Source organism: Mesobacillus foraminis, from assembly GCF_004340465.1.
In the GTDB taxonomy this organism is placed as follows: domain Bacteria; phylum Bacillota; class Bacilli; order Bacillales; family Cytobacillaceae; genus Mesobacillus_B; species Mesobacillus_B foraminis.
In genome coordinates, this window is record NZ_SLVV01000001.1 from 342,385 (window position 1) to 400,055 (window position 57,671).

Here is a 57,671-nt window from a genome sequence, read left to right on the forward strand (position 1 = left end):
CCTGTAAAACAACATTTCTGCGTTCAATGGCTGCATCATAATGATTATAGGGATCCAGTGCCGATGGAGCTTTTATTAAACCTGCGAGCAACGCTGCTTCATCTGCGCTTATATCCTTCAGCTCTTTTCCAAAATAGTTCATGGCCGCCCTTTTGACTCCCCAGGAGCCATTGCCGAAGTAGATACGGTTTAAATACATCTGCATGATTTCGTCCTTTGAATATTGCTTTTCGATTTCCCGGGCAAGGAAGAATTCTTCTATTTTCCTTTTATATGTTTTTTCGGATGTCAGGAGGGTATTTTTGGTCAGCTGCTGGGTTATGGTACTGCCTCCCTCGACAATTCCTCCCGCCTTGATATTTTTATAAAAGGCTCTTGATATCCCCAGATAATCAATCCCATCATGTTCATAAAAGCGGTGGTCTTCAATGGCAATGACAGCATTCTTCATATCATCAGGGATTTCATTGATCTTAACTCCTTCATTTTTATTCGAAGATATCTTGCTGGCCACTTCACCCTTATGATCATAAATAATAGTTGACAGATTGAGGTTATCATTTAATGCACTGACATCCGCCCCTTCAGAGTAAACATGAAAAAAACCTAAAAAAGCGAGTACTGCCGTGGAAAATGATAATACGAGCACCTGGTTCATATGGAACCTTTTCCAGCCTCTAAAAAATCTTGCAATAAAAGAATGATTATTCAACTTCCACCCCTGCCTTTTTTTAAAAATGACGTATAAAATGACAATTCCTTTTTTATTACCCAAGCTGATGCTGTTTTACACTTAGTTGCTAGCTTAATAATCGTTAAGTCCAGGATTGTTGAGGCAGAATTCCGGGAATAGAAATAGAAAACGAGGATAAGGAAGGGGGATTCCAGCTATGAGTCAATTTAATAAAGTCGTCGTCGCATATGATAATTCCGGGGGCTGCAATAAGGCCCTTGAAATGGCAGGTTTTTTAAAGAAATTATATCCGCTGATGGATTTAATCGTAGTCCATGTGTATAAAGAAAAACTGATCAATGTCCCTGTGGAATCCAAAGAGCTAGCTATCCCGGGACCGCGGATTGAAACCTATACAGTTGACGAACTTTCTGCACCTCCACTGGCTCTCGAGAACAATGCAGCTGGAAAATCTACGCATGCAAAGCTGGTAAACAGCGCCGAACAGGCTATATATAATGCCAGGACAGAATTAGAAAAGAACGAAGTAGATGCCCGTTATAAGATTATTGAAGGAAACCCCGCCGAAAGCATATGTGATTTTGCCGAAGCTGAACAAGCAGACCTTTTAATCCTTGGGCCACCCGGAAATACGGGGCTGAAACAGATCTTCATGGGTTCAACCAGCCAAAAAATTGCAGAAAATGCTCCTTGCTCTGTTCTGATTGCAAAATAAAAAACTGGGATGGGCCTGCTGGCTCATCCCAGTTTTTACTATTATCAGCTATTGGCAAGCTCGTGGAACCGTGCGTTGCTTTCCCCCTCATGGAAACTGCTGTAGATGCGGTAATGGTCACTGTCTAAGATTCGATAATGCTGGCTTAAGATATTTTGCTGAAGAATAAACCCATTTTTATTCCGGATTTCCCTCCACCAGACTTTCCCGCCCAATGTCTTCTCTTTGCGATAATCGATGCCTTCATGGGCTATGGTTTCAAGTACTTCCAAAGGCTCATTGCCCAAAATGTACTGAATGGTTTCTGTCTCCCTGAACAAAGCACATACTGTGACGACGGTCGACCAGCCAGCAGGAATCCTTCCTTTTTCAATCTGGACGAGTGTCTTTTTTGATACTCCAATGATATCTGCCATTTTATCCTGCGTATAGCCGGCTTCAGTCCTGACCAGCCTTACTTTTTCTGAAACTTTGGCAATGATTTCTCCTCTGTTCATCAGCCGTCATTCCTTTGTAGTAGGATAGTGTAATTTTACACGACCCTGCCGCCTCCTACAAACTTTTTTAGCGGCAGCTGACTTCCCATAAGATCAGAGCATTCTTTTCGGTGCAGCTGAAATGACCATGATGACCAAAATCATGCTTAGGATCATACTCGGAAGCATATAAGTGCCATTATACAACAAAGAGTACAGGGCAACCGGCTGTCCTTCCGGGGCATATGAACCAAAAAATACCCAGCCTGTATAAAAGTGAGCAAGGAACCTAAGTAAGCTTCCCGCGGCTGTACCTATAAGGGCATACCATACCCAGGCCTTGTTGCCCTCGTTGACTGCTTGCTTGATCGCAGGAGCAAAAATACCCGCTAGGCCGACCACGGTAAATGCAACAAGATAATCGATGATTCCCTGTACAGGGTGATACAGCTGGGGCATTCCTATGACCAGCTGTAAAAGGCCCAGCAGAAATCCTGTGGTCAAGCCGCCCTTTAACCCCCATCGAAAAGCCATCAGAAAGATCGGGACCATCGCAATGGACACAGAGCCCCCCTGTGGCCATATCCTTGAAAAAATGAATGCAGAGACTAAATCAAGCAAATAGGCCAAAGCTGTAAACGCAGCAGCTTCGACTAAAAATAATGTACGCTTTTTCTCCATCATGCTCTCCTCCTCTTAATAAAGATGAGGTTAAAGTCTGTATTCTCCCTTTAGATGCAAAAAAAAGGCAACCCAGAACCTGCAGGATACTGGATTGCCCTTTGATCGTATCCACATTCCTTCGCTAGTGTTAACTAACAGGTTCAAAGGGTCAGAACTATAACGCTCACTCTCAGCCGCCTTATGCAGCTCCCCTTGTGGTATTTTTAAAATTATTTCGTTCTGACTATACTATTAATTGTTTTAAAATACAAGGATTGTTTTTACCGCAGGCTGGAAAAGCAGGTATTTTTACCATCTGTCCGGTTAAGAATATACAAGTATTTTCTTTGACGATTGTTGATGCTTCAAAAAGAGTTTCCCGTCCTCAACACTGCTTCCCATGTCTTACAATGTTTCTATAGACCCACAGAACCTTTATTTGATAGATTTAAATATGCACTTAGACTGTTGGAGGAATCAAGATGGATCGGAATGAACAAATTAAAGCTGGTGAAAGAGGTGCGTGGGTCAGTATCCTCGCTTATCTCATCCTGGCAGCTGTTAAGCTGACAGCAGGAAAAGTATGGAATTCAGAAGGGCTTTGGGCTGATGGGCTCAACAATTCAACCGATATTGTAGCCTCGGTCGCAGTGTTGATTGGATTAAAGATTTCGCGGAAGCCGGCAGACCATAATCATTTATATGGCCATTACCGCGCTGAATCAATTGCATCGTTAGTTGCAGCATTTATAATGGTTTCTGTCGGAATCCAGGTTATCATTGGCGGCGTGGAATCCATATTTAACCGGCATAGCACGACACCTGATCTTGTATCAGGCTGGGTCGCACTCGGGTGTGCAGCAGCGATGTATGGAGTTTATCGATATAATCTGAAATTAGGAAAGAGAATCAATTCTTCAAGCATCAAGGCCGTGGCATATGATAACCGTTCAGATATGCTGGTCAGCATCGGAGCCTTTATTGGAATTATCGGCGCCCATTTTGGTTTCGTATATCTTGATATAATAACCGCCATCATTGTGGGTCTCATTATCTGCAAAACAGCCTGGGAAATTTTCCTGGAGGCTTCTCATACCCTTACAGACGGATTTGACACACATTCGCTGGAAAAGATAAAAGAAACCGTTCAATCTACCCGTGGGGTCTATGAAGTAACAGACCTGAAAGCACGAATGCACGGAAATCAAGTTCTAGTTGAGACCACTATTCGTGTAGATCCAGATTTGAATGTGATCGAAAGCCATGAAATCACCGAAAAAATAGAAAAAAGACTGGAGAAGGAATGCAATGTTCAAAGTGCCACTATCCATATTGAGCCTTTTTCTGTCTGAACATCTGAGTTTTTAAACCTTATCCCATGCTGCCGGATCCTTCTGGCAGCTTTTTTATTTCTATATCTAAAGTACCTTTTTGCATTCATTAAAGGATTTTTGATGTTTACAAAGAATTAATATAAGTACCGAATGGCAAAGTGAGGGAAACGCGATGCACGTAGTAACGAAAAAAAAAATGACGGACTTTCTTTTATCAGAAAAGGACTCTTTAATTGCGGAGTGGACGAAAAAAATTCAAATATCAGAGGATGACCCTTATAGAGATAAAATCAGCTCCAACGCGGAAGAGATGCTAGGCATTATTATCAACCTGTTCTCAAAACCTGATGATGAGGTTGACCTGCATATCGAAAAGCTGGCCATTTTGATCGGGAAAGAACGGGTAAAGGCCAATATTAATATTGGCGACTTTGTCTACAATGTTAATCTGGGCCGGTCAATCATCTACTCCTATTTGAAAAAACTCGAACTTGACTGGGATCACCTTCAGGAATCGATTGACCGAATTAATTATTGTTTTGACCACTTTCTGTATTTTGCAGTTTCGTACTATTCAGAGCATAAAAATAAGATCATTGAAGAAAAAAATGAATTTATTAATTCCACACACCAGGATCGACTGACACTGCTGGGCCAAATGACTTCAAGCTTCATCCATGAATTCAGAAATCCATTGACATCCATCCAGGGCTTTATTCAGCTGCTGAAGGCTGACCATCCAGACATGAAATACCTGGACATTATTACCAACGAACTCGACCAGTTGAACTTCCAGATTTCCCAATACCTGCTGCTTTCAAAAAAGGAGCTGATTGGGAAGGAGAAGACAAGATTTTCTCTTAATATTATGATTGATGAAGTACTTGCTTTCTTATATCTGAGTCTGCTTGATTCGAAAGTGAATGTGGTCAAGGAAACGAACGAAGAAATGGAATTAGTGGGTTATGCCGACGAAATACGGCAGGTCCTCATCAATATTGTTTTTAATGCCATTGACGTATTGAGCCAGTACCGGGAAGATCCACAAATAAATATTAAAGGATACACAGTAAATGATACTCATATCAAGCTGGAAATAGCCAACAACGGACCGGCCATTCCGGAGCATATGCTTAAGTCCATATTCGAGCCTTTTGTAACGACCAAAAAGCTTGGAACTGGGCTAGGCCTATTTGTTTGCCGGGAAATCATTGAAAAACACAAAGGCATCCTTGCTTGCTCCTCTGTCCCTGATAAAACAGAATTTATCATCCTCCTTCCACTCGCTAAAAATCCCTCATAGAAAAAGCCCGTCGCCTAGCTGCACGGGCTTTCTTTGCATTGATTACTTTCACCGGCCAGTCTCAAGTCAGGTCGTGAACAAGCTTGGATGGCTTAGGAAATTCTTCATCATGCCGATGAGAACCTATCCCTTCCTCAGATTCTAAAGAAAAGGGCTTCATCATGCCGATGAGGGCCTATCCCTTCCTCAGATCCGGAAGAAAAGGTCTTCATCATGCGAATAATGACCCGAAAATTCCCTGAAATCCTGAAGACCAGTTCTTGATCCGTGCCCGGCAAGGAAAATGTGCCTTCCTCCGTTTATAAGCTGAGCAGACAATGCAATTTCACTAAGCACTCGGAATAGAATACCGTATCTACTCCGCCCATAAACCATTATTCGACTAGTATCCCCCAGCCCAACACTATCTACATAACCACCAAATTAACCTAACTTCAGTCAAAGGCGTAATACCTTATTAGGAAAATGAAACATTAAAAAAATGATCTGGGAGGTTCTGTATATGTTCTCATTGACAGTCGACAAGGATATTGAACTGCAGCTGTTTCAGCTGCACCACGCCGAAGAACTTTATTGGCTTGTTGAAACAAACCGGCCGTACCTGCGTGAATGGCTCCCGTGGGTCGACAGTATTTCGTCCCCCGCTGACTACCACTCCATCATCCCGCTTTGGCAGAAGCAGTTTAATGATTATAACGGGTTCAACGCAGGGATACGTTACAGAGGCAGGCTGGTTGGATCCATTGGCCTGCATCAGATTGACTGGAGGAATTCTCAGACCAGCATTGGCTACTATTTATCGAATGGTTCACAAGGAAAAGGAATTATGACAAGGACTGTAAAAGCAATCCTGGATTACATTTTTTTTGAGGTGGGCCTAAACCGGGTGGAAATTCGCTGCGGAACGGGGAATGCGAAAAGCCGTGCGATTCCGGAACGTCTTGGGTTTAAGAAGGAAGGAGTCATCCGTGATGGAGAGAACCTTTATGGCCGGTTTCATGATCTGATCGTTTACGGAATGCTTTTTAAAGAATGGAGTTTGAAACCCTAAGTCGTGCTGCAATGAATCAAATTTTTTAAAGGAAAAAGTTACCTGGCATTTCATATATTATTCGTTCTTTTCATATCATACTATAACCGATATTAATTCTAACTGTATCCTAACAAGATGTGGTATAATTAAAGGTAAATTTAAATGAGCTGAGGTGATATGGTGGGGTAATCTATCGTATCGTCGACCCAATAGCCATTATACCGGCAACTTAAGCGTTCCCCTGCCGAAGAAATAGGTATTGGTTCGACGGCCAGGGAAAACAGCGTTTGTATTCTACTACACTATAAAAATCAGAGAAAACCATAATTAGTGCGTGCTTTTTCAGCAGGCTTTAATTTTTAGTTTATTGGGAGGTGACTCCTTACCTGTTTCTACAGGATAAGGGAAATTACTTGGACATATTTAACTTGGTTTGGATAGCCATTTTAATTGCTTTTACTGCATTTTTTGTTGTTTCAGAATTTGCGATTGTGAAAGTGAGAAGTTCCAGAATTGATCAGTTAATTGAAGAAGGCAACAGAAAGGCACTGGCGGCGAAAAAAGTCATTACGAACCTGGATGAATACTTGTCCGCCTGCCAGCTCGGAATCACGATTACAGCCCTTGGAATTGGCTGGCTTGGAGAACCTACTGTTGCCAGCATCCTTCGGCCAATTTTCAAGAATTTTGAAATACCCGAATCTGTCGGACATTTCTTGTCAGTTGGCATCGCCTTTGTAGTTATAACCTTTTTACATGTGGTGGTTGGTGAACTGGCTCCAAAAACCCTGGCGATACAAAAGGCTGAAAAGGTTACGCTGTATACTGCAGGCCCGCTTATCTGGTTCTATAAAGGGATGTATCCATTCATCTGGGCTTTAAATGGTTCTGCCCGCATTCTTAGCCGTTCTGTTGGGCTTAAACCCGTTTCGGAACATGAACTTGCTCACTCAGAAGAAGAACTTCGCATCATTCTGTCTGAAAGCTTAAAAAGTGGCGAGATAAACCAATCAGAGTTTAAGTATGTAAATAAAATATTTGAGTTTGATAACCGGATTGCAAAGGAAATAATGGTTCCCCGAACAGAGATCATTTCCATGCCTCAGGAGGAAACACTGGAGATGTTTCTGAATGTAGTCAAGGAAGAGAAATTTACACGTTATCCAATTATTGATGGAGATAAGGACCATATCATCGGCCTGGTCAATATTAAGGAAGTCATGACCGATTTAATCGCAAATCCGGATGCAAGCAACAAAACTCTTTCCGACTATTGCCGCCCTATCATCAGGGTAATTGATACAATCCCTGTTCACGACTTGCTTGTAAAAATGCAAAAGGACAGAATCCATATGGCCATACTGATGGATGAATATGGCGGGACTTCGGGACTGGTGACAGTAGAGGATATACTGGAGGAAATTGTTGGAGAGATCCGGGATGAGTTTGATATGGACGAAGTTCCTGTCGTCCAGAAACTAAATGAGCATCATTTTATCATTGACGCCAAATGCCTTGTTACTGAAGTCAACGACCTTTTGGGAATAGATATTGAAGAAGGTGACTTTGATACAATCGGCGGCTGGATGCTTACTGAGAACTTCGATGTCAAGCAAGGTGACATCATTAGCTTTGGCTCCTATTTGTTCAATATACTTGAAATGGAAGAACACCATATCAAATATATTGAAGTAACACTTCAGCAGACTGCTCCCGAGGGGTTGGGAAACCAAAAAGACTCCAACAATCAGGATGAGCCCTTTTCGATAACTAAAACAGAGGTACTTTCATAATTGCAAAGCCCCCTTGTCCATTAAGGGGGCTTTCTTTGATTACAAATTCCAGTTTTGGACATCATCCGCTTCTATGATGCCCATTACAACATCATCGACATCAGGATCCTTTAAGACCTTGTCTCTCACCCGAAACTTAATATCATCTGCATCCGCCAGCGTTAAACCTTTCCGTAATTCCAGGTAGCTCTCTACGTGATATTGCCTGCCTTCCTGTACAATTCTCAGGGTATTGATATCAATCACATCTGGATCGGCAAGAATGGTTCCCGCAATCCGATCCTCCACTTCCTTGGGAGCAGCCACTCCTATTAGCCCGACCGTATTCTCATATCCAATCTTTATTGCAATCCCAATCAAAAGAATACCAATCAGGAATGTGCCAATTCCATCCAGCAGATAAAAGCCAGTCAGGTGGGCAAGAACGATGGAAACTAGGGCAAGCAAGGCACCGAAAGTAGCAATAATATCTTCATAAAAAACCAGCCTGGTTGGCGGTGAAGCCATTCGGACTTTCTTAAAGGCATTTGGAACCAAGGCGAATCCTTTAGCCTCAGTCCTAGTTTCATGTGCTATTTCCTTCATTGCCTTAAAAAGGATCGCACCATCCACGACCACAGCCAGGACCATAATAGAAACATTAAGCAAGAGATTTGAGGAGGGTTTGGGATGCTGGATAATCTCCCAGCCTTTAATGATTGTCTCGTAGGCCATGATCGAGATGACGATGACCGCAACCAGGACAAACAAATTGACGACACGCCCAAAGCCCATTGGGAATTTTCTCGTTGCTTCCTTTTCGGAAATGGAGCTGCCAATAAAGACAAATCCTTGATTAAGTGCATCCGCAACGGAATGGAGCGTTGTTGCAAGCATCGTGCCGCTGCCGCTAATATAAGCAGCAAACCCCTTGCAGATTGCAAGGACTGTATTTCCAAGGGCCGCCATTCCTGAAGACTTGTTGCCTCTTTTTATAAACGCTGCTACACTACCCAGAAGATCACCCACTTTCTTACTATTCTTTTTCTCTATTTCAAATTCAGGAACCGTGATTTATTTTACCTATTACCTAATTAACAATTGATTAAACCAAGCTTCATATGCAAGAATTTCTTAAAAAGCCCTATAAAAAACAAAAAGGCCTGCTATAAGCGGCCCAAAACCATCATATTCAAGATTCTTCCTTAAGGATCAGAATGTCTTCTTCCACTCTCCCAAGTTTTAGCAAGTGTGAATCAAGCCTTTTATGAATGGTTTTAAACTCAGCCCCATTCTTTTTATCCATGTCCCCGGTCATTTCTTTGAGAGCATTTTCCATTCTTATTCCTTGAACTTCTTCCATCCGTTCTAAAGCTTCCTTAATATCTGTAATATCTATCTGGTTTGATGTAACTCTATGTTCAATACTGTCAACTTTGCCAAGACGCTTTTCCATTGTTTCTACTTTTTCACTAAGAGTATCCATAAGCTTTTTCATTTCATCGAAGGATTCCAGCAGCTGATCTATTTTATTATTATCCATATTAGCTCCCTGTTTATTAGGTTTCCTCTATTTTAACACCATAAACCACTATCATATGTTACAAAATAAGGAACCTTCATAACCAAAAGATTGCATCTGGCGTCACACCAGAGAATCCCAAGTTCTTTTTAGGGGGCTGAAGTAAGGGGTGCATTTCTTGTGCTGAAATAGGGGCACATTAGAAAAATGTGTGTTTTATCGTTGTGATTTGAACTAGTTGCATGTTCCATGATGGGATGGACAGCCGTTTTCCTCACTCTCAACCTGAATGGTGCAATGGTCCAGCGAGAATTTATCATGAAGGATTGACTGGGCTTCATATAAAATCCAATCGTGATCTCCTTCAGACGAAATCTGTAAATGACAGCTTAGCATGACCACTCCGGATGTGATCGACCAAACATGTAAATCATGTACCTCCTGAACATTAGGAATACTTAACAAAGCATGCTTGATGTCATCCAGTTTAATCTGGTCTGGTGCCCCTTCCATAAGAACGTGAAAGGAATCCTTCATCACTCTCCAGCCGCTTACCAGAATGAGCACAGAGACAATCACACTTGCAATTGGATCAGCATATCCCCAGCCCCAAAAAAGCATGACGAGAGCGGCAGCAATCGCTCCAACGGATCCTAATAAATCACCAAGGACGTGAAGGAAGGCACTTCTTACATTAAGATTGTGATCCTTGTCCCCCTTCATTAAAATCCAGGCAGCACCGATATTTACAAGCAGTCCTATTACAGAGATCGCGAGCATTCCCAAACTCTGTACTTCTGGCGGATCGATAAATCGGTGATAAGCTTCATAAAAGATATACAAAGAAATTGCGATTAAAGTCAGTCCGTTCAACGCAGCTGCGATAATTTCAAACCGTTTGTATCCATACGTTTTTGTCTTTGAAGCCTGGCGTTCCCCAAGCTTGATGGCGAACAAGCTTAAACCAAGTGCAGCTGCATCGCTCAGCATATGACCTGCATCCGACAGCAGAGCAAGGCTGTTAGTCATGATCCCGCCAATTATCTCAACCACCATAAAGGAAGCTATTAGTATAAAAGATAAAAAAAGGGCCTTTTTATTGCTGTTATGGTGATGGCCATGCGAGTGCCCATGGCCATGTGAATGCCCGTGTCCCATCCCGGATTTCCCCTCTCTGTATATGTATATTTAATTATGATAAAAACAACAGAAAGGTTCAACATAATTATTTTTACCCCGTAATTCCGTCCATCAATCCTCGCTCCCTGCATAGTTTTAGAATGACATGGAATCCTATGCCTTGAAAGGAATGATCCTTATGACATTGAAACCTTTTTTACTGGCTTCTATCATCGCTATCGTTCTGCTTTCACAAGGATGTTCAGGACACCCTTCGCAAGATGTCAACCCTAAAACACTCGACTTTACGGGAAGGGACACCACTGGCAATGACAGTGCGTTTGATCAGACCAATGGGCCGGAAATTAACAGCGATCATACAAGCGGTCCCTTTGATGAAAGGCGCATGGCAGCAAGGCGGACCGAACTAAATGAATTACACCTGAATAGCCGTACAAAGATTACCACGGAAGAAATCACTGCTGACCAGGTGGCCTTAATGGACCCGGTAGCCAAGGCGATCATCCTGGAGACAGACAACAATGCCTTTGTTGCAATCAAGCTGGACAAGGGGTCAGATGCATTGACAGACGAACTCCATAGGAAGATCAGCCGGGTTGTAAAGGCCAATGTCGAACATGCTGATGCGGTATTTATATCTGACAACCCTGACTTCTATCAAAAAATGGGATCATATTCGAATGCAATCGAAGCCAGGAAGCCGGTGCAGACCTACATAGATGATTTTTCGGAAACAATTAGAAGGGTTTTCCCCGATGCCAGGTAGTCCTAATTATGATAATAAAGTTATGCTTATTCAGCCAAAAATCATTTGAGGTTCAACCTGCTCAGAGAATGGATCTCAGTGTGATCATTGGTCTTTTTTTATAAGCAAAAAAAAACCGAACGCACGCACTCTTCAAGTGCCCATTCGGGTAATCGATCAACACTGTTTTTTAGAGGTACTTCCGATTAATTCCTTTCCCATCGTAGGTGAACAGCATCGGCCTGCCTTCGACCATTGTTTCGATATGGGATTTTCGGCCCCAGAGCTGATGGATATACGGAAGTACTTTTTCAAGGTATTTAATATCCAGCTCAATTCCCTCAAAGCCATGCTTGACATAAAGCTCCCCATTCTTCTGATAATCGCCATCCACCACTGTCAAATAAGGAAACCCGCCATTTACACGCATCCCCACTAGCTGGTCCCTCACCTGTTCCCAGGCTTTATCCACAATTTTATATTCTTTGCCTTGTTTTTGGAACAGATACATATCCTCTCGCATGACTAGATCCTTTGTCAGGTAATTCCTGAGGAAGGAAATATCTGATTCAACTTCCCTGACTTCAAACATTTTTTCCCTGCCTGACCCAGGAACAACCCCTCGCCTTTTCATTTCTTCGGTCGGATTATTATAACGTTCCTCAATGTCTTCCAGTACTTTTAACCCTAAATAGTAAGGGTTGATCCCCGTTTTTGATGGCTGTACGACTCCTGCGTTCAATTTAGCGAACTCTATTGCTTCCCCAGGTGTCAGATCCATCTCTCGCAGAATTCTTTGGTGCCAGTACGAGGCCCAACCCTCATTCATGATTTTAGTTTCAAGCTGTGGCCAGAAATAAAGCATTTCTTCTCTCATCATTGTAAGGATGTCACGCTGCCAATCAGTCAGTTCCCGCCCGTAGCTTTCAATGAACAGCAGCAAATCCTTCTCAGGCTGGGGCGGAAATTTTTTAGCTTTCCTTATCCTTTTTTCTACAGGTTTTTTGGGGCCATCCAGGTTCCAGAGATCATCATAAGGTGTCGCCGCCTGAGTATCCTCTTCCTCATATTGGACATCTTCCATTGTCCAGGAAAGTTTTGGACGCATTAGGGACGGGTCGATATGCTCCTCAATAGCAAGGACAGCATCGAGGAAGGTCTCAACCTCCTGTTTGCCATGTTCGATTTCATAGCGTCTTATCCTGTCCGCAGTGGCAGCCATGCTTTCCACCATATCCCTTTTTGTATTCTGGAAACGAATATTATTTTTAAAGAAATCACAGTGGGCCAATACATGGGCAACAATCAGCTTGTTTTGGATTAATGAATTGGAATCCAGCAGGAATGCATAACACGGATTGGAATTGATAACAAGCTCGTAGATCTTGGAAAGGCCTAAATCATAATGCAGCTTCATTTTATAAAATTGCTTTCCAAAGCTCCAGTGCGAAAACCTGGTGGGCATTCCGTAGGCACCAAAGGTATAAATGATATCGGCCGGACAAATCTCATATCTCATTGGATAAAAATCAAGTCCAAATCCCCGGGCAATTTCAGTTATTTCTGAAATTGCATACTGTAAAGACTTATTATCTTCAGACACCCGTCTTCCCCCTTCCTTTCCTTATTCCAATGTATGTCAAAAAAGCAGGAAAGATGAGCGAGCTTTAAAACTATGCCCAAGTCATTTTAATTTGTTTGGCGACCGGGAAAGGCTGTGGCAGGGTTTCCCCTTTTATTCTTTGGAAACTTTAACCTGTTTACTCCCTTTTACAGGAGCACTTATTATACAGGTAAATGTTGAAAAGCCTTTCGTTATCATGCCGCCAAGTTTTGCACAGAGGATTTTCGTCCGGTCTCCATATACTATTATCAGTTCCTCATAAGGAGGAAAGCCAAATGAATAAAGTTGACTACGACCGCGCTCTATATTATACGCATAGGTCTGAGTGGGACAATCTTTTGATCTTGATGGTCCGGACCAAAGATCAGTTCCTGGCAAAAAAAATTGAACACTTCCTTCATGCGTATAATTTTGAGAAGGATTATTCAGTGATCGAAAAACACTTATATTCCCTGCTTCGATACATCGACCATGCAAATGAAGCAGCTGACACTGACTGCTTTGCTGCTGAGCCAGCGTTGCAGGTATAGCCCATATTTTTTTAGAATTCCACCAACAAAAACGGCACCCATTATTAAGGTGCCGTTTGTTTCTTTTTTAATTCTCAAAGTTATGGGGCATAATAAAAAGCCGAAGAGATATTCCTTCCCTTCGGCCTGATGATTTACTGATTTTTAGCCTGTTCCATCTTTTTGTCCACAAGCTCCATGAAATCTTTCTCGAGCTCCTCCAGCTTTTTCCTGCTGTCTGCAAAGCTTTTATCATTTACCCCAAAGTAAAATTTAATTTTTGGCTCAGTGCCTGAAGGACGAAGACATACCCATGAACCATCTTCAAGCAAGTATTTAAGTACATTGGACTTAGGAAGGTCAATTCGCTCTTCGGTACCATTTTGCTTTCTGCTTACTCCAGTAAGGTAGTCCTCCGAGACAGCCACACTGCGGCTGCCCAAATGAGTCAGCGGTTCCGCACGGAAGGCAGCAAGAGTTTTTTGGATAAGCTCGGCGCCTTCCTTGCCTTTTAATGTGAGGGAACGAAGCCCTTCCTGATAGTAGCCGTACTGCTCATAAACGCCCAGCAGTGCTTCATATAAGGACAAGCCTTTTTTCTTATAATAGGCACATACTTCCACCGCAAGAAGTGCGGCCTGAACAGCATCTTTATCACGTGCAAAGTCGCCGATTAAATAGCCGTAGCTCTCTTCATATCCAAACAGGAATTTATGCTCCCCGGTCTGGTCATACTCATTGATTTTCTCTGCGATAAATTTAAACCCTGTGAGTACATCGATTGTATCAATGCCGAAAGAAGCAGCAATACTTCTACCTAATTCAGAAGTCACAATTGTTTTAAGAACAATTCCGTTTGCCGGAAGTGCTCCCTTTTCCTTCTTTTGCGTCAGGATGTAATGAAGTAAAAGAGAGCCTGTCTGATTTCCGGTCAGAACAACATATTCGCCTTCCTCATTCTTCACAGCAATCCCCAGGCGGTCAGCATCAGGGTCTGTAGCAATCAGAATATCGGCATCGATTTTCTTTCCTTCCCTAATAGCGAGTTCAAAAGCCGCATGCTCTTCAGGATTAGGGCTTTTAACGGTTGAAAATTGCGGGTCTGGAAGTTCTTGTTCCTTTACAACAGTCACATTTTGATACTTCATTGCAGAGAGTCCATTCCGGACGGGGATATTAGCTGTACCGTGAAGGGGCGTGAAAACAATCTTTACATCCGTTTCATCGGAAAGTCCCGGATTCTCTGAAATGGTCATCAGCTTTTCCAAATAAGCTCGGTCTACTTCAGGCCCGATCATGTTGATCAGCCCTTTGCCTTTGAGTTCCTGTTCATCCTGAACCTCAATATTTAATTCATTTTCAATTTCATTTACCTTTGCGATGACAGTGTCCGCGCTGTCTGGCGGAAGCTGTCCCCCATCAGCGCCATATACCTTATAGCCATTATATTCAGGCGGGTTATGGCTGGCCGTGATTACAATACCGGCGAATGCATGGAGATGGCGAACTGCGAAGCTCAATTCCGGTGTAGGGCGCAATTCCTCAAACACATATGTATTAATTCCCCTTGTTGCCAATGTCTTCGCTGCCTCCATGGCAAATTCCGGAGATTTGTGGCGTGAATCATAAGCAATGGCTACACCCCGCTGTTTTGCTTCATCCCCATTTTCTTCAATAAATGCAGCAAGGCCGGCTGATGCTTTTCGAATTGTGTAAATGTTCATTCTGTTCGTTCCGGCACCAATTTCACCGCGCATTCCGCCAGTTCCAAACTCAAGATCCTTATAGAAAGCCTCTTCGAGATTCTGATCATTATTTTTTAATTGTTCAAGCTCACTTTTCAGTTCTGAATCGAGCTCATTAAAATTTAGCCATTTTTCGGCTTTTTTCATCCAATCCATGTGTAAATGTGCCTCCCTAAATAACATTAGTTATTATTATAATATTTCTGCGGTATAACCGACACCTATAATTTAAGACATATTTCGAGGAATCTCTGCATGAAAGAACATATTCAGAGGGCACACCCTTCAAAACCGCTAAAAGGCATTATTTCTTTTTATATTCTACCTTGAAAAGGTCGTGCCGGCGGTCAAGGAGATGGCGTACTGTCCCTTCCTGCCTCTGGCGGCGGAGAATTTCCAGATCAACGTCTCCAATAAGGACCATTTCAATATTCGCATTTGTTTCCCCTACAATGCCGTCACGGGAGAATTCGAAGTCTGATGGGGCAAAAATACCCGACTGTGCATACTGAATGTCCATATTTTCCGTCTGGGGCAGATTTCCAACAGTGCCGGAGATTACTGTGTATACCTGGTTTTCAACCGCTCTTGCCTGTGCACAGTACCTCACACGCAAATAGCCTTGACGGTCTTCTGTACAGAATGGCGTAAAGATAATTCGGGCCCCCATGTCGGTTGCCACCCTGGCAAGCTCGGGAAACTCAATATCATAGCAAATCTGAATGGAGATTTTACCACAGTCCGTATCAAAGACTTTGAGCTCATTCCCCTGGCTGATGCCCCACCAGCGTCGTTCATTAGGAGTGATGTGCAGCTTGTACTGCTTATCAATGGTTCCATCCCGGCGGAAAAGATAGGCGATATTGTAAATTTCGTCATTATCCTCTTTAACAAAATGAGACCCGCCTATGATGTTCACATTGTAGCGAACGGCCAAGTCAGTGAACAGCTCAATATACTGCTCTGTAAAATCAGTCAGCTTCCTGACAGCCAAAGAAGGAGATTTTTCATTTAAGAACGACATTAGCTGAGTAGTGAAAATTTCGGGGAATACAGCAAAGTCTGAACCCGCATCTGCAGCTACATCCGTGAAATACTCCACCTGGTTCGCAAAATCCTCAAAGGAATTAATCTGCCTCATCATATACTGCACAACACAAATCCTGACCGGATTACTGGATTTAAAGAATCGCTTGGTCTTCGGATGATAATCGACGTTGTTCCATTCCATTAGAGTTGCGTATTTATTAGACGCTTTGTCATCCGGGAGATAATTCCGGTTGATTCTCATCAAAGTAAATTCATTTTTCAGCTGGAAGCTTAGAACTGGATCATACAGCTTCAATGACGTCACCTGGTCTACGTATTCCCTAGGGGACATTTCACCTGCAACAAGATGGTAATTGGGGATTCTGCCTCCAATAATAATGCTCTTGAGATTATACTGTCTTGCCAGTTCTTTTCTCGCATCGTAGAGGCGCTGTCCAACCTTCATTTTGCGGTAATCCGGATGCACCATCACTTCTATGCCGTACAGGTTATACCCTTCTGGATTGTGGTTCGTAATATAGCCATTATCGGTGATATCATCCCAGGAATGTCTGTCATCGTACTCATCAAAATTGATGATTAAACTTGAGCAGGACCCGATCACCTCTCCATCATATTCCGCCACAAACTGGCCATCCGGGAAAATGCTCAAATGGCTCTCCAGCTGATCCCGTTTCCAGGGTTCCATCCCGGGGAAACAGACATTTTGCATTTTAATAATGCCGTCAATATCCTCCCTTTGCATATTTCGGATGATCATTTTCTTCTCGAACTTCGTTAAATCTAGCTTTGACATCTTTGGCAGCTCCTTTTTCCACTAACAATAAATGACTATTTATCTTCATTTTAAATCTTTATTCATTTACTTATACCCAATAAGATGCCCATTTGTAACCTGTGGGCTGAAGCTTTTTCATTGTGCTGTTCTTACTGGGCAAAGTATGGCCCGTTCATCGTTGCAATCTAGCTCCCCAAGGAATTAATCATCCCGATTGAACATATTGGACTTTTTGCTTAATATTAAGTGGAACAGAAAAAACACTTTGTATCGAGTGCAGTTTGAGCAATGCCTGCACCCGTAGGGGGAGAACGATCATGGATAAAAAAGATAGCAGGGAATCCATCCTGTTTGCGGCATGGGCCACATCAGTCATTGCTGTTTTCGGAAGTTTGTATTTTTCTGAGATCCGGCAGTACGAACCTTGCGAACTATGCTGGTACCAAAGAATTCTTATGTACCCTTTTTCATTGATATTAGGGATTGCCATTGTAATCAAGGATTATCGCATCTCTCTGTATTCCATGATATTATCAGGATTGGGCATACTTGTTTCCCTCTATCACTATTGCTTACAAAAGGTGCCTTTCCTTGCGGATAATGCTGATACATGCGGAAGGGTCCCGTGCAGCGGGCAGTATATTAATTGGCTTGGCTTTATCACGATTCCTTTTCTGGCCCTCACTGCCTTCATGATCATTTTTATTTTAAGCTTTATTTTGTGGAAAAGAACAAAGGAGAGAAACGAATGAAAAAAGTTATTATTTTTTTAGTCATTATTATTGGATTGTTTGCGGCGATGTTTTTTATCAATAAAGCCCAAAACGAACAAAAAGCTGAAGGCAACCCATATGGCAAGGATACCCTCCATCCGGAAACGGTAGAGCAGCTTGACGATCCTAACTATCAAAACATCATTACACCAGATAATCTGGAAAAAAAGCTTGATAACGGAGAAGATGCTACCGTCTATTTCTACAGTCCTACTTGCCCTCACTGCCAAAGGACAACACCGATTGTCGCGCCGCTTGCAGAAGATATGGACATTGATCTGGTCCAGTTCAACCTCCTGGAATATGAAGACGGCTGGAATCAGTATCGCATTGAATCTACACCTACCATTGTACAATACAAAGATGGAAAAGAAGTAAACCGGATTGTCGGCTACAATGAGGAATCTGCATTTAAAAGTTGGTTTAATGAAAATAGTAAGTGAGGATAATAAAGAAGAAGCCATAAAAAAACGCCTGCAACCCGCAGGCGTTCCCTTATGCCAGAATACTGTTGGCAGCTTTGGAGTAGATGCTGATGTAATCCTCGTTGTCATGACGGACATTGAGGAATTGATGAAACTGGAACGGGAAATAAAGCCCGAATTCCGTCAAGGTTCTTACATTCTTTCGGAACAAAGAATGATACTTTTCGGAGATTTTCGGTGATTCCAAAATGGATATGATCGTCTGCAAGCTGGCAATCACACGATAAGCATCTCCCAATGTGCTGAAATTTTCAAAATGGTCTTTTGTCGTATGTAAGACCTTAAGATTTTCAAATTCCATAATTTCTTCATCTTTAAAATATCGCGGTAAAACTTCAGAATAAAAATACCGGGCAAGCTCTTCAACTTTTTCCTCTTGTCCTGGTGTTGACGCAAAAACAATCTTCAATGACAAACCCACCTTTAAAACCATCTTAGCTCTCTATTTATATACAATAAGAATACCATAGACCCAGGTTTCAAAAGCGTGGTAATTATGCCCATGATGGCGGTAAAAGTTGACAACAGAGCCCTTCGCTGCCAGCAGTGAGGCAGATTTTAACTATGGGCAATAAACGACAGAAGACGTACGGAGAAAACGGAGGATTTATATGGTAAAAACATCAAGAAAGGGAAGCTGGTACGAGATCATTGTCCCCAAAGAATGGGCGCGCTGCTCGTTGGACCACTTGCTTCGACATATCTGGAAAGCTCCGAAAAAAATGATTCATGCACTTAGAATGGAACAAAAGGTGCTTGTTAATGGCCGAAGCCCTGACTGGAACAAATTATTCATTCCTGGAGACAAGCTTCAACTGCATCTTTTCCAGGAGGAAGAACCGTCCGCAGTTCCTGCCTACCATCCAATAGAAGTTCTCTTTGAGGATGACCACTTGCTGATATTAAATAAACCGGCCGGAATGGACACTCATCCCAATGAACCTGGACAAATAAATACCCTCGCCAATGCTGCCGCATTTCATATTCAAGCCAGCGGGGAAACATTGAATGTCCGCCATATCCATAGACTGGACCGTGATACGACTGGAGCTGTTTTATTTTCAAAAACCGCCCTCGCAGGAGCTATATTGGACAGGATGCTGGAAGAACGAAAAATCAAAAGGACCTACCTGGCCATCACGGACGGGCTTATTACACAGAAAAAAGGAAAGATCATTAAACCCATAGGAAGAGACCGCCATCATTCCGTTCGGAGAAGAGTTTCACCAACAGGCCAGAAAGCTGTTACCAATTATGAAGTGATCCGGCTAATGAGTAAAGAACATAAGACGCTTGTTCGCTGCTCACTTGAAACAGGACGCACCCACCAGATTCGGGTCCATTTCAGCGACATGGGACATCCCCTGTCAGGAGACACGCTCTACGGAGGAAGCAGTTCTTACATAAGACAGGCCCTCCATGCAGTGAAAATGGAATTATTACACCCTTTAACCGGAGAAGTTCTCACTTGCCATGCCCCGTTTAAAGATGACCCGGCAATATTCCAAAATATTGACCTATATTCTATTTAACAAAAAAAAATCCTTCCCCGGGAGGAAGGATTTTTTTTGTTAGTCTGTAGACTTTCTCATGCCTTTCATAATCAGGCTGACGATGAATACCAGTGCAATGGCACCAATCAACGCCGGCAAGATGGCAAAGTCAGCAACGACAGGACCCCAATCGCCAAGAATAGCTTGACCAATCCAGGCACCAATGAAACCTGCGATAATGTTGCCAATTACTCCACCTGGAATATCTCTTCCCATAATTAGGCCGGCTAACCAACCAATAATACCACCAATAATTAATGACCAAAGAAAACTTAACATCTTTGTTGTCCTCCTTTTTAAAATAAATTTTTAAAGTCCAAGTAAGGGCTGTTCCCTTAGTTAAGCAGAAGCCTGGTTTCATAAAGCAATTCAATAACAAACGTGCATCCCGGGAGCGTTCAAAGCTTTTTGCCTTATGATCATCAAGCATGTTCCTTTGAGAGGTACTTAACCTTTCGCCGGCTGCTTGTACAGTATTATTACCACCCATTTCTAGACTTAAAACATCCCCGTTAAAACAAGTATGCTTTAAAGGCTTTCCATTTACTCATCCAGACATATGGATAAAGCATCCATTTACCTCGCTACCCTTTTTAAACCCATATAAAAAGCGATTGCCATCTGCAATCGCCTGATCTATATAAACGGTTTTCACCGGAGTTTTTGATTTCAATTTTTTTGTTCCCGCATAAATTTTGTCCTAAACTAACATGTTAAATATAAGAAAAAAATGGGCTTATTCTTATTTTAGGTTTGGTTTTTTCTAAAAGCGGGTTGTATTAAATGAATGCTGATAACCAAAAGTATTAAATATGTAACCGTTTCAATGTAAAGTTTTTGTAAAAATTTTTATTTAAAACTTCATATTTCGACAAACTTCCGCTATTATTAATTTCGCTGAGATTTTATTTTCTGGAAGAAACGGGGTTAAAACATGGTTTTTAAGAAACAGGACAAATTCGCTAATTTATTGTCAAATATTGCAGTTAATTTAAAAGAGGGAGCTAATTTCTTCGCGGATTACAAGCTTTCCACTGTCAGCGACCTGAAGATTTTCACAGAAAAAATGAAGGAATATGAAACAAAAGGTGACAATTACGTTCATGAAGTAATCCGTGAACTGAACAATGCCTTCATCACCCCCATTGAAAGAGAAGACATCCTTGCCCTGTCAATGAGCATGGATGATGTCCTTGACGGCATGGAGGAATGTGCGAACCTATTTGAAATCTACTCGATTACCTCTGCAGATGAGTATATGCATCAGTTTGTTTCAGCTTTAAAGGAATCAGCTGCCGAAATTGAACTGTCTGTGCAGCTCCTTAGCACGAAAAAGCTTCCTCAGATCAGAGAGCACGCAATTAAAATCAAAGATTACGAAACAAAATGTGATGGTGTCCTTCGTCAGTCACTTAAACACCTGTTTTCTGTCGAAAAAGACCCTATCCGAATCATTCAATACAAGGAAATTTATGAGAATCTTGAGGATATTGCAGATGACTGTCAGAATGTCGCTAACACACTCGAGAGCATCATTATGAAAAACGCATAAGGAGCCAAGAAAATGGATGCAATATTAATCATTACAATATTGATCGTCGTCTTCGCTCTGGCGTTCGATTTCATTAATGGATTTCACGATACGGCCAATGCTATTGCAACCTCGGTTTCAACGAAAGCGTTAAAGCCAAGACATGCAATTATCCTGGCAGCCACCATGAACTTTGTAGGAGCTTTAACGTTTACAGGAGTTGCAAAGTCTATTACAAAGGATATTGTTGATCCGTTCCAGCTGGAGAATGGTTCAATTGTCATCTTGGCGGCGCTCATTGCCGGTATCTTCTGGAACCTGCTTACCTGGTATTACGGAATTCCGAGCAGTTCCTCCCATGCCCTTATCGGATCAGTTGCGGGTGCGGCTATCGCTGCTGCAGGGTTGGATTCATTGAATTACACGGGCTTCCTAAAAATTATCCAAGCTTTGATTTTCTCGCCACTGATTGCCTTTGCGGTTGGTTACATTATTTACAGCATCTTCAAGGTAATTTTCAGGAATAATAACTTAACCAAGACAAACCGGAATTTCCGCCTCGTGCAAATCGGAACGGCGGCCCTACAATCATTTACACATGGAACGAATGATGCCCAAAAGGCGATGGGGATTATTACAATTGCCCTGATTACAAATGGCTATCAGACGCATGATGATATCCAGTTCTGGGTCCAGTTCTCCTGTGCTGCAGCTATGGCACTGGGAACGTCTGTAGGCGGCTGGAAGATCATTAAGACAGTTGGCGGAAAAATTATGAAAATCCGCCCAATCAATGGGGTAGCTGCCGATTTAACTGGAGCTGCAGTTATTTTTGGAGCTACATTCATCCATTTGCCTGTCAGTACGACACATGTTATATCTTCCTCCATCCTTGGGGTAGGTACTGCACACCGTGTCAAAGGCGTAAAATGGGACACCGCGCAAAGAATGCTGATCACATGGGTCATCACCCTTCCGATTTCAGCATTAATCGCTGGACTTACTTATTTGCTGCTAAATGCAATCTTATAGAAAAAAGCCGGGAGAATTTTCCCGGCTTCAGACTGTAGACAACTCGATGAAAATTGGGCTTGTCTACAGTTTTTTTATTTGTTTTCTAAATCGGACCTGTTGATATCTGCGCTGAGCTTTCTGTCAATCAGGGATTTCCTGCAGATAAAATTATGGAGAAAGGTGTGTGAACGGTTGGTTTTTATTGAAAAGACTGTGACAGCTTGTTGAAAAGCGTTTTTTTGAAAGTATTTTATTCAATATTCTTTTTTAGGTGGCATGTGGATCGGAACGGGAGCCTGTTTTGAGCTTTTTTTTAGGACCTTTTGTCTCTTTAGAAGAAGATGTGCAGCAGGTTTTTAGTGGATTCGGACCTTGGAAATGATTTATGCATAGATTTTTTTGAGTAATGCATCGATCGTTTCCGTTTATCGATAGATTATTTTAGTTTATGCATCAATTATTCAGTTTTATTGAAAAACTAGTGTCGAGCACGTGACAGCGGAGTTTTTCCGGTAATTTTAACTTCGTTTATTTTTCTGGGTGGCATGAAAGTCCAGTTAAGCCTTTGATCGTGCTTTTCAGTACAACTTCAGCAGCCGGTATTAAGCAGATTCAGACCTTGGAACATGTGCTGGACAACCTTAACAGGCTTACGAATAGTAGATCATACTTTTGTTTCCTGAACCTGAATAGCTGGCAATTGACAAACGGAACTCTGTATTGTTCTAAAACGTCTGAATTCCTAGTCAAGAAGATAAAAAGAGGGTTCGGAATGAGCCTTCCGAACCCTTTGTCGGCAAGTTGAAACCACGCCGGCTTTTTTATCGTCAATTATTCTTCAGTCAGTTCATCTATCTCAACGATTGTCCGTTCTTCCAGCGGTCCTCTTAAGTGGACAGTTGCTGTCCTTCCGTCTTCATTTAACTGATCGATCCATACAGCAGCCCCATTGTATGTAACAGGAATTTCCGCGGGAGAGGAAAGGATTTGTTTTACCCGTTTTGCATCCATACTCTTCACCCCTTTCCTTCCTATTTTTTTCAACACAGTGCGATATTATTCTTCTCTTCGGCCAGTCTACAGATATTGTCATGATATTTGCAGCTTTCAAAGATTCTTTGAAAGGACATTAGGCATACTAGGAATTAGAACCTCAGCATTCTGCCCTTGAAAAAAAAGCACCGAACGAATATTATATAATTTGTGCTTAAAATTGTTCGTATATTTTGGAGGAACTTATATGTTTAAATTGAAAGAAAACAACACGAATGCCAAAACGGAACTTTTGGCAGGCTTAACAACGTTTTTTACAATGGTGTATATCGTCGTGGTGAACCCCGTGATCCTGGCAGATGCCGGAGTGCCATTTGAACAGGTTTTTACCGCGACTATCATTGCTGCCGTTATTGGGACGCTATGGATGGGCTTGTTTGCCAATTATCCAATAGCCATTGCCCCTGGAATGGGCCTTAACGCTTATTTTGCCTATACAGTCGTCGGAACACAGGGAATCTCTTATCAAACGGCATTTGCTGCCGTTTTTATTGCAGGACTGATTTTCGTAGCTCTAAGCCTGACATCGTTCAGGGAAAAACTAATTGAAGCGATCCCTGAAACATTGAAGCACGGAATTACGGCGGGGATCGGCCTGTTCATTGCTTTTATTGGACTCCGTCTAACCGGAATTATTACAGCCCACCCGACAAATCTTGTTGGGCTTGGCGATCTGCACTCTCCTTCTGCTGTATTGGCCCTGATTGGGCTGGCAGTATCCTTGGTCCTGTTCGTTCTTAATATCAACGGAGCTTTATTTCTGGGGATGATCATAACGGGGATCCTTGCTTTCTTTACAGGACATCTTTCCTTTGATCAAGGATTTGTTTCACTGCCTTCCCTGCCGGATGGCCTCATTACTGCGAATCCTGTTGCGGCATTAGGAGACGTAATTTCGCACAGTCTTTATGCAGTTGTTTTTTCCTTTATCCTTGTTACGATTTTTGATACAACCGGAACAATGATCGGGGTAGCCCACCAGGCTGGACTCATGAAAGGAAATACAATGCCACGGGCAAAACAGGCTCTGCTGTCAGATTCGATCGCAACCGCTGCCGGAGCCATGTTCGGCACCAGCCCAACAACTGCCTACATTGAATCGACCTCAGGTGTCGCTGCAGGGGGACGCACCGGTCTGACAGCTGTCACTGTTGCCGGGCTGTTTATCCTGTCTGCATTCTTCGGACCGCTTGTTGGGGCTGTATCCGGCCTGTCATCAATTACGGCTCCAGCCCTGATCATTGTCGGCAGCCTAATGATGGGCAGTATTGCAAATGTACGCTGGAATGATCTTGAGGAAGCTTTCCCGGCGTTCCTTATCATCTTAAGCATGCCGCTTACCTCGAGCATTTCAACCGGCATTGCACTTGGATTCATTTCCTACCCGCTCCTTAAAGTCGTAAAAGGAAAATGGCGTGAAGTACACCCGCTCTTGTATGTATTTGCACTTTTGTTTTTCTACCAGCTGGCATTTTTGCCGCACTAGAATAGCCTAAAACGTAAAAAACCCGCATTTTGCGGGCTTTTTACGTTTTAGAATGTTCATCATTTTCCGGTATTAAGATTTGACCGACTTTCCCCATTTTTGTCAGGGTTTGCATGATTGCTGCTGATAGCCGGCTCTGCTGATAAGGTTTAACGAGGAAGTCATGTGCACCCAGCTGAAAACCTTTTGCTTTCTCGTCCAGTGCTGTTGAGACAATGATTGGGATATGCCGGGTTTTCTCATTTCTTTTTAGAATGTTCATGATCTCCCAGCCATTCACACTTTCGTCGCCCAGAAGGATATCAAGGACGATGGCATCGGGGATGAACTTTTTCAGGAATGACTTTGTCTCCACATCGTTTTTACTATGAAAGGCCTGAAAACCACTTCCATTCAGCTCCTCTGTCATCAATTCTGCAAGACTTTGATCATCCTCGATGACCAGAACCTTATAGCCGTCTCTTCCATGAATATTCTTAAATTTGTCCCTATCTTCATTCAAAGGTTTGGTTCCACCTGGCAGGATAACGGTAAAGGTGCTTCCCTTCCCGTATTGAGAATTTACATGTATTTCTCCTTCATGTGCTTTAATAATTTCCTGGACAATAGCCAGGCCAAGCCCCGTTCCACCAATCTTCCGTCTGTCTGAATTGTCAACCCGATAGAATTTTGTAAACAAGTTGGCCATTGCATCTTCAGGGATACCGAGCCCCTCATCCTTTACGGAGACCAGGACTTTATTATTTTCAGCTTTAACTGTTACCGTTACATTGCCCCCTGAAGGAGAGTACTTAACAGCATTTGAAACAAGGTTGGTAAAAGCCTGCCCAAGCTTTTCCCTGTCACCGAGCACTTGGACCACTTTAAAGTCTGACTCCAGTTCTATTTTATGATTAGGTGCGTTGATTTGCTGAAGATCAATCACCTTATCAATGACCTCAAGCAAGTTCAAATAATTTTTCTCATACGTCTGCTTTCCTGCTTCCATTCTTTGGACATCCAGAAAATCATTGATCAGGGCCGTCAGCCGCTTTGCTTCCTGGTAAATGGTATTCAAATATTTCTTCTGGCGTTCAGCTTTTAAGTCCCTGTTGATCATCAGTTCCGTAAAGCCGAGAATACTGGCAAGCGGTGTCCTTAGCTCATGGCTTACCGTAGAGACAAATTCGGATTTCATCTGATCGACTTCAAATTCCTTGGTTATATTTCGATGAACAAGGATAGTCCCAAATTTATCTTTGCCGCGAAACAGATTCTCTGTGTACACTTTGTAAATTTGTCTGCTTCTTTTCATTGTGTAGATAAAATGATGATCCTCCAGGTTCCCATCAAGCTCAATCCCTACAAACTCAATAAACTTCTCCCCTTCGACAATGGCCTCCTGCATCAGGCTCGTCCATTGCTGCCATGGGGTATTTGTCAGTTCAGTTGCATTAAACATCTCGCAAAGCTGCTTATTTACCTGAAGGATTCGGCCATCCGTACCGATCAGTTGGACACCTTCCTTGATCGTATCAAGTATATCCTGGTTCAGTACACGTTCTTCTTCTGATTTTTCATAATGGTTCACCTTATCGAGGGCAATCCCGATATTCTGGCCCAGCGCAGAGTATTCCTCGATCAGCCTCTTTTCAAAAGGTTCGCCAAAGCGGCTGAAAACCATTACTGCAAAAAGTCTTTCCCCTGTCAAAAAAATGGGCAGATAAAGGTCCGACAAATACATGGTGCTTGTATGGAATCCTTTCTCAAACGCCTGGGATTCCCGCTTAATAATGAACGGCTTGTTCTCAGCTTTAAGCCTCTCCATATATCCGCTGTTTGAAAGATGCTCCTTGAACTGGTCCATCCCCGCTCGTGAAACTCCAAAAGAAGCAACGGCCTCCTCCTCGACCAAAGCAATAATTCCGCTGTCGGCCTCGATAATCCTGCACATATGGAGGACCGTGCTTTCCAGCAGCCCCTGTTTATCCAGGGAATTAGAAAGAGTATTAACCAGACTGTTTCGGTTCTTGACTCTTTCCTCGTTGCTTTTCAAAATCTCAAGAGTGTTTTCAAGCTCGTATTGCTGGGCTTGCAGTTCATCCTGCTGGGCAACAAGTTCTTCATTTTGCGAGATGAGATTCTGCTCTTTTTCCTTGATGCTTTGAACCATTTTATTAAAAGCATGCGACAGGATCCCCAGCTCGTCCACCCTGTTTGTATCCACTTCTATAGTCGCCTTTCTGCCTGAAGCCACATCATTGGCCGCTGCTGCCAGCTGTGAAAGTGGCTGGCCGATGCGCTTGAACATAAGCCTCGTTACACGCTGAAACACGAGCAGAAGGATCAGAACAAAAAGAATAAAACCAATTTGGATATAGGTCTGCATTTTGGTTAGATGCTCAAAGCTCTCGTCCAAAAGGTCCTCATTGATTTCAAGGTAGTCATCGAGTTCCTTCTGGAAAGCTTGAAGCCTTGCTGTCGCCTGAGTATTCGCGGTATTGACGACTTCCTCGACATGGTCGCTTTCATAATCCTCAATCGCCTTCGGCAGAGTTGTAATAAAATAATAATCACTGAACTCCTCAACCTCTTCAATAAACTCTCTGTCGGACCGATTGTCTGCATATTTTTTAAACTCCCTGATATGCGACCGGATTTCCGGTTCGAGACCCACCGCCTGGTCTTTAAGGGCTTTATTCCCGAAAGCGATATATCCCCTTATATCAAGGAACACGGATGTGAATTCTTTATTGATTTCTGTCGCCAGGGCTTCTTTCCTTTCAAGTGCCTTGTTCTGCGAGCTGTAATACTCATTCAGGTAATGCAATGAAGATAGCAGCACTGCCGCAAGGATAACCAGGGCAACAACGAGATGGCCCATTAAAAAGATGTATTGTCTTGCCAGGCTTTTATGAAAATACTTATTGATTCGTGCCAGCGGCCTAAATTCCATGGAGAATCCCGTTTACCTTGTCGAGAAGCTCAAGAGGGCTAAACGGCTTCGCCATGAAATAATCGGCCCCCGCTTTCAGGACTTTATCCTGTTCATGCTGCTGGCTTTTCGCAGAAAGCATCATAATTTTTGCATCCTTATTATGACCTTCCCGCCTGATGTTTTGAATGACTTCGATTCCGGTCAGTACTGGCATCATGTAATCAAGAATGACCAGATCATAGACATTCATTTTGAGAAATTCCATCGCCTCCTGGCCATCCGCGGCCTCATCGACGACGTAATCCTCATCTTCGAGTGTATCCATAATCAGCATTCTTAGAATCTCTTCATCTTCTGCAAGCAAAATTCTCATGGCCTGTTTCCCTCCTGTTCTTCAAAGGTATCCTTTAACAAATAATAGGATTGCTTAAGCCTTTCGTGAAATAGCGGCTCTTCCCATTCCTTCCATTTATATAGATAGGCATCTTCCATTTTGACCTCGCCTCCATCCATCTTTGGCAAGGTTGTGGCCAGTTTTCCGTGTTCCGTGACAGCCAGGCTCACAGTAATACCTGTTGCCTGTTTGCTTTTCTCAAGGCCGCCTTTCCATACGTCGCCCATGATCTCTTTTGTGCTGGGATCTTTTACATTCAGCAGCTGCCATGGAATTCGTCCCTCCACTGTCTTTTTGTCCTTGCTAATGCTTATATCGGTCAGAGAATCAAAATCTTTATCATCAGTATTTGCTGTTCCAAACCTCAGCCTGCCAGTTTCATAGGCCTGGAACGGAAGCTTTTCCCCTGAAGAAGGCAAGGTCATTTCTTTATTTAGCGCCAGCCTCAATGGATGGAAAATTCCGCTTTCTCGATTTTTTGCATAATCCTTTTTGGGGATCATTTTTAACTGTTCTCCATATTGATAGTAAAAACCGTCATAGTAGCTGTCCACAAGAATGCGGGATGAATCTGGTCCTGTCAGCTCGACTTTAAAATCTATTCCATGGTCTGCGGAAAGCAGGACATCCTTTTCAAGCAGGATCCTTTTCTGGCCCTGTCCTTCAATCGTATCCAACAGCAGATAGGTATTTTGCGATTCCCAGTCAACCGGCTGGCGGTAATCGATTCGGAAGTACACATATGCTTCATCCGAGGTGATGAAGCTTTGCTTTACAATTCCTTCCTTAGCCTGGTAAGCAGGTTCAGCACCCTTTTTGGCCCAATCTTCACTGTTGCCATCAACAAACAGCTGAGAACCTTTTTTCCCTGGCTCAAATCCAAGAACTCCAAAGTTTTGCTCGTTCGTCTGCCTGTTTGACCAGAACGGACGGCGCTCTGGGTTATCAAAATCCATCGTATTCCATGTACGCTTAAACCATTCATCCTGCCAGGTAAACACAATTCCCCCTGCATAGCCTTCGGACAGGATCGATTGAAATAAACGGGTATTTATTTCACCCTGCTCCCTTTCTGTAAGGAAGCCCTGGTTCATTCCGGAATCATTCCGATGGGTCTGTCCTCTTGAGGCAGGAACACCAAATTCAGCTACAAGAACCGGCATATTATGGACCTTGATCAAATCATTCAAATAACCTGCATAATGATTGTTTTTGCCTTCCCAATCTTTATAATTGGTGTATTTCTCCTCAAGATGCATGAAATCAGGATAATAAGGATAGATATGGTAGGAAGCAAACATCCCCGCCTTAAATTGATCGGTTTTAGCTATCTTGTTGGGATTGACTGAAACCATGTCCTCTTCTTCCGAAGGTTCTGCAGGATGCGCAAGAAGGTCGGTTGTCACCCAATTCGTAAAACTCATAGAGTGCTGCCAGCCATACTGTTCTGCCTCGTAAGCCGCAGTAAACTCCATCTTTTCCGCCAGCCATATTTCAAATGGCTGTGCATTTTCGGTCTTGAAATAGGTTCCATTAAACTGCGGCATTCCATCATGCTTTTTATTTGTTTCTAAAGCGGCATTAGGATCCCATTCTATCCCAATAATAAATCCAAGAACATAAGGGGAAATATCGGCTTTATATGTACCGGATGCATGACCGGCACTTTCCGGAAGTTCCGCATTCCCATGGATGATATCGACCATTTGCGTCAGTTCACGCTCGAAATCTGCATTAACTTCCTTTGAAAACGAGTCCTGGCTTTTCACGAGCATTTCCTCGTTCACCCAGGCTCCGTGAAATAGATAAAGCGGCTTCTCTGCCAATTGGTTATATTCGTAAAAAGCCTCATAAAACTCCGGAGGGTGCAAGGTGTACACACGGATAGAGTTGGCGTTCATATCGCCAATTGCCTTGAACCAGCGCAAATATTCATCCTTGGAGATAGCTGTTTCCCCGGGAAAATGGCCCGGCTTGGCGATACCCATATTGACTCCTTTTAAGGTTAGATCCTCCCATTTCCCATCTTTCTGGATTTGGAGATGAGATCCCTGGGTCGTGCTGTTATACGTAACCCCGTCCGCTTCTGCGAGCTCAGGCTGGACATGTTTGTGTTCCTTATATAAACCATTTGCCAGCACTTTCTTCATCAAAGGGACATACGTATTCCAGTAAAAAGAATCTTTTGATGTAACATGCTGTTTCCAGGCTGTCAGTCCCCTGGTCTGATAGATTCCCGGAACCTCCGCTTCATCAGCAAAATCACCGCTGAAATAATAAGAAGCGTATTTGGTATTCTGATGATGGATAATTGCCGGGAACTCAGAAGGAATCCCGTTTCCTTCCAGCTTTTTCTTTGATTCTGCTGTTAACGGGAGCTCGTATGATGCAAGGATTTCATCAGTATTGCGAGCCTCGACAATGTCAAACCAATATTGATATTCTGAATCAATGTCAAGGTCTAAATGATCCTGTCCGGCCTCGGTTAATTGAAAACGGAGACCTTCCCCTCTAAGCTCTGAACCAGACAGCACCAGTATATAGTCATCCTGATTGACTAAAACGAATCCGGCCCCCTTTACATCCCATTTGCCATTTTGGGATTTATACTGTTCTTTAATCCAGACCGGTACCTCTTTTCCATTAAGATCGGTAAAATACCGGCCAATCCAGCCGCTCCAGTCCAGGTTCAGCAAATTGGACATGGAAGCCCTCACCGGTTCCGGAGTGGGGCTGGCAAAAGTATTGAACTCGGATATCAGTGTCTTCCCGCCCTTAAGAAGCTCTTTTCTAAGCGTCTTAACCTCCGATGCCTCAAGCCCCCCGTACAGGCTGGCTGATCGCTTGCCTTCCTCGTTTTCTCCATAAAATTCTTCTTCATAGACGCCATATTGATCAGTAAGATAAAGGACATCGTAATTCGAAAGATTGTTGGGAAGCCTGTCCACTTTCCCGGTCTTATCTTCACCAGGTTTAAAGCCAATATAATCATTTTCCAAAGAATAGGCAGTGTTATCTTCCTTCTTATATTTCTCATTATTCAGGACCCAGACAAGTCCTTTATGTTCACGGTAAGTCTGATCCGGGACCGTTTTATCCACAATCAGAACATCCAATTGTTTGCTCGGAAAAATCTGCCATAGCCAAAATGGGCTCGTAAAGGCCAGCAGAACGAGAAGAACAACACTCCATACAATCCATTGGGGCTTTGCACTATTCATTTTCATTGAGAAACACCTTTTCTTTTCATTTCACCCCAGCCTTTCTCTCCTCTTAACATTTGCCATATTCCCTGGCACCTCCAAAAAACCGTCAGGGGTCTGTACCAGATGGTTTCAGTCAAGGAATAGAGAAAAAGCTTCAGCAGGTGGGATACTTTGGGATATTTTCTTAAACTCCATTCTTCCAGCAGGATCGCCAGCGTTGAAAAGAGTGATCCATACAGGCAGGAAAGCAAGAATATTAATATAGCAAACTCAATATAGATTCCTCCCATAAAAAGAGAGACAATGATATAAAGATAACCCGATAATTCGACGATTGGTCCAAGGAATTCCACAATCCAAAAATATGGAAAGGAAATCATTCCGATAGGTCCGTATTTCGGATTTAAAGTAAGCTTTCGGTGGGTCCACAGACTTTCAAACAGCCCCCGGTGCCAGCGGCGTCTCTGTCGGCGCAAGAAGGTGATATCCTCAGGAACTTCTGTCCAGCATACAGGGTCCGGAACATACACGATCCTTTTATTCATCCCTTTTTCCTTGATCAGCCTGTGAATCCTGACAACCAGTTCCATGTCCTCTCCTACAGTATCGGTTTTATAGCCGCCTGCCTCGACGACCCAATGTTTTGAAAAGACCCCGAAGGCACCCGAAATGATCAATAAAAGATTATGCCTGCTTAGACCGATCCTTCCCATCAGGAAAGCCCGTAAATACTCGATCACCTGCATAATGACCAGTGGATGATTCGACAGCCCAATTTTTATCATATTGCCATTTTGTATGTCACAGCCATTGGCTATCCGGATGCTTCCCCCAGATGCTATCACTTCTTCATTAGAATCAATAATCGGCTTCATCACTTTTAAAAACGCATCCCGTTCGAGGACAGAATCCCCGTCAAGGGAGCAGATGTATGGATAATGGGAAATATTCAGCCCTGCATTCAGAGCATCCGCCTTCCCTCCATTTTCCTTATCAATCAGATAAAGGGATGGCAAAAGGGCAGATTGATAGATTTTCTTAATCGGTTTGCAATCCACCTGTTTTCTGACTACTTTTTGAACCTCTTGCATTTCATACTGGTCAATCATCTTTTCCAGGGTACCGTCCTTTGATCCATCATTTACTACAATGACCTCAAAGGATGGATAGTTGATGCTCAGCAAAGAACGGACACTTTGAACGATTCCAGCCTCCTCATTATAGGCCGGCACAATAATGGAAACCGGCCTGGTGTATATATCCTCCATGTAATCACCAAAGGACTGGTCCCTGTCCAGCTGATATTCTTTTCTCAGCTGAAAAACAGAAATTATCATGACAACTGCATAGAAGGAGATAACGATAACCATATAAGCAAGTATAAAATAGGCAAAGTAATGTCCAATCGTCTCCATAATGCCATTCATTCCCTTTGCCCTCCTCTGTTGATCCATTCCACTGCCATATCCCTGGCAAATAAATCTTTCGTATTGTCCGCAACCTTTTGAAGCACATCCCGTCCTTCCGGGAACATCATAACCGATTGCCCAGCCTGGGAGCGGACCCACCAAACAGGATCATGAAGGAGCTGGGTTAGCTCATCAAGTGCCGTTTTTTCCCTCAATGAACCAACTAACTTGGCAGCGAGCATCCTTTCCTGCCACTCGGGTGATTTCAGCAGACTCAGATAGGGGTCGACTGATTGAACATAGCCAATGGCGGCCAGCGATTTTAAAGCTTTAATCCTTACCTCCCCACGGTTATTTTGGAATGCATCTTCTGTAAAAGCCAAATATCTAGTGTCCTTTTTATATCCAATCATATCCAGAAGGGCGTACTGCATCGGTGCAGGCAATTCATCAAAGCCTTCCAGGAACTTGCTGAACAGGGTATCATCCAGGCGGGCAAAGATGGTCCTATATTCCAAATAAGTAAGGGTGTTGTATTTTTCTGAAACCAGCTGGTAGAATTCCCGATGTTGAAAAGCAGCGAGGATCCTCAATGAATGAACAAGTTCGTCCTTGGAAATTTTTTTCCTTTCAAGGAACCTTACAATCTCTTCCTCTAAAACCTTAATGTGAAAATCCTCAATATAATATAGGGCATTCATTCTTTGGCTCCATTTTAGGCTGTTAAGCTTTTCCCGGTAATAGTCAGAAAGGTAAACTTCCGCAAACCGCTGCATGTTTTCCTTCTCGTCCTGCCCCTCCAGGATCTCCGAGTAATGGCTTAAAAGGCTTTCGAAGGCCTCTCTTTTTGAATTTTTGTCAATCGTGAGGGAACTGTTGAATGAACCGGTGAGCAAAAACTCAAACACAGGTTCATTGTACAATGCTTTATATTCCTCAATCCTGCTGCGTTTAACTTGCTCCAGTCCCTTCCTGATAATCAAGTAAACCAACAGCACCAATAATATAGAAACCAGAGCTGCTGTTAGAGTAATCAGGAATCCTATTTCATTATGAAACATATTAGAACATCCTCTTGATCAGACGTTGAATCCGTGCTTCAAGCTCTTTAATGCTGAATGGCTTAGTCATATAATCGTCCGCCCCAAGCTTTAGGGCCCTTGAAATGTCATACTCACTCTTCCTGCCTGTGAGCATAAGGACATGCGCGGAGTCGTTTGTTTGCTTGACTTTTTGCAGGACTTCCAGCCCATCCATGACAGGCATGATCCCGTCAAGAATCAGGAAATGCTCGCCATCCCCTTCAAGTCTCCCGGAAGCAAAAAATGTCTTGCCATCCTCGTAGGCCGCAATATCCAAAGTGAATTTTCCCATATCCATCCCCTGGAGAATTTTCACTAGCATAGCCCTTATGATGGCATCATCATCAATAACAGATACATATAGTTTTTTCCTGGATTCCGGATTAATTTTGTTTGCACTTACAATCCTGGATTTTCCACTTTCCTTCGCTTCATACAAAGCCTGATCAGCAGCCCTGAGGAGATCCGCGGATTCCTGGGAAGCAGAGGTGACAGCGATTACTCCAGCTGAGAAGGTGGCGGAAAAAGTCTCATCCGTCTCCTCAAAAATAAGACTTGAAAAGCCCTGAAGCAGCCTTGATAATACAGCCACTGCTTCACTCTCTGTTGTTTTTGGGAACAGGATGACAAATTCCTCACCCCCATACCTGAATACTACATCGGAGGTTCGGCTTTGTTCTTTTAAAAAATGGGCAAGATCGACGAGGACACGGTCTCCGGCGGGATGCCCAAAAGTATCATTAATCTTCTTAAACCAGTCAATATCCAGGATGGCTATGGAGAATGGAAGGCGTGTCCGTCTAAACTCCTGAATGCTCCTTTCAAGCTGATTGGAAAGGAATCTGCGGTTATACACCTTTGTCAGTTCATCAACCAGAGCCAAATTATCAACATACTGTTTCCGCTGCAGTTGCCTCCCGACTCTTACAATTAATTCTTCCATGTCTATGGGCTTTTCAATAAAATCATCGGCTCCCAGCTTATAAGCTTTCATCCGGGTCTCCCTGCTGTTATCGACAGAAATCATGATTTTGGGGACCAATTGATATTGCGCGTTACGCTGCATACGCTCTAAAAACTCAAGCCCGTCCCGGCCCTCCAGGTTAATATCAACTATGAAACAATCAGCCTGCAGATCATAGCTCTGAGCCACTGCCTTGTCAGGGTCTGTATGGGCAATGACCATCCACCCTTTAGATTCAAGTGCATCCTTCAGGAGAATCAGCATCGACAGGTCATCATCAATCACCTGGATAAGGGGGACATGTTCAGTGTCTGAATCCCCCCTGGGTAGAGGGGCAGATGCGTCATTAAAGTGTTCATACTGGTAGGCAAGGCTGATGATTTCATATAGGAAGTCACGCAGCGTTTTTTTATCCCAATCTGATTTTCCCCGGTCTTCAATCGATTCAAGGAGCCGTGTAGATACCTGGTATAGCCCTCTAAGATCAAGTGTGCCTGAAGTCCCTTTGATAGAATGAAGGAATCGGTAAACCTCTTCATTAGAGATCATTAATTCCACCTCGGAATCAAACCAATCGGCAATCTGATTTTTAATTTTTTCAAATAAAAGTCTTTTATACTTTTCCATTTAGTTTTAACCCTTTCTCAAAATACGAGCAAATTTGCCCATTCATAAAAAAAACCGGCTGTGACAGTCCGGTTTCTTTCTTCCTATATACTTATATACTTTGAATTCTATTATGAAACAGGGCTTCAGCACAATAGGAGAATAGGAATATTTCGACAAATTTCATTTCCATTTTTTGATAAAAACAATGAGGTTTATTGATATTACTATTCAACCTTAATTGCAAAGAGCAGTAAAAAGCAAAAAATGATCAGGAAAGTCGAATTCCCCCGCATTTTCCCTATTGTGCAATGAAATTTGTCTATTATAAAATAAGTAATAAGTACTTGACAAGACTGGAGAACAACGATGCCGCTGTTTAAAGAGCTTTTATTCAACTTGCTGTTCATCTTAATCACAACATCCGCTTTCCCATTCCTAATGAAAGGACAATTCCAAAAGTTTGCGAAAAAATATAGAAACTTTGGAATTGTAGCGCTTGTATCAGTACAGGTGATTTTCTGCATTAGTTTCTCCTATAGTGACAATAATGAAATCTTCTATGATCTTCGGCTGATTCCTGTCTTGCTTGGGGGACTGTATGGCGGAATGCCCGTTAGTATCCTCGCCTTTTTTCTCGTTGTTTTAGTCCGGATTCCCTTTGGCGGGACTGGCATTTGGCTGACTTTTGCCTATATGTTCCTTATTACCATAATCGTGTCTATCGTTTCACGACATTTCCGTCTTATGAATCTCCCAAGAAAACTGGGAACGGTGGCCGCTCTTACTCTGTTCAATACATTAGTGACCTTCTTCATGCAAGCCCTGGTATTTGGCCAGACGCTGAAAATTATAAATTCAGGCATCTATATTCTGACATTATTGATAGGTATTTTAATCAGCACCTACTTGCTTGAAATGATTCAGCAAAACACTTTTCTTCAGAATGCCGTCATGAAATCAGAGAAAATTGAAGTTGTTTCTCACCTGGCAGCCAGTGTCAGCCACGAAGTCCGCAATCCTCTTACTGTAACCAGGGGCTTCTTACAGATGCTGAAAGATCCTTCCATTCCTGAAGAAAAAAGACAATTTTACCTTGACACCGCCATTGATGAATTGGACCGCGCCGAAGTGATTATCAAAGAATACTTAAGATTTTCCAAACCCCATCACGACCTAGCTTCAAACCTGACGGTAAAATATGAAATCGAAAAGGCACTTGAGCTGCTGCAGCCTTACGCAAACCATTTCTCGGTTAAAGTGAAACATCAGCTTGAGGATGGATTATTTGTAAATGGAGAAGCCTCCAAATTTCAGCAATGCCTGCTGAACATCATGAAAAACTGCATTGAGGCAATGCCGAATGGAGGGGAACTTTTAATTGAATCTCACCGCAGTTCTGAAGACAAAGTCATTATCCTTATAAAAGATACAGGAATCGGCATGTCTGCAAGAGAAATCGCAAAGCTCGGAGAACCCTATTACTCTACCAAAAAAGAGAAAGGCACAGGACTGGGCATGATGGTTGTCTTTAATATCCTTAATGAAATGGGCGGCTCTCTTGATATATCAAGCAAAGTTCAAAGGGGAACCGTGTTTAGTCTGACTCTCCCTCATTCCAGGAATAGCTGATTCCATAAAAAAAGAGAGAAACCTTTCTCTCAGAGTCTTTATTCCTCAATTAAATTTAAAGTTGGAACATTCATTTCTTCCCGTGGGTTTTTTCTAAAAAAAACTCTTGCCATTTTTGTTCTTTCGTCCACTCTTTGGATAATGATTGGTTCTCCTTGATAAGAAACCTGTACCATCTCCATGGATTCGAGGATTTCTTTCGCACGTCCTGCATTCATCCCAGCCCGCCCCCTTCATATCAGTATTAATATGTTCCAATGTTTGGGAAACTATTCAAGAAAAAAAGAACCAGCCAAGCAGCTGATTCTCTTAAATCTTAAATTTCATCTGTATGATGTTCGCTTTTCTTAGAGTGTCATAAACAATCACCACAGTAGGCCCCAGCAGGACACCGACAATTCCCAATAGCTTAAAGCCTATGTATATGCTGATCAAAGACGCCAGAGGGGAAATACCTAAATTGGTTGAATAGACTTTGGGCTCGATTACTCTGCGCACGACCGTAATAACAACAAACAGAATAATTAAACCAATTCCTAGAAAATTGTTATTTTGCAGGAGAGCAATAATTGCCCAAGGTACCAGCACGGACCCCGTGCCAAGGATCGGAAGTATATCCACAATCACAATCAATAATGAGAGGAGGCCGGTATAAGGTGCATTAAGAATGGCAAGACCTGAATAGGCCATCACAAAGGTAATCACACTGAGAATCACCTGTGCCTTGATGAATCCCATGCCCGCTTTGTTTAGCTGGCGTGCAACCAGATAAACCTTTTCCTTTGTCTGGGATTTCATATGCAGCTCCAGTTTTTGCTTCAATCTTGGAAGTTCAAGACTGAACAAGAACAATGCAATCATATAAATTAGCATCTCAATCAGGAATCCGGGAATAGCCGTCAGCAAATTGAGAATGCTAGTCACACCGCTTTGAAGGAATGAATCCAGCGTATTGACATTCTTTTCAATTGTACTGTTAATCTGAAGGATGACCTCAGAAGGAAGGCTTCTTGAGTAGAACTCCCATTTTCCAATGAGCGGAAGAATAACAGAGCTATAGAAATCTTTAACAAATGTCGGGGTCCTTTGGGAAAGCGAAACGGCTTGCTGGGCAATAGTTGAAATTAAATTATATCCGATCACCCCAATTAAAAGGACGTAACCGAGAAAAACGGCCAGCACCGCCTGAAATCTCTTAAAATGCAATTTGCTGATAAGACCCTGGACCATTCCTTCTAGTAATACAGCCGTTAAAAAAGCGAAAATTAATGGCAGGCTGTAAGGAACCAGGAAGATGATCAGAGCAGCAGCTATGGCTACCCAAATCCACTTCTTCCACATCTATCGACAACTCTCCTTAAAAATCATAATTATTTTTCAATTTTTATTTTATCATATCCGCTGAATGAAGTGGGTATAAAGAAAACAAACTAATTTTCGGAGGTTTTATGAAAAAAGATGATTTCTTGGAGGCAAGGCCGTTAAAAAGTGATTTTTACAGCCTTCCCACTCTTGAGCTTGCGCAGGCCCTTCTTGGATGCCTCCTGGTAAAGCAAACTTCGGAAGGAACAACGGCCGGCTATATTGTTGAAACAGAAGCATATGTAGGTCCCGAAGATAAAGCAGCACATAGCTACAACAACAGAAGGACGAAACGGACGGAAATCATGTTCCATGAATCCGGGCTGGCCTATACTTATCAAATGCACACACATTGTTTGATCAACGTTGTAAGCGGCGGGGCAGGAAACCCGGAGGCTGTACTGATCAGAGCAGTTGAACCGGCTGCCGGGATAGAGCTCATGCTGGAACGACGCCAGGTAAAGCAAAGGGTAGCTCTTACCAACGGACCAGGCAAGCTGACCAAGGCGATGGGGATTTCAATGACGGATTATGGCCATCCATTCACGGAGCCTCCTTTATTTATAGCTCCCGGGCTGCTCCCAGCCAGCATATCGGCGGGGAAAAGAATTGGCATTGAAAATTCGGGAGAAGCAAAAGATTATCCATGGCGTTTTTGGATCACCGATAATCCTTTCGTCTCAAGGCACCAGCAGGCACTATCGGTCATTGAGCCCAAAAAAGGTTGAACGTGTTTTATCCTTCTTATCACATCCTGCCAGCTTAAGCTCGAAAGTCCGGGAACTCGCAGCTTGAGTTCCCTTCCCCATACTATAAAGGAGGGAATCCATTGTGAAACAAGCAATCTTTCTTGACAGGGATGGAGTCCTGAACGAAGTCCTAACAAAAAGGGTGAAATTTGTCAACAAACCAAAAGATCTTTATCTTTTGGAGGGCGCAGCCGAAGCAGTGGCTGAGCTGAGCAAGGCGGGGTATGACATATTCGTGGTCACTAACCAGGGAGGTGTCGGACTCGGCTTTTTGAAGGAAAAGGATCTTGTCAAAATACACGATTACCTGGCACAGCTTGTTAAGGAGCACGGCGGCGAAATCAGGGAAGTTGCTTATTGCCCTCATAAGCCTAAAGCCGGATGTGACTGCCGCAAACCAAATGCCGGAATGTTGCTTGATCTGGCAGACCGCCATGATATCGATCTAAAGCGAAGTGTGATGGTTGGTGACCATGAACGTGACATCGAGGCCGGTCAAAAGGCAGGCTGCAAAACAGTCTTTATCGGCGATGAAGAAAGTTCAGCCGATCGAAAAGCTCTTTCACTGCAGGATGCGGTCCCTGCCATCCTTGAACTGTTACAAAACTAATCGCAGCTTAACAGAAAAATGCTGGCCGGATGTCCGGCCAGCGCTTGATCTATTACGGCAAACCACTTTTATAGCATATACGACAGAATCACCTTTTGCGGCATCTCCTCAGCTTTATAATCCTTCCTGAGCATATTGCCGCAAGAAGGCATCTCAAACGAAAAATCTTCTATTTTAGATGGAATAACTCCATTCTCCTTCAATTTATCGAAAACTTCCTGCATCCCTTTTTCAGGCTCAAAATATTCTTCAGACACTTTTGATTTGAACCCTTCTACACAGGTTTCTACGATATTTTTATCAATCTGCTGCTGGCTAAAAACAAATTCCGCGCCTAGCATCTTTTCGACCTCATGATTATCCAGTTCAATAATCGTAGTAATGTTCATTAGGGCACCTCCGTTTGTTTACGTTTACATAAACAGTATAAAGTCTTTTCTAGTACTCTGAGCCCATATCAGAAGATTTTCCTTATTTCTTCACATATTCCCGTCAAAAATTTGTCAAAACCTCTGAGGACTTGACAACCGCTGGGCCAACAACAATACCTGGAAAGTTCAAGGCAATCCAATTAGGAGCGAGAGCGTAACCCAATGCTTGATAGAGGCTAAAGATATTTCATAACAGGCCGATCTCAGTATGTTTTTACCTTGCCCCCGCCTTCCACCGACGGCTTCGGGCACGTAGCCGGGTTCTACCTGAACCTACCTCCTTCCATTCGGCGGCTTCGGGCACGTAGCGGAGCTCTACCTGACCTTACCCCCTATCCGTTCGGCGGCTTCGGGCACGTAGCGGAGCTCTACCTGACCTTACCTCCTTCCATTCGACGGCTTCGGGCACGTAGCGGAGCTCTACCTGACCTTACCTCTTTCCATTCGACGGCTTCGGGCACGTAGCGGAGCTCTACCTGACCTTACCTCTTTCCATTCGACGCTTCGGGCACGTAGCGGGGCTCTACCTGACCTTACCCCCTATCCGTTCGCGGGTTCGGGCACGTAGCGGAGCTCTACCTGACCTTACCTCTTTCCATTCGGCGGCTTTCGGGCACGTAGCCGGGTTCTACCTGACCCTACCTTCTTCCATTCGGCGGCTTCGGGCACGTAGCCGGGCCCTACTTGACCTATCCTTCTTCCATTCGTGGGCTACGGGCTCTGTTCATTGGGGTAAATAAAAAGAAAAGGGTATCCATTTGGACACCCTAATCTCATTTTTCGTTAATCCATGCCAGCCCAATGGTCCCCTGTCCGGTATGCGTACCTGCAACGGGGCTAAAAGTCGTAGTCGTAAAGGAGATGTTTGGGTACATCGCTGCCAGCTCGTCCCTCCAGGTTTCGGCTGTTTCCTTGACATTGGCGTGAATGACACTCGCTTCCTTGACCATATCCGAAGCTTCATCAAAAAGCTGAAAAAGTTTTTCTTTTACCTTTTTGTCTGTCCTTATTTTATCAAATAGAAGAACCTTTCCGTCATCAAACCGGACAATGAGCTTTAGCCTGATGAGACTTCCTATAAAAGCCTGCGTAGTGGAAAGGCGGCCTCCCTTGTGAAGCTGCTCAAGGCTGCCCGGTGACATGATCAGATTGGCCTTATCCGGCAGCGTTCGAAGGTGGGAAACTATTTCCTCATAGGATTTCCCTTGATTCTGCAGTTCCACCCCTTTGTAAATCATTTGGCCAAGCGGATAGGATCCTATTTTTGAGTCTATGACTTCCACCTCAAACTCTGCCATGCTTGATGCAGCAACAGAAGATTGATAGGTTCCGGTCAGCGAGCTTGACGCATGAATGGCAATACCTCGTTTATACTTTCTTTTCAGTTCTTTATATAATTCAACGAATTCCCCGATAGCCGGCTGTGAGGTTTTCGGCAGAACCTTTGAAGAAGCAAGCTTCGGGTAAAAATTTTCGGCAGTAATATCTACTCCTTCAAGATAGGATTCATCTCCGAATATAATGCTCAAAGGCACTACATAGACATGGTTTTCCTTAATGAATTTTTCCGGAAGGGTAGCCGTGCTGTCAGTAATCCAGGCAATTTCTTGGTTGTTTTTCATAGTTTCTCCTGTCCTTCGCTCAGTTAAGTTTTCTTTAGTTTTTTATTATCTTAATTTTGATAGTTTAAACATCATAAAATATAGCTATTATCCTATTTATTTTCATCATATATGAGTTCGATGCTTAAAAGCTATGACTATTTTCACTTAAATCCCATTTGTAGAAAATACTTTTATTCGTATGGAAATAACCGGGTTTTTCCGCTGCTGGTTATGGGAATATATAGGAAACAGGCATTTCGCAGGGGGATATAAATGGATAAATATTTGTTTTTAGCATTCTCACTATTTTACATAGGATTATTTTTATGGGGCTTACAAAGAGGGCAGAAAGTCCCGCTTATCATGAAAGCTTCTTTACTTCTCGTTACAGCGGGGCTTATTTACGATAATGGCATCCTTGCTGTTAGCGACCAGTTCGGAAAGAGTGAGGGATTAAAAAAACTCCATTTCCTTCGTTATTGGATTCATGCCCTGTTCACCCCGACGCTTGTACTTTTTTCATGGACTGTCATAAAAAATACAGATACAGAGCTTAGCAAAAAGAGAGGAGCAGGTTTGGCAGCTTTTGGCCTGACTGCCCTGCTGATTATCTGGGAGCTCGTCCACACGGCACAGCTTTCTCTAAAACCGGTAAATCAATTCGGAGTTTTAAACTATGAGTCCGCTGCATCACAAGGACCGCCAATTATGATCGTGGCTGTTTCTGCTGCTCTGCTGTTTGCTGGCATTGTGGTCTGGAAAAAACAAAGCTGGAAGTGGATGGCAATTGGAGTAGCATTAATGGCTGCAGGGAGTGCGATTCCACTTCCAATTGAGAGCAATGCGGCCACAAATTGCTTTGAGCTGATTCTGATCTCGAGCCTATGGGCAACCCTTGTTTTTCAGGAGAAGAAACTGAAGAGAGCATAGAAAAAAACAGGCTTAGGTCTGTTTTTTTTTTGCTTTTCAGTGACACATTCCTGGAAGTTCTATTTAAACCGTCGGTTAAAAGAAGAGGACAAAAAGGTTTTCGAACAACTGTAAAAGTGGAAAATCGCAACTCGTTCTAATGATTAATACAACCCGTCCTAGTTCTTCCCATCTCTATATCCATTCAAGTTTCTGCCTGATTCCTTACAAAAATATAGCAGCACCCTTTATTATCTGGTAACAAAAGTCACATCTTCTTTTTTATGTGCATGGTAGAATGCTAGGAGAATGAACGACCATAATGAAAAGAGACGAGGGAGAATCATGAAATTTCCAGAACTAAGAATCGGGCATATGATTCCGAAAATTCCTGTAATTCAAGGTGGCATGGGAGTTGGCATTTCACTTAGCGACCTATCTTCAGCGGTAGCAAAGGTAGGCGGCATTGGAATTATATCCGGAACAGGAATTACCATTGATGAAATGCGTAGCCATATCCGGAAAGCCAGGCAAAAAGCCGCAAAAGGGTATATTGGGGTTAATGTACTGTTTGCAATGAACGATTTTGCCGAAAAGATGAAAGCAGCACTTGAAGAGAAAGTGGATTTTATTATCTCGGGTGCAGGGATTTCAAGGGATATGTATACATGGGGCAAGCAGGCTGGCATTCCTGTACTCTCGATTGTTTCTTCTGCAAAGCTGGCAAAAATCTCGGAACGGCTTGGGGCAGCAGCTGTCGTAGTTGAAGGGTTTGAAGCTGGAGGGCATCTCGGAACAGACAGGCCATTGTTCGAGATCCTGCCCGAAGTAGTCGAAGCTGTTGACATTCCGGTCATTGCGGCTGGAGGTATAATAAATGGTGCAGACATAGCAAAGGCATTTGATTTGGGAGCCTCCGGAGTGCAAATGGGCACACGGTTTGTAGCCAGCGAGGAATGTGATGCACCACTCTCCTTCAAGCAAAAATACATTGAAGCACGCCAAGAGGATACCTTGCTGGTAAAAACCACGGTTGGCTTGCACGGCAGAGCCATTTCAAACCATTTCACCGACTTAATTTCAGCCTCGGATAAGCTGAGGATCACTAAGTGCCGGGATTGCCTTAAAAATTGTTCTTATCGTTTCTGTACCCTGGATTCACTCCTAAAGTCAAAGGACGGAGATGTCGAGAACGGACTAGTGTTTGCAGGCGCCCGTGTGAGTGAAATTAACGAGATACTGCCAGTCAAAAAGATAATGGAACATTTGCTTGAGGAATACGAAAGAGCCATGCAACTGAAAAATAGCTTTGCTTAAAATTAGAGACTAGACAGCCCCCAAAAGGGGCAGGTCTTCTCTCTTTCCATTACTGCAATGAGATTGTATATTCACTGGTCTTCTGTTCTCCATTTGTAAATACCCGTTCAACATATTTGATATGCCGTTCCGACATCAAGAAAACTGTAGAGCTTCTGGTTCCGTAGTCTTCACTTTTTATAAATAAAGGGGAAAGCAGCCTTTCCCATTCCCGGGATATCCCTGTCTTGGGCAGCAATTCATCTGGAGCTGGATCCGCGTCTTGCAGAAGGGCAAACAGCTCATCAATCATTTCTTTTTCGCCAGGCCCACTTTCTTTGGACTGGTCAATAATCGTTTTAAGGCCTTCCCTGCCCTTAGTGACTTTTGGCCAGTCAGTATTCAATAAGTGATTGCTAAGACCATGGATTCCAGGCTCCACCCTATGGACTTTATTTTCGATATTGGAGTAATAAAATAATCCAGCAGAATCTCCTGCCAATAAATTATAACCAGGGTACTTTTCTCTGGCCTCCGCGGTTTCCACCATAAACGTCTCAGGGAGGGCAGTGCCTTTAAGATAATTCGCCACTAATTCACCTCTCGAAGATTTGCCTGCCGAGGATTCCTTTGGGTCCCGGTAATTCGTCAGTGCTGCATAGCGGCCGGTGGTGGTCACCCCCATCCATGTCCCCATTTTTTCTAAGTCCCGGCCTCCAAGAATGGCAGGTTGATCCTCCCAAAAGTGGGCCGGGGCGGTTGATCTTTGGTAAAACTCATCGCGATTTGCTGCCACAATCAGCTTATACTCTGGATGGGCATGATAAGCGAACAGGATCAGGCACAAATCTCTTCACCACCTTCTTTTTACTTACGTACCAGTCAATTTAAAAAAACTTGGGCTTTTTTCCTTCAGGTTAATTTTAATGGTATCATTAAATTATTCTTCATATCCAGGCTCCCATGTCCGAAAGGAGTGATTAGATGGATTTACATCAGCTTTATGTATTTACAAAGGTAGTGGAGCATAAAAGCTTTTCAAAAGCAGCAGATGCGATTTTTCTCAGCCAATCAACCGTAAGCTCCCATATTCATGCTTTGGAAAAGATGTTAAATGTAAGCCTGTTCGACCGGGTCGGAAGGGAGAGCATCCTCACTCCTCATGGTGAAAGGCTGTACCATTGGGCGCAAAAATTGCTGCTCCTCAAAGACCAGGCTTTGCTTGACCTCAGCGAAGGAATGAATGAGCTTCAGGGTTCAATCAGGATTGCCGCAAGTTCTGTTCCAGGCCAATTCCTGATTCCGCATATGATTAAGGCATTTCGGGAGGAATATCCTGCCGTAACTTTTTATATAAATGAAACGTCCTCGAAGATTGTGGCCGAGAAAGTACTTAGCGGGACAGTCGATATGGGAATCCTCGGAGGGAAATACGAAAATGAAAAACTCGAATACATCCCTCTGTTAAAAGAACGGCTTGTTCTAATTACAGCCAATGATATTGACCTTCCGTCCCCTGTCGGCATTCAAGGACTGCTTAAATATCCCTTTGTAATGAGAAGCTCTGACTCGGGAACGAACGATATATTAGAAAGCCTGCTGAAAAAGAATCAAATCCCAAAAGAAGAACTGAACATCGTTGCCTATACGGACTCCGGACAAAGCTTGGTTCAGTTTGTAAATCAAGGGATAGGGATTTCTATTGTATCGGAAATCGCTGCCAACGAGTACTTCAGAAACGGTATGATTAAGGTTTACGAAGTAAAGGATTTTACCGATGAGCGTTATTTTTACCTGGTTTACAATAAGAAAAAAACTCTTCCGCTTGTTTCAAAACTGTTTATCAATAAAGCTGACGACAGTTTACTGACAGCTTTAGACAATTAACCGGCTGCTGCTCATAGATATTTTTATTGTCAGCTACTAAGCCGGCTATTTGGTTAAAAGTATGAACTGTTATATAATTTTCCAGTGGGATAAAATTGCTTTTAAAAGGAGAGGACGAAAAATGGCCATTTTAGATGGATTTGTCGCAGGCTGGCTCAGCCACCGCAAAGCACTGATTGAATTAGTAGAAACCTTTGAAGATCAGCATCTTGATTACAAACCTTGGGATAACGCTATGTCCGTTTCCGAGCTTGTATTACATATAACAGGAGCCACCGGAATGTTCGTGCAGACAGTGAAAAACGGGACATTCACTCCGCCAGCAGAGCAAAAAGCGGTTCGGACCGTCAATGAATTAAAAGATATCATCCAGGCAGAAACAGACCAAACGAAAGCAGATCTCGAGTCTCTTACAGAAGAACAATTGGCCAAGACGGTGGAATTTTACGGTATGAACATGCCTGGCATGGTTTTGCTTGAAAACGGAAAAGACCATGAAGTTCATCATAAAGGACAATTATTTACGTATGCCCGCTTAGTTGGAATCGAAACATTGCCGTTCTTCGTAAGCCGCTCATAGCATGAAATAGGAGCTCTCAGCACAGCTGGGGCTCCTATTTCATACTCTAAAATTTTGCTAGAAATCGGTCTGAGAATGCGTTCCCTCCCCTATCCTTTTACAGAGAAACCTGGCTCTCATCACGATCCTTGCTTTCCCTCCCATCACTTTTCAAGAGAGATGGGGCTCGCTTCCCGGCTTTGCATTTCCTCCTCATCACCGTAAAAGGGGGTGCGCTCATATCACGACCTTGCCTTCTCTCTCCATCTTTTAAAGGGAGGGTCAGGCTCGCTTCCATCTTGATATTCCCTCTCCGAAATGGAAAAGGGGTGAACCTTAGAGTTTCTTCCTCCCCTTACCTCACAATGACTGCAAAAAAATAAACAGCCATAAGCAGCAGTCCAAACGGAACGCCAAACAGCGCCCATTCTTTACTGGTAATGCCAAGCTTGCTGGCAGCAATAATGTTGGGGATATTGCCGGGAATCAGCATTCCTCCGCTAATCAGCAGTCCTAATAATATGGACTTAATGGTGACATCATCCATGGCCGGACTAACTTCAGCCGCTGTCAGCGTTGCGTTATCCAAGATGGCAGAAATCATATTGATCCAATACATCACACTGTAATCCAGCCCCAGGAAATATTCGTTAATCATTGGTTCAAAGCCTTCGCCCAAAAGTGTCAGGCCCATTACAAAAAAATACACCTTTATGGAGCGTGAAATAATCTCATCGTAGCTTTCCCTGTTCGATACTGGACTGTTTAATCCCTCTTTAACATCTGATTTCCGGATCAAAAGAGCGGCAATTCCCCCGAAAATCACTAGTGCTGCGATAATCTCGGGTCCAACCAATCTCATAAGAAAAAAGAAATCCTCTCCCAGCTTGCTGATGGCAATGGTGGAGAGCGGTTCCCCGATTGGTGATAAAGCTGCACCCAGTCCGATTGAAAAGCATCCCAGGATAACAAAGCGAATTGAAGACTGGCGGTCAAGCGGAAGTGACTGAACAATTACAACTAGGATCAGCGCAGCAATAATCGCCGTAATCATGCTTGATAGTATTCCCAAAACAGTAATAGCCAGAGCGATAAACAGCTTAAAGGAAAGAGCCTGAATGACTCTGGAAATCCCCCAGTGTAAAGGCTTCTGAAACCATTTGAACAACAAGCCGGCCGTTAATACCGCAATAGTGATCTTAATGGGATCTGTTGCTGCCTTGACAAATATAGGGGGATTCATGACACCGCTGACGGAAGCGGCAGACACTCCCATTGCAAACATGAAGATTTCAAGATTGCTTTCCACCGGCCTCGACAGCAGCGGCAACAGCAAGACAAGAAGCAAGATTGCCATCAATCCAATCATCATCACGAACCACTCCATTTATGAAATCCTTTTTAGCATCTGCATCTGACTAAATAGCGGACTTGGACTTCCTATGTATATGCGTGGAATCGGACAATCTTTCTTTACGGTCATTTTTTTAAGCAATAAAAAACGACAGGCGAGGAAAGCCGGTCCCTTAAAACAGGGAGACTTTCTACCTCACTTGCCGTTTAAAAGTTAAATCCTATACCCACCACATCTGGGAAGGCGATTCCTCGATCAAAACGGATTGCAGGTTCCTGACTGCACGATTGAAACCTTCTTCAATCGACATGATCGGATCTTCATGCTCAATGCTGACGACATAATCATATCCGTATGTCCTTAAAGCACTCATCATGTCTGACCATTCCTTCAGCCCGTGGCCGCAGCCCACTGACCGGAAGGACCATGCTCTTGTTTGAACCTCCCCATATGGCTGCATATCGGTTAATCCATACATGTTCACATTTTCCTGGTCGATATAAGTATCCTTTGCATGGAAGTGATGGATCGCATTCTCCCTGCCAAGGATTTTAATCGCTGCAACCGGGTCAATTCCCTGCCACCAAAGATGGCTCGGGTCAAGGTTGGCTCCAATTGCATCACAGGTTTCTTCACGCAGCTTCAATAGTGTATATGGTGTATGGACAAGGAAGCCACCATGGAGCTCAAGTCCAATTTTCACATTATGCTCCTTCGCAAACTGGCCGACTTCTTTCCAGTAAGGAATCAATTTTTCCTCCCATTGCCATTTCAGTACATCGCCGTATTCGTTTGGCCATGGAGCAACAGGCCAGTTCGGGTATTTGGCCCCTTCATGGTCTCCGGCTGTTCCAGAAAAACAGTTGACGACCGGTACCTCAAGCAGGGAGGCAAGCCTGATTGTCTTAAGCAATGTATCATGACATTCCCCTGCAAACTCCGCGTCAGGTGAAATCGGGTTTCCATGGCAGCTGAACGCCGAGATGGTTAGATTCCTGTCACGAATCTTTTGCATATATTGCGATCTTGCTTCTTCACTTTCGAGCAAGGCATCAAGATCACAATGGCTGTTTCCGGGATAGCAGCCTGTACCGATTTCGACTGCATGCAGCCCTGCTGCCTTCACCGTATCCAGCATGTCTTCGAATGACTTGTCGGCAAATAGTACAGTAAATACACCTAGTTTCATATTGGCATCTCCTCCCTGTGGATGGTCTGGCTGCTTTTATAAATCTCATCAATAATCTGTGAAACCTGCAGCGCTTCCTCTGGTTTAACTGTCAGCTCACCAAGCCCAAGGCAAGCGTCGATAAAATTCTTTGCCTGTGGAACTCCTGGATTTTCTTCTCCTGGCAGTACCGCCGGCTTACTGTCAAACAGGACACCATTCTTAGAAGTATAAAGTTCGAGCGGAAAGACGCTTAGCCCTCCTTCGATCCCAGAGATGCTGAGATGTTCCTGGTCATCTTTTACATTTGCCGCCCATGATGTTTCAAACAGCATGGATGCACCGGTCTCAAATGTAATATATGCCGTTACATGGTCGTCTACATTAAATGTATTGTGGTCATACTCCCCCCACAGATTCACTTGTCCTGGGGTTTTGCTCAGGGCATTGTACGCGCTCCCGTGGACCGTGACCTGCTTTGGATTGCCCATCAGCCATAATGCAAGGTCCAGAAGGTGACAGCCATAATCAATCAGGCTCCCTCCGCCCTGCAGCTCTTTATTGGTAAAAACACCCCAGCCTGGGACTTTGCGCCGCCTTAACGCCTGGATTCTGGTCACAAGCGGCGCCCCTACCTCCCGCATAAGTTTTTTTGCCGCCTGGGCTTCCTTCATAAAACGGTAGTGATAGGCGATTGCCAGAACCTTATTGGCTTGCTTTGAAGCTGCAAGCATCAGCTCACATTCTGCTGCACTCAATGCCATAGGCTTTTCACACATGACATGAACGCCTGCCTGAAATGCCGCCAGCGTAATTTCCGCATGGAATTTATTCGGCGTGCAAATGCAGACGGCATCCACTACTTTGAAGAGTTCATGATAATCTTCAAACACGAAAGGAACTCCAAATTTATCCGCCGCCTCTTTAGCTCGCGTAAAATTAACATCACTTAATGCTGTTACTTCACACCGGTCACTCAGTTCAAGAAAAGCCGGGATATGGCGCCCCTGGGCAATGCCGCCAACCCCAATGATCCCAATCCGCAGTTTTGTCAAAATTAGTCCGCCTTTACTTTTATAATTTGTTTCGTTTCGTTCGATTGAAGAGCCGCCAAAATAACCTGCAGAGACTTCATTCCTTCTACACCTGGAACTGCCGGTTCCTGATTGGAGAGGATGGAATGGACAAACTTCTCAATTACATGGGAGTTGCTTTGTCCGCCCTCGTCATTTGACTGAATTTTGCCGAGCTGATAATTTACTATATCTCCATTGGCATATTGAACCACCAGCGAATTTACCGGGTCATCCTCCATGCGGAGAATCGCCTTTTCGCCGTAGATAATGGTCGAGTTATCCTCTTTGCTGTTATAAGCCCAGCTTGCAGCCAGTGTACCGATGATGCCGCTTTCCGTTTTCAGCACGCACACCGCATTGTCATCCACATCGGCAAAATCCTTTGCATTCGTTTCCACAAATGCGCCAACCTCGGTAATTTCCTCTCCAAGTACATAGCGAATCATATCTGTTTTATGGACGCCAAGGTCACCCATTGCTCCAACAAACGCCTTCTCTTTCTGGAAGAACCAGCCTTCTTTGCCCTCAACACTCCAGCCTTCAGGACCGCCGTGGCCAAATGCTGTCCGGAAGCTGTAAATCTTGCCAACTTCCCCGTTTGCAATCAGTTCCCGTGCTTTTTGATGGGATGGAACAAAGCGCTGATTGTGGGCAATCATTAATTTCTTGCCGCTTTTTTCGGCAGCAGCGATCATTGCTTCTGCTTCCTCTCTTGAGGTCGCCATAGGTTTTTCACACAGTACATGAATTCCCGCTTCCAAAGCCGCAATCGAAACAGGGGCATGGAGGTAGTTTGGGGTACATACACTGACTGCATCCACATTTGCATTCTTGATGAGCTCGTTATAATCACTGTAAGCCTTGACTCCGTATGTTTCGGCGATTTCGGCTGCCCTTGCTTCATTAATATCACAAACGGCCACAAGTTCAACATTTCGATTCATTGCATATTCCGGTAAATGACGGTGCTGGGCAATGCTCCCACATCCAATAACTCCAACTTTTAGCTTCTCCACAGTTCCCTTCCCCCTACTTCTCTTTAATGACTTCCAATGGTTTTGCGTTTCCGTAAACAGGCCGTTCCCGCTTCACAGGCTTAGCCCACTTGACAGCATTTATGATGACCCGCTGAATCTGCTCATTGTGATAGGTCGGATAAGTTTCATGCCCTGGGCGGAAATAAAAGATCCTGCCGTTCCCGCGTGTATAGGTGCAGCCGCTTCTGAAGACTTCCCCGCCTTCAAACCAGCTTGTAAAAATCAGTTCATCAGGCTGAGGAATATCAAAATGCTCTCCGTACATTTCCTCTTTTTCCAGTTCGATATATTCTGAGATTCCTTCAGTAATTGGATGGCTCGGGCTTACTACCCACAGGCGCTCCTTCTCATCTGCTTCACGCCACTTTAAGTCGCAGCTGGTTCCCATCAATGTTTTAAAGATTTTAGAGAAATGGCCGGAATGAAGGACAATCAGGCCCATTCCGTCTAAAACGCGCTGCTGAACCTTCTGGACGATTTCATCCTTCACTTCTCCGTGTGCCAGATGGCCCCACCAGACCAGGACATCGGTATTTTCCAAGACTTCATCCGTCAAGCCATGCTCGGGTTCATCGAGCGTTGCAGTGCCTGTTTCGAAGCCTTCTGATTGCAGGAATCCAGCAATGGCACCGTGAATCCCTTCAGGATAAATATCCCTTACCACCGGGTTTTTCTGTTCATGGCGATTTTCATTCCAGACCGTTACTTTTACCATCGTTATACACTCCTTCGTGAGGTTTATTTAAACTCTATTTTAGAGATTAATAAAACGAATGAAACTGCTTACATTGACAAACAGGGTGGAAAATATTGAACTTCCGGTACGGGAGATTATCTTGATTACCCGGTTGTCCCTTTCCTGTTTGTGCATCTATATGTATTTTGATAATCATTATCCATTGGCCGGCCTTTTAAAGCCGAATATATCTGTGAACATTTCCTATTTGATTACATTTTATTTTATTTATGTGTATATAAACATAGATGATATAATCAAAACATCTACTATTTTGCTATTTTTATAAAACAGGAGAGGCTATGAAAACGAATATATTATTTTGCGGCTATTCATACCACACTCAGAGATATCATTCACAATATAAAACCGGTTTCCCCGCCTACCTATTCCGCCTGCAGACAGAGGGTTCCTGTGAAGTGGTAGTGAGAGGGCAGAAAAAGACCATTGAAAAAGGGGATCTGCTGCTGATCAAGCCCGGCGACCATTACGAATTGCTGGTCTCGGAAGGCTCAAACAGCGCTGACTACCACCTCAGCATAGAAGGAGATTGGGCAGACGAATGGTGGAACTGTTCGCCCAAACCTCTGGTTTCCCGTATTGAACTGGATGAAAAGCTGCTGTCCCTGTGGCGGTACATTATGATTGAAAAACGGCGTCCCGATTTAAGCCAGCATGAGGAGCTTACAGGCCATTTGCTGCGGGCACTCTGTTTAACGATTGAGAGGATGGTCCATGAAACGGTCCACACCTACCAGCACCCTTATCCGGTGATCCGGATGATGCGTTACATTGAGGAATATGCCACAACAGGCTTTAAAATAGAGGACGTAGCACAGCACGCCGGTCTGAGTGTATCCAGAACTGTACATTTATTCAAGAGCAGTGTCGGGAGCACAATCATGGAATACGCACAGGAAGTCCGCTTGTCAGCGGCAATCGAACGAATGAAATACACTTCTCTGACACTTGATCAAATAGCTATTGACTGCGGTTTTGGCTCCTATCCCTATTTCCATAAAGTTTTCAAAAAAAGGTACGGCGTTCCTCCCGGCCAATACCGCCGAAAGGATAAGGGACTGCCGCATTGAGGCAGTTCCAATCTCACAGCCCCGGACATTTAAGGGCGTTATATACTTCTCTACTGCGCCCTTAAACTCCTTTAAATTACGAACATTTTTAAAATTTTCTTTCCCCACTTTGTCCTTCATAACCGTAATGATGTGCATGGTTCTCTACTCCTGTTTCGGTCTTCATACCCCCGATGAGGACCTTTTTTAGAATTCTCTTTCTCCGTTTTGTTCTTCATACATCCGATGAGGACCTTTTCGAGGATTCCCTTCCTCTGTTTTGGTCTTCATCACCCCGGATGAGGACCTTTTCGGGGTTTCTCTTTCTCCGTTTTGTTCTTCATACATCCGATGAGGACCTTTTCGAGAATTCTCTTTCTCCGTTTGGGTCTTCATCACCCCGATGACGACCTTTTCGAGGATTCTCTATCTCCGTTTTGTTCCGCACAGACCCTAATGCATTGCCTTCTTTCTTAAATCGTTAGCACAATTAAGCTTCTTCTATATAGGGCCTTAATATTTCGACAACTTTTCGGTACCCCTGCCCGTTTAAGTGCAGCCCTTCACGCGTATAATCGAGATCCAGCATCCGATCTTCATCTAAAAGGTTAGAGTAGACATCTATATAGGTAATGCCTTCCGCCTCGCATAATTTCTTTAATCCTTCATTAATTAAGGTGATATCTTTATTTGTGCGGCTGCCAACGTCAGCTTTGTCTATTTTTTTGGCGTCAGAATGATTGACAGGATATAACGATTGTATGTAGATTTTCGTCCCTGGATTATGATCCCTGATCTCCTGTACAATTTTACCGATATTGTTCACGATGTATTCCGGTTCTTTTTCCTCTATTCCCAAGTCATTTGTCCCAATCAGGAGAAAGACCTTTGAAGGCTTTACATCATGGACACTTTCCTTCATCCTCTTTAAAACTCCCTCTGTTGTATCTCCCTTGATTCCCCTGTTAATGGCTGTAACACCTTCAAAGTATTCATTGACCTGAAAGAACTCGACAAGGGAGTCCCCTAAGAACACAACACTTCCTGCTTTTAAGGTTTTATTCGTTTCCTGCCAGCTCTCCACTCTCTGCTGATAGTTTTCCTTCAGTGTTTTCTCGACTAAATGGTCCGCAGCAATCCTGCCGCCGAAAAAACCCCCTGCCAATAAAGCGATCACCATGCCGCCAATAATAAATGATATTCGTTTAAAATCCATTTCCTGGAGCTCCTTTGTTAACTAGAATTTCACCAATGACCCAGGGTCAATGATGTCTTTCTCTACCCATGTGAAGAAGGTTTTAACCACCTTGGAATTAACTCAGGCAGGGAGGATTTTCGCAAATAAAAAAACGGCAAGCCCTTTGCCTGCCGTTTTTCATCATTATTATAATGTATAACTTAAATTCTGTTTCGGGTTCGATTGTTCCGCTTCCTCAGGAATGCAGGAACTTCATCGGGAGCTTCTCCGTACCCTCTTTCTTCCTCTATCTGATAATTTTCAGTACTTGATTCATATGTAGGGGATGGTCTTTTCTCCAATGGATCAGGTTCGGTGTAGGATACTGCATGGGAAGGGCCACGAGATTCATTGACCGGTATATCTTCCTTGTCTTTAAAACCTGTTGCAATGACTGTTACCATCAATTCTTTGTTTAAGTTTTCATTGATGACCGATCCGAATATCATATTTAAATCTTCGTCGGATGCGGTAGCCACAATATCTGCCGCTTCTTGAACTTCATACAGGCTTATGTTTCTGCCCCCTGTGATATTCATAAGTACTCCCTGGGCTCCGCTGATGGAGGTCTCAAGCAGCGGGCTGGATATGGCCTTAAGAGCTGCTTCCGCTGCACGGCCTTCGCCGGAAGCGATACCAATCCCCATAATGGCTGTCCCCTGATTGGACATAATCGCTTTTACATCGGCAAAATCGAGATTGATTAATCCTGGTACAGCAATTAAATCTGAAATTCCCTGGACTCCCTGGCGGAGAACATTATCAGCTTCACGGAAGGCTTCCAGCATTGGTGTCTTTTTGTCGACGATTTCCAATAAGCGGTCATTTGGAATAATAATCAGCGTATCCACCGCTTTTCTCATTTCTTCAATGCCTCGTTCTGCATTGGCTGCCCGTTTCCGGCCCTCAAAAGAAAAAGGCCTGGTAACAACGCCGATGGTTAAGGCTCCTAGTTCCCGGGAGATCTGGGCAATCGCCGGAGCAGCTCCTGTCCCCGTGCCGCCGCCCATTCCGGCAGTAACAAAAACCATGTCTGCTCCTTTTAGAGCATCCTGGATCTGCTTTGTGCTTTCTTCCACTGCCCTTCTGCCTATATCCGGGTTGGCACCTGCCCCCAGCCCCCTTGTTAAAGCTGTCCCAATTTGCATGGTCACTTCCGCTTTGGATAATTTTAAGGCTTGTGCATCCGTATTGGCTGCAATAAATTCTACGCCCTCTACTCCATCTTCTATCATGCGATTAACGGCATTATTACCGCCACCGCCAACTCCAATCACCTTTATGATGGCTGATTGGTCTGAGTTCATATCAAATTCTAACATTTGCAGTACCTCCAATCGTGTCCAAAATTGCCTATTCTATTAGTATAGCATGGGATTTGGATCCCCTTTCTTTTGCAAAGGGATTGTTAAGTTAGTCAAATATTCGTAACTTAATTAACATAGAGATGTTAATTTTCTCAAAATTTTTCGTGTTATGATTACATTGGCACCGGAGTAAGGTTATAGGAGATTATTCAATGGACCGCAACGAAAAACTCGAATTAATAGGCGAAATAGAAGAACTGCGAACAGCGCTGCGCATCGAGCAAATCAAAGTGCGCTCGTTAAGGAAAATGTTAAAAGCAGAGTATGAGATGACTGGTTCCCAACATTTTAACGCCAGCCTTTTACTAGGCTTAGACCTGCATGCAGATAACCAATTGGTAAAGAAAGAGTTTAAAAAGCTCCTTAAATCCCTTCACCCTGACAGAGGCGGGGACGAAAGGCTCTTTAAGGTATTTAGTGAACATTATCGCAGCTTAATGTAAAACAAAAAAAGCAAAAACCCCGGCATTCATTCCCGAGGGTTTTTGCTTTTTTTCCTTTGCAGGTTCTTAGAACTTTGGAGCCTTTTCCCAGTCAGCTGCAAATTTTTCAAGCCCTTGATCTGTTAATGGATGTTTCGTCAGCTGTTCAATTACAGCAAACGGAATTGTAGCAATATGCGCACCAGCCAATGCTACACGAGTCACGTGATCCGGATGGCGCACAGAAGCGGCAATGATCTGTGAATCAAGATTTTGGACGCGGAACAGTTCAGCAATCTTTGCAACAAGCTGGACTCCATCTTCAGAAATATCATCAAGACGCCCAAGGAATGGAGAAACATATGTAGCACCTGCACGGGCAGCCAAAAGCGCCTGGTTAACAGTGAAAATAAGGGTTACATTTGTTTTAACGCCTTTTTTCGCCAAATAACGAGTAGCTTCCAAACCAGCCAATGTCATAGGCAGCTTAATCGTGATATTTGGGTCGCCGCCATTGATTTTGATTAACTCTTCTGCCTGCTGGATCATTTCCTCAGCTGAAACAGCATCTGGAGTTACTTCTGCAGATACAGATTCTACTTCCGGCACTGCCTGGAGGATTTCCTCAATGCGGTCCTCGAACCTGACTCCTTCTTTCGCTACCAATGAAGGGTTTGTTGTGACACCAGAAAGGACCCCAATTTTGTATGCCTTTTTAATGTCTTCCAAATTAGCCGTATCGATAAAAAACTTCATCCTAATCTCTCCTTCTTGTGATAATTGCTATTAGTAAAATAATAGGACCTTTCTATTATACTCTATTCTTTCTTTGGAAAAAATGAGTTAAGCGCTATTTTACTAATAATATTTAAAATTTAAAATACTCTTTTGCATTTTGATAGCATATTCCCTGAATAATTTCCCCCAGCAGCTCCATGTCGTTCGGCACTTCTCCGTTCTCAACCCAGCTTCCGATCAAGTCACACATAAGTCTCCTGAAATACTCATGTCTTGTATACGACAGGAAGCTTCGGGAATCTGTCAGCATCCCGATAAACCGGCTGAATAGCCCTAGGTTAGCCAATGCTTTCATTTGGTCCAGCATGCCATCTTTTTGGTCATTGAACCACCAGGCAGTGCCGAACTGAATTTTCCCCGGAGTTCCTCCTCCCTGGAAGTTCCCGATCATGGTTCCGAGAATATAGTTATCATTGGGATTTAAGGAGTAAAGAATGGTTTTTGGCAGGGCGTCCTCCCTTGCCAGTGAATCGAGCAGCCTGCTTAATGACTTTGCAATTGGACCGTCATTGATGCTGTCAAACCCAGTATCGGGACCCAATTCCTGTAGCATTCTTGTATTATTGTTTCTTAGGGCATGAATATGAAACTGCATGGCCCAGTCACGCTTTGCATACTGTTTTCCGAGGAAGGTAAGGGTATAGGACTTATATTTCTTCTCCTCTTCCAGCGAAACTGTTTCACCCTTCACCCCCTTGGCGAAAATTGCCGCTGCTTCTTCTTTCGTTGCCTCCTCATACATCATCGTATCAATCGCATGATCCGAAACGCGTCCGCCAAGAGAATGGAAG

General features: G+C 43.5%; 55 protein-coding genes and 1 riboswitch (2 of these 56 only partly in view). Of the genes, 22 read left to right on the forward strand and 33 right to left on the reverse strand.

Translation table 11 applies throughout. The features are described 5' to 3' along the window. A protein-coding gene (locus EV146_RS01630; protein WP_241993774.1) for a transglycosylase domain-containing protein crosses the window boundary here: on the reverse strand, positions 1 to 712 show its start. 1,757 nt of this gene lie to the left of the window's left edge; 712 of the gene's 2,469 nt are visible here — the first part of the coding sequence; it begins with the start codon at positions 710 to 712; its stop codon lies beyond the left edge, outside the window. Positions 713 to 890: 178 nt separating this feature from the next. On the opposite strand from EV146_RS01630, the gene EV146_RS01635 reads away from it, so the two are divergent. Next, entirely contained in the window at positions 891 to 1,409 is a 519-nt protein-coding gene (locus EV146_RS01635) for a universal stress protein (RefSeq protein ID WP_132001089.1), read from the forward strand. A gap of 44 nt (positions 1,410 to 1,453) precedes the next feature. Here EV146_RS01635 and EV146_RS01640 read toward each other — a convergent pair whose 3' ends face one another. Together EV146_RS01640 and thiT are read right to left on the reverse strand one after the other, a co-directional pair. Next, positions 1,454 to 1,906 (reverse strand): helix-turn-helix transcriptional regulator, encoded by a 453-nt coding sequence (locus EV146_RS01640; protein WP_132001092.1) that lies wholly within the window; start codon positions 1,904 to 1,906, stop codon positions 1,454 to 1,456. A 93-nt stretch (positions 1,907 to 1,999) separates the two neighbouring features. Then, positions 2,000 to 2,569, reverse strand: coding sequence for an energy-coupled thiamine transporter ThiT (gene thiT / locus EV146_RS01645; RefSeq protein ID WP_306822096.1), 570 nt, complete (start codon positions 2,567 to 2,569; stop codon positions 2,000 to 2,002). Between the two features lie 96 nt (positions 2,570 to 2,665). Further along, a riboswitch (TPP riboswitch) is annotated at positions 2,666 to 2,772 on the reverse strand. A 258-nt stretch (positions 2,773 to 3,030) separates the two neighbouring features. Between thiT and EV146_RS01650 the strand changes: the two genes are divergently transcribed. The 4 genes from EV146_RS01650 to EV146_RS01665 all read left to right on the forward strand — a co-directional run bounded on the left by EV146_RS01650 (position 3,031) and on the right by EV146_RS01665 (position 8,011). Continuing rightward, positions 3,031 to 3,900, forward strand: coding sequence for a cation diffusion facilitator family transporter (locus EV146_RS01650; RefSeq protein ID WP_132001095.1), 870 nt, complete (start codon positions 3,031 to 3,033; stop codon positions 3,898 to 3,900). 178 nt (positions 3,901 to 4,078) lie between these two features. After that, positions 4,079 to 5,185 (forward strand): histidine kinase N-terminal domain-containing protein, encoded by a 1,107-nt coding sequence (locus EV146_RS01655; protein ID WP_338419203.1) that lies wholly within the window; start codon positions 4,079 to 4,081, stop codon positions 5,183 to 5,185. A gap of 502 nt (positions 5,186 to 5,687) precedes the next feature. Continuing rightward, positions 5,688 to 6,236 carry a GNAT family N-acetyltransferase gene (locus EV146_RS01660; RefSeq protein ID WP_121609718.1) on the forward strand — a complete coding sequence of 183 codons (549 nt, stop codon included), beginning with the start codon at positions 5,688 to 5,690 and terminating at the stop codon, positions 6,234 to 6,236. Between the two features lie 395 nt (positions 6,237 to 6,631). Then, positions 6,632 to 8,011 carry a hemolysin family protein gene (locus EV146_RS01665; RefSeq protein ID WP_121609719.1) on the forward strand — a complete coding sequence of 460 codons (1,380 nt, stop codon included), beginning with the start codon at positions 6,632 to 6,634 and terminating at the stop codon, positions 8,009 to 8,011. A 39-nt stretch (positions 8,012 to 8,050) separates the two neighbouring features. Here the strand turns inward: EV146_RS01665 and EV146_RS01670 are convergent, their stop codons facing one another. The 3 genes from EV146_RS01670 to EV146_RS01680 form a co-directional block, all read right to left on the reverse strand. Continuing rightward, on the reverse strand, positions 8,051 to 8,959 hold the full coding sequence (locus EV146_RS01670) for a cation diffusion facilitator family transporter (protein WP_132001473.1): 909 nt from the start codon (positions 8,957 to 8,959) through the stop codon (positions 8,051 to 8,053). 223 nt (positions 8,960 to 9,182) lie between these two features. Further along, positions 9,183 to 9,533 (reverse strand): hypothetical protein, encoded by a 351-nt coding sequence (locus EV146_RS01675; protein WP_132001101.1) that lies wholly within the window; start codon positions 9,531 to 9,533, stop codon positions 9,183 to 9,185. Between the two features lie 213 nt (positions 9,534 to 9,746). After that, positions 9,747 to 10,670 (reverse strand): cation diffusion facilitator family transporter, encoded by a 924-nt coding sequence (locus tag EV146_RS01680; protein ID WP_132001104.1) that lies wholly within the window; start codon positions 10,668 to 10,670, stop codon positions 9,747 to 9,749. Between the two features lie 160 nt (positions 10,671 to 10,830). Here EV146_RS01680 and EV146_RS01685 point away from each other — a divergent pair, with 160 nt between their 5' ends. Beyond that, positions 10,831 to 11,418 carry a YhcN/YlaJ family sporulation lipoprotein gene (locus EV146_RS01685; protein ID WP_158286964.1) on the forward strand — a complete coding sequence of 196 codons (588 nt, stop codon included), beginning with the start codon at positions 10,831 to 10,833 and terminating at the stop codon, positions 11,416 to 11,418. 169 nt (positions 11,419 to 11,587) lie between these two features. Here the strand turns inward: EV146_RS01685 and EV146_RS01690 are convergent, their stop codons facing one another. Next, a complete protein-coding gene (locus tag EV146_RS01690) occupies positions 11,588 to 13,000 on the reverse strand; it encodes a SpoVR family protein (protein WP_121609724.1) in 1,413 nt (470 codons plus the stop codon). Positions 13,001 to 13,296: 296 nt separating this feature from the next. Here EV146_RS01690 and EV146_RS01695 point away from each other — a divergent pair, with 296 nt between their 5' ends. Next, the gene (locus EV146_RS01695; protein WP_121609725.1) at positions 13,297 to 13,551 is read left to right on the forward strand and encodes a YhdB family protein; all 255 of its coding nucleotides are present in this window, start codon (positions 13,297 to 13,299) and stop codon (positions 13,549 to 13,551) included. Positions 13,552 to 13,685: 134 nt separating this feature from the next. Here EV146_RS01695 and EV146_RS01700 read toward each other — a convergent pair whose 3' ends face one another. Then, positions 13,686 to 15,431 carry a phospho-sugar mutase gene (locus tag EV146_RS01700; RefSeq protein WP_132001111.1) on the reverse strand — a complete coding sequence of 582 codons (1,746 nt, stop codon included), beginning with the start codon at positions 15,429 to 15,431 and terminating at the stop codon, positions 13,686 to 13,688. A 148-nt stretch (positions 15,432 to 15,579) separates the two neighbouring features. Beyond that, positions 15,580 to 17,121, reverse strand: a complete 1,542-nt coding sequence (locus EV146_RS01705; RefSeq protein WP_121609727.1) for a bifunctional GNAT family N-acetyltransferase/carbon-nitrogen hydrolase family protein — start codon at positions 17,119 to 17,121, stop codon at positions 15,580 to 15,582. A 299-nt stretch (positions 17,122 to 17,420) separates the two neighbouring features. Between EV146_RS01705 and EV146_RS01710 the strand changes: the two genes are divergently transcribed. Then, the gene (locus EV146_RS01710) at positions 17,421 to 17,855 is read left to right on the forward strand and encodes a disulfide oxidoreductase (RefSeq protein WP_132001114.1); all 435 of its coding nucleotides are present in this window, start codon (positions 17,421 to 17,423) and stop codon (positions 17,853 to 17,855) included. Next, the gene (locus EV146_RS01715) at positions 17,852 to 18,319 is read left to right on the forward strand and encodes a thioredoxin family protein (protein ID WP_132001117.1); all 468 of its coding nucleotides are present in this window, start codon (positions 17,852 to 17,854) and stop codon (positions 18,317 to 18,319) included. The genes EV146_RS01710 and EV146_RS01715 overlap by 4 nt, the downstream gene beginning before the upstream one ends. Positions 18,320 to 18,371: 52 nt before the next feature. On the opposite strand, the gene EV146_RS01720 is transcribed toward EV146_RS01715, so the two are convergent. After that, positions 18,372 to 18,770, reverse strand: coding sequence for a YhcU family protein (locus EV146_RS01720; protein WP_121609730.1), 399 nt, complete (start codon positions 18,768 to 18,770; stop codon positions 18,372 to 18,374). Positions 18,771 to 18,972: 202 nt separating this feature from the next. On the opposite strand from EV146_RS01720, the gene EV146_RS01725 reads away from it, so the two are divergent. Next, entirely contained in the window at positions 18,973 to 19,893 is a 921-nt protein-coding gene (locus EV146_RS01725; protein WP_132001120.1) for an RluA family pseudouridine synthase, read from the forward strand. A gap of 39 nt (positions 19,894 to 19,932) precedes the next feature. Here EV146_RS01725 and EV146_RS01730 read toward each other — a convergent pair whose 3' ends face one another. After that, a complete protein-coding gene (locus tag EV146_RS01730; protein ID WP_132001123.1) occupies positions 19,933 to 20,193 on the reverse strand; it encodes a GlsB/YeaQ/YmgE family stress response membrane protein in 261 nt (86 codons plus the stop codon). Positions 20,194 to 20,848: 655 nt separating this feature from the next. On the opposite strand from EV146_RS01730, the gene EV146_RS01735 reads away from it, so the two are divergent. Continuing rightward, positions 20,849 to 21,466 (forward strand): DUF47 domain-containing protein, encoded by a 618-nt coding sequence (locus tag EV146_RS01735; RefSeq protein WP_121609733.1) that lies wholly within the window; start codon positions 20,849 to 20,851, stop codon positions 21,464 to 21,466. Between the two features lie 12 nt (positions 21,467 to 21,478). Next, entirely contained in the window at positions 21,479 to 22,477 is a 999-nt protein-coding gene (locus EV146_RS01740; protein ID WP_132001126.1) for an inorganic phosphate transporter, read from the forward strand. Positions 22,478 to 23,290: 813 nt separating this feature from the next. Here the strand turns inward: EV146_RS01740 and EV146_RS01745 are convergent. Further along, positions 23,291 to 23,470, reverse strand: coding sequence for an H-type small acid-soluble spore protein (locus EV146_RS01745; protein ID WP_121609735.1), 180 nt, complete (start codon positions 23,468 to 23,470; stop codon positions 23,291 to 23,293). 229 nt (positions 23,471 to 23,699) lie between these two features. On the opposite strand from EV146_RS01745, the gene EV146_RS01750 reads away from it, so the two are divergent. Beyond that, the gene (locus EV146_RS01750; RefSeq protein WP_132001129.1) at positions 23,700 to 24,998 is read left to right on the forward strand and encodes an NCS2 family permease; all 1,299 of its coding nucleotides are present in this window, start codon (positions 23,700 to 23,702) and stop codon (positions 24,996 to 24,998) included. A 40-nt stretch (positions 24,999 to 25,038) separates the two neighbouring features. On the opposite strand, the gene EV146_RS01755 is transcribed toward EV146_RS01750, so the two are convergent. From EV146_RS01755 to EV146_RS01780, 6 genes are read right to left on the reverse strand one after another with little or no spacing between them, the layout of a single operon-like run. Then, positions 25,039 to 27,933, reverse strand: coding sequence for an ATP-binding protein (locus tag EV146_RS01755; protein ID WP_132001132.1), 2,895 nt, complete (start codon positions 27,931 to 27,933; stop codon positions 25,039 to 25,041). Next, positions 27,923 to 28,288, reverse strand: a complete 366-nt coding sequence (locus tag EV146_RS01760; RefSeq protein ID WP_121609738.1) for a response regulator transcription factor — start codon at positions 28,286 to 28,288, stop codon at positions 27,923 to 27,925. Before EV146_RS01760 ends, EV146_RS01755 begins: the two co-directional genes overlap by 11 nt. Beyond that, entirely contained in the window at positions 28,285 to 31,536 is a 3,252-nt protein-coding gene (locus EV146_RS01765) for a hypothetical protein (protein ID WP_241993775.1), read from the reverse strand. The genes EV146_RS01760 and EV146_RS01765 overlap by 4 nt, the downstream gene beginning before the upstream one ends. After that, positions 31,533 to 32,942, reverse strand: coding sequence for a glycosyltransferase family 2 protein (locus tag EV146_RS01770; protein WP_241993776.1), 1,410 nt, complete (start codon positions 32,940 to 32,942; stop codon positions 31,533 to 31,535). Before EV146_RS01770 ends, EV146_RS01765 begins: the two co-directional genes overlap by 4 nt. After that, positions 32,939 to 33,985 carry a HEAT repeat domain-containing protein gene (locus tag EV146_RS01775; protein ID WP_132001138.1) on the reverse strand — a complete coding sequence of 349 codons (1,047 nt, stop codon included), beginning with the start codon at positions 33,983 to 33,985 and terminating at the stop codon, positions 32,939 to 32,941. Before EV146_RS01775 ends, EV146_RS01770 begins: the two co-directional genes overlap by 4 nt. A 1-nt stretch (position 33,986) precedes the next feature. Next, positions 33,987 to 35,597, reverse strand: a complete 1,611-nt coding sequence (locus EV146_RS01780) for a diguanylate cyclase (protein ID WP_132001141.1) — start codon at positions 35,595 to 35,597, stop codon at positions 33,987 to 33,989. 348 nt (positions 35,598 to 35,945) lie between these two features. Here EV146_RS01780 and EV146_RS01785 point away from each other — a divergent pair, with 348 nt between their 5' ends. Continuing rightward, on the forward strand, positions 35,946 to 37,208 hold the full coding sequence (locus tag EV146_RS01785) for an ATP-binding protein (RefSeq protein WP_132001144.1): 1,263 nt from the start codon (positions 35,946 to 35,948) through the stop codon (positions 37,206 to 37,208). A 38-nt stretch (positions 37,209 to 37,246) separates the two neighbouring features. Here EV146_RS01785 and EV146_RS01790 read toward each other — a convergent pair whose 3' ends face one another. Both EV146_RS01790 and ytvI read right to left on the reverse strand, forming a co-directional pair. After that, positions 37,247 to 37,426: an H-type small acid-soluble spore protein gene (locus EV146_RS01790; RefSeq protein WP_121609743.1), complete on the reverse strand. Its 180-nt coding sequence runs from the start codon at positions 37,424 to 37,426 to the stop codon at positions 37,247 to 37,249. Positions 37,427 to 37,517: 91 nt separating this feature from the next. Beyond that, positions 37,518 to 38,549 carry a sporulation integral membrane protein YtvI gene (ytvI, locus tag EV146_RS01795; protein WP_132001147.1) on the reverse strand — a complete coding sequence of 344 codons (1,032 nt, stop codon included), beginning with the start codon at positions 38,547 to 38,549 and terminating at the stop codon, positions 37,518 to 37,520. 107 nt (positions 38,550 to 38,656) lie between these two features. Between ytvI and EV146_RS01800 the strand changes: the two genes are divergently transcribed. Then, positions 38,657 to 39,298 (forward strand): DNA-3-methyladenine glycosylase, encoded by a 642-nt coding sequence (locus tag EV146_RS01800; RefSeq protein ID WP_132001150.1) that lies wholly within the window; start codon positions 38,657 to 38,659, stop codon positions 39,296 to 39,298. Positions 39,299 to 39,401: 103 nt separating this feature from the next. Next, positions 39,402 to 39,929 (forward strand): D-glycero-alpha-D-manno-heptose-1,7-bisphosphate 7-phosphatase, encoded by a 528-nt coding sequence (locus EV146_RS01805; protein WP_132001153.1) that lies wholly within the window; start codon positions 39,402 to 39,404, stop codon positions 39,927 to 39,929. 68 nt (positions 39,930 to 39,997) lie between these two features. On the opposite strand, the gene EV146_RS01810 is transcribed toward EV146_RS01805, so the two are convergent. Beyond that, positions 39,998 to 40,318, reverse strand: coding sequence for a hypothetical protein (locus tag EV146_RS01810; protein ID WP_132001156.1), 321 nt, complete (start codon positions 40,316 to 40,318; stop codon positions 39,998 to 40,000). Positions 40,319 to 41,133: 815 nt separating this feature from the next. Beyond that, on the reverse strand, positions 41,134 to 41,982 hold the full coding sequence (locus EV146_RS01815) for a DegV family protein (RefSeq protein WP_132001159.1): 849 nt from the start codon (positions 41,980 to 41,982) through the stop codon (positions 41,134 to 41,136). A gap of 255 nt (positions 41,983 to 42,237) precedes the next feature. Between EV146_RS01815 and EV146_RS01820 the strand changes: the two genes are divergently transcribed. Together EV146_RS01820 and EV146_RS01825 are read left to right on the forward strand one after the other, a co-directional pair. Continuing rightward, a complete protein-coding gene (locus EV146_RS01820; RefSeq protein WP_132001162.1) occupies positions 42,238 to 42,894 on the forward strand; it encodes a hypothetical protein in 657 nt (218 codons plus the stop codon). A gap of 324 nt (positions 42,895 to 43,218) precedes the next feature. Next, positions 43,219 to 44,190 carry an NAD(P)H-dependent flavin oxidoreductase gene (locus tag EV146_RS01825; RefSeq protein ID WP_132001165.1) on the forward strand — a complete coding sequence of 324 codons (972 nt, stop codon included), beginning with the start codon at positions 43,219 to 43,221 and terminating at the stop codon, positions 44,188 to 44,190. A gap of 49 nt (positions 44,191 to 44,239) precedes the next feature. Here the strand turns inward: EV146_RS01825 and EV146_RS01830 are convergent, their stop codons facing one another. Next, the gene (locus tag EV146_RS01830) at positions 44,240 to 45,016 is read right to left on the reverse strand and encodes an NRDE family protein (protein WP_132001169.1); all 777 of its coding nucleotides are present in this window, start codon (positions 45,014 to 45,016) and stop codon (positions 44,240 to 44,242) included. 137 nt (positions 45,017 to 45,153) lie between these two features. Between EV146_RS01830 and EV146_RS01835 the strand changes: the two genes are divergently transcribed. Together EV146_RS01835 and EV146_RS01840 are read left to right on the forward strand one after the other, a co-directional pair. Then, positions 45,154 to 46,056, forward strand: a complete 903-nt coding sequence (locus EV146_RS01835; RefSeq protein ID WP_132001172.1) for a selenium metabolism-associated LysR family transcriptional regulator — start codon at positions 45,154 to 45,156, stop codon at positions 46,054 to 46,056. A gap of 121 nt (positions 46,057 to 46,177) precedes the next feature. After that, positions 46,178 to 46,636, forward strand: a complete 459-nt coding sequence (locus tag EV146_RS01840; RefSeq protein ID WP_132001175.1) for a DinB family protein — start codon at positions 46,178 to 46,180, stop codon at positions 46,634 to 46,636. A gap of 334 nt (positions 46,637 to 46,970) precedes the next feature. Here the strand turns inward: EV146_RS01840 and EV146_RS01845 are convergent, their stop codons facing one another. The 5 genes from EV146_RS01845 to EV146_RS01865 form a co-directional block, all read right to left on the reverse strand. Further along, a complete protein-coding gene (locus EV146_RS01845; protein ID WP_121609754.1) occupies positions 46,971 to 47,987 on the reverse strand; it encodes a DUF1646 family protein in 1,017 nt (338 codons plus the stop codon). 202 nt (positions 47,988 to 48,189) lie between these two features. Continuing rightward, entirely contained in the window at positions 48,190 to 49,158 is a 969-nt protein-coding gene (locus EV146_RS01850) for a sugar phosphate isomerase/epimerase family protein (RefSeq protein ID WP_121609755.1), read from the reverse strand. Then, positions 49,155 to 50,192 (reverse strand): Gfo/Idh/MocA family protein, encoded by a 1,038-nt coding sequence (locus EV146_RS01855; protein ID WP_181215893.1) that lies wholly within the window; start codon positions 50,190 to 50,192, stop codon positions 49,155 to 49,157. The genes EV146_RS01850 and EV146_RS01855 overlap by 4 nt, the downstream gene beginning before the upstream one ends. A gap of 2 nt (positions 50,193 to 50,194) precedes the next feature. Next, on the reverse strand, positions 50,195 to 51,229 hold the full coding sequence (locus EV146_RS01860) for a Gfo/Idh/MocA family protein (protein WP_132001178.1): 1,035 nt from the start codon (positions 51,227 to 51,229) through the stop codon (positions 50,195 to 50,197). A 13-nt stretch (positions 51,230 to 51,242) separates the two neighbouring features. Continuing rightward, entirely contained in the window at positions 51,243 to 51,965 is a 723-nt protein-coding gene (locus tag EV146_RS01865) for a ThuA domain-containing protein (protein ID WP_132001181.1), read from the reverse strand. A 323-nt stretch (positions 51,966 to 52,288) separates the two neighbouring features. Between EV146_RS01865 and EV146_RS01870 the strand changes: the two genes are divergently transcribed. After that, the gene (locus EV146_RS01870; protein ID WP_132001184.1) at positions 52,289 to 53,077 is read left to right on the forward strand and encodes an AraC family transcriptional regulator; all 789 of its coding nucleotides are present in this window, start codon (positions 52,289 to 52,291) and stop codon (positions 53,075 to 53,077) included. A 186-nt stretch (positions 53,078 to 53,263) separates the two neighbouring features. Here EV146_RS01870 and EV146_RS01875 read toward each other — a convergent pair whose 3' ends face one another. From EV146_RS01875 to ftsZ, 3 genes are all read right to left on the reverse strand, one after another. Then, positions 53,264 to 53,452, reverse strand: a complete 189-nt coding sequence (locus EV146_RS01875) for a hypothetical protein (RefSeq protein ID WP_158286965.1) — start codon at positions 53,450 to 53,452, stop codon at positions 53,264 to 53,266. A 94-nt stretch (positions 53,453 to 53,546) separates the two neighbouring features. Next, positions 53,547 to 54,272 (reverse strand): GDSL-type esterase/lipase family protein, encoded by a 726-nt coding sequence (locus EV146_RS01880; protein ID WP_199232649.1) that lies wholly within the window; start codon positions 54,270 to 54,272, stop codon positions 53,547 to 53,549. Between the two features lie 182 nt (positions 54,273 to 54,454). Continuing rightward, positions 54,455 to 55,615, reverse strand: coding sequence for a cell division protein FtsZ (gene ftsZ, locus EV146_RS01885; protein WP_132001190.1), 1,161 nt, complete (start codon positions 55,613 to 55,615; stop codon positions 54,455 to 54,457). Between the two features lie 197 nt (positions 55,616 to 55,812). Between ftsZ and EV146_RS01890 the strand changes: the two genes are divergently transcribed. Next, positions 55,813 to 56,103, forward strand: a complete 291-nt coding sequence (locus EV146_RS01890; RefSeq protein WP_121609760.1) for a J domain-containing protein — start codon at positions 55,813 to 55,815, stop codon at positions 56,101 to 56,103. 66 nt (positions 56,104 to 56,169) lie between these two features. On the opposite strand, the gene fsa is transcribed toward EV146_RS01890, so the two are convergent. Continuing rightward, positions 56,170 to 56,838, reverse strand: coding sequence for a fructose-6-phosphate aldolase (gene fsa / locus EV146_RS01895; protein WP_121609761.1), 669 nt, complete (start codon positions 56,836 to 56,838; stop codon positions 56,170 to 56,172). 112 nt (positions 56,839 to 56,950) lie between these two features. Next, positions 56,951 to 57,671, reverse strand: partial view of a glucuronate isomerase gene (gene uxaC / locus EV146_RS01900; RefSeq protein ID WP_132001193.1) — the 3' portion only. The gene runs 680 nt beyond the window's last position; the window shows 721 of its 1,401 coding nt (coding positions 681-1,401); the start codon falls outside the window, past its right edge — the gene reads right to left on this strand; its stop codon occupies positions 56,951 to 56,953.

Excerpts from the sequence above, each read along its gene's own strand:
- EV146_RS01635 (WP_132001089.1), top strand. The coding sequence starts at position 891 with ATGAGTCAATTTAATAAAGTCGTCGTCGCATATGATAATTCCGGGGGC.
- EV146_RS01640 (WP_132001092.1), bottom strand. The coding sequence starts at position 1,906 with ATGAACAGAGGAGAAATCATTGCCAAAGTTTCAGAAAAAGTAAGGCTG.
- thiT (WP_306822096.1), bottom strand. The coding sequence starts at position 2,569 with ATGATGGAGAAAAAGCGTACATTATTTTTAGTCGAAGCTGCTGCGTTT.
- EV146_RS01650 (WP_132001095.1), top strand. The coding sequence starts at position 3,031 with ATGGATCGGAATGAACAAATTAAAGCTGGTGAAAGAGGTGCGTGGGTC.
- EV146_RS01655 (WP_338419203.1), top strand. The coding sequence starts at position 4,079 with ATGACGGACTTTCTTTTATCAGAAAAGGACTCTTTAATTGCGGAGTGG.
- EV146_RS01660 (WP_121609718.1), top strand. The coding sequence starts at position 5,688 with ATGTTCTCATTGACAGTCGACAAGGATATTGAACTGCAGCTGTTTCAG.
- EV146_RS01670 (WP_132001473.1), bottom strand. The coding sequence starts at position 8,959 with ATGGCGGCCCTTGGAAATACAGTCCTTGCAATCTGCAAGGGGTTTGCT.
- EV146_RS01675 (WP_132001101.1), bottom strand. The coding sequence starts at position 9,533 with ATGGATAATAATAAAATAGATCAGCTGCTGGAATCCTTCGATGAAATG.
- EV146_RS01680 (WP_132001104.1), bottom strand. The coding sequence starts at position 10,670 with ATGGGACACGGGCATTCACATGGCCATGGGCACTCGCATGGCCATCAC.
- EV146_RS01685 (WP_158286964.1), top strand. The coding sequence starts at position 10,831 with ATGACATTGAAACCTTTTTTACTGGCTTCTATCATCGCTATCGTTCTG.
- EV146_RS01695 (WP_121609725.1), top strand. The coding sequence starts at position 13,297 with ATGAATAAAGTTGACTACGACCGCGCTCTATATTATACGCATAGGTCT.
- EV146_RS01700 (WP_132001111.1), bottom strand. The coding sequence starts at position 15,431 with ATGGATTGGATGAAAAAAGCCGAAAAATGGCTAAATTTTAATGAGCTC.
- EV146_RS01705 (WP_121609727.1), bottom strand. The coding sequence starts at position 17,121 with ATGTCAAAGCTAGATTTAACGAAGTTCGAGAAGAAAATGATCATCCGA.
- EV146_RS01710 (WP_132001114.1), top strand. The coding sequence starts at position 17,421 with ATGGATAAAAAAGATAGCAGGGAATCCATCCTGTTTGCGGCATGGGCC.
- EV146_RS01715 (WP_132001117.1), top strand. The coding sequence starts at position 17,852 with ATGAAAAAAGTTATTATTTTTTTAGTCATTATTATTGGATTGTTTGCG.
- EV146_RS01725 (WP_132001120.1), top strand. The coding sequence starts at position 18,973 with ATGGTAAAAACATCAAGAAAGGGAAGCTGGTACGAGATCATTGTCCCC.
- EV146_RS01730 (WP_132001123.1), bottom strand. The coding sequence starts at position 20,193 with ATGTTAAGTTTTCTTTGGTCATTAATTATTGGTGGTATTATTGGTTGG.
- EV146_RS01735 (WP_121609733.1), top strand. The coding sequence starts at position 20,849 with ATGGTTTTTAAGAAACAGGACAAATTCGCTAATTTATTGTCAAATATT.
- EV146_RS01740 (WP_132001126.1), top strand. The coding sequence starts at position 21,479 with ATGGATGCAATATTAATCATTACAATATTGATCGTCGTCTTCGCTCTG.
- EV146_RS01745 (WP_121609735.1), bottom strand. The coding sequence starts at position 23,470 with ATGGATGCAAAACGGGTAAAACAAATCCTTTCCTCTCCCGCGGAAATT.
- EV146_RS01750 (WP_132001129.1), top strand. The coding sequence starts at position 23,700 with ATGTTTAAATTGAAAGAAAACAACACGAATGCCAAAACGGAACTTTTG.
- EV146_RS01755 (WP_132001132.1), bottom strand. The coding sequence starts at position 27,933 with ATGGAATTTAGGCCGCTGGCACGAATCAATAAGTATTTTCATAAAAGC.
- EV146_RS01760 (WP_121609738.1), bottom strand. The coding sequence starts at position 28,288 with ATGAGAATTTTGCTTGCAGAAGATGAAGAGATTCTAAGAATGCTGATT.
- EV146_RS01765 (WP_241993775.1), bottom strand. The coding sequence starts at position 31,536 with ATGAAAATGAATAGTGCAAAGCCCCAATGGATTGTATGGAGTGTTGTT.
- EV146_RS01770 (WP_241993776.1), bottom strand. The coding sequence starts at position 32,942 with ATGAATGGCATTATGGAGACGATTGGACATTACTTTGCCTATTTTATA.
- EV146_RS01775 (WP_132001138.1), bottom strand. The coding sequence starts at position 33,985 with ATGTTTCATAATGAAATAGGATTCCTGATTACTCTAACAGCAGCTCTG.
- EV146_RS01780 (WP_132001141.1), bottom strand. The coding sequence starts at position 35,597 with ATGGAAAAGTATAAAAGACTTTTATTTGAAAAAATTAAAAATCAGATT.
- EV146_RS01785 (WP_132001144.1), top strand. The coding sequence starts at position 35,946 with ATGCCGCTGTTTAAAGAGCTTTTATTCAACTTGCTGTTCATCTTAATC.
- EV146_RS01790 (WP_121609743.1), bottom strand. The coding sequence starts at position 37,426 with ATGAATGCAGGACGTGCGAAAGAAATCCTCGAATCCATGGAGATGGTA.
- ytvI (WP_132001147.1), bottom strand. The coding sequence starts at position 38,549 with ATGTGGAAGAAGTGGATTTGGGTAGCCATAGCTGCTGCTCTGATCATC.
- EV146_RS01800 (WP_132001150.1), top strand. The coding sequence starts at position 38,657 with ATGAAAAAAGATGATTTCTTGGAGGCAAGGCCGTTAAAAAGTGATTTT.
- EV146_RS01810 (WP_132001156.1), bottom strand. The coding sequence starts at position 40,318 with ATGAACATTACTACGATTATTGAACTGGATAATCATGAGGTCGAAAAG.
- EV146_RS01815 (WP_132001159.1), bottom strand. The coding sequence starts at position 41,982 with ATGAAAAACAACCAAGAAATTGCCTGGATTACTGACAGCACGGCTACC.
- EV146_RS01820 (WP_132001162.1), top strand. The coding sequence starts at position 42,238 with ATGGATAAATATTTGTTTTTAGCATTCTCACTATTTTACATAGGATTA.
- EV146_RS01825 (WP_132001165.1), top strand. The coding sequence starts at position 43,219 with ATGAAATTTCCAGAACTAAGAATCGGGCATATGATTCCGAAAATTCCT.
- EV146_RS01835 (WP_132001172.1), top strand. The coding sequence starts at position 45,154 with ATGGATTTACATCAGCTTTATGTATTTACAAAGGTAGTGGAGCATAAA.
- EV146_RS01840 (WP_132001175.1), top strand. The coding sequence starts at position 46,178 with ATGGCCATTTTAGATGGATTTGTCGCAGGCTGGCTCAGCCACCGCAAA.
- EV146_RS01845 (WP_121609754.1), bottom strand. The coding sequence starts at position 47,987 with ATGATGATTGGATTGATGGCAATCTTGCTTCTTGTCTTGCTGTTGCCG.
- EV146_RS01850 (WP_121609755.1), bottom strand. The coding sequence starts at position 49,158 with ATGAAACTAGGTGTATTTACTGTACTATTTGCCGACAAGTCATTCGAA.
- EV146_RS01865 (WP_132001181.1), bottom strand. The coding sequence starts at position 51,965 with ATGGTAAAAGTAACGGTCTGGAATGAAAATCGCCATGAACAGAAAAAC.
- EV146_RS01870 (WP_132001184.1), top strand. The coding sequence starts at position 52,289 with ATGAAAACGAATATATTATTTTGCGGCTATTCATACCACACTCAGAGA.
- EV146_RS01875 (WP_158286965.1), bottom strand. The coding sequence starts at position 53,452 with ATGAAGACCCAAACGGAGAAAGAGAATTCTCGAAAAGGTCCTCATCGG.
- EV146_RS01880 (WP_199232649.1), bottom strand. The coding sequence starts at position 54,272 with ATGGATTTTAAACGAATATCATTTATTATTGGCGGCATGGTGATCGCT.
- ftsZ (WP_132001190.1), bottom strand. The coding sequence starts at position 55,615 with ATGTTAGAATTTGATATGAACTCAGACCAATCAGCCATCATAAAGGTG.
- EV146_RS01890 (WP_121609760.1), top strand. The coding sequence starts at position 55,813 with ATGGACCGCAACGAAAAACTCGAATTAATAGGCGAAATAGAAGAACTG.
- fsa (WP_121609761.1), bottom strand. The coding sequence starts at position 56,838 with ATGAAGTTTTTTATCGATACGGCTAATTTGGAAGACATTAAAAAGGCA.